Below are 57,671 nucleotides of genomic sequence, written 5' to 3' on the forward strand. Positions count from 1 at the left end.
GCCGTCTCCGGGGCCGCGTACGGCCGTTCCCCGCGGTCCTCGTCGCCGACCGCGCCGTGGATCTCCTGCGCGTGAGCAGCGCACTGTGTACCGCACCGGGCCGTGCCCGCTGTCGGGGCTGAACCTCACCTTCGCCCCGCCCCGCGTTCCCGACGCACACCGCCCGAGCGGTGTGCCGTTGCCCGCCCCACCCCGGTTCCGCACACGTGTCCGCACGCCGTGCGCGCCGGCCCGGCCCCGAGCGGTCCCCACCGCCCCGCCGGGCCGGCGCGGCCGCGCACGCCCGCCGTGATCCGGGGTGCCCCGACTCCCGCCGGAGCCCCCTCATGAGTGAACCCCCAGGCGCCGTGGCCCTCGCCGAGGCGCCGTCCGCCGACCTCCCGCCGCAGCCGCGGCTCACCGCGCAGCGCGTCCAGCCGCTGCGCCGGCCCGGACGCTGGATCGCCACCGCGGTCGTGCTGGTCCTGGCCGCCCAGTTCGTCCACGGGCTGGTCACGAACCCCTTCTACCAGTGGGACCGCTTCGGCTACTGGTTCCTGCGCCCGACGATCCTCGACGGACTGCTGGTCACCCTCGAAGTGACGGCCTGGAGCGCGGTGCTGGGCCTCCTCGGCGGCATCCTGCTCGCCCTGGCCCGGCTCTCCCGGAGCCCGGTGCTGCGCGCCGCGAGCTGGACCTACGTCTGGGCGCTGCGCTCCGTCCCGCTGATCGTCGTGCTGCTGTTCCTCTACAACTTCAGCGCCCTGTACGAGACGTTGAGCGTCGGCGTCCCCTTCGGACCCGCCTTCTTCACCTTCGACGAGTCCCGGCTCGCCACCGACATGGCCATCGCCGTGATCGGTCTCAGCCTCAACGAGGCGGCCTACGCCGCCGAGGTGGTCCGCGGCGGCATCCTCTCCGTCGACCAGGGCCAGCACGAGGCGGCGTCCGCGCTGGGCCTGCCCCAGGGCTACCGCTTCCGGCGGATCGTCTTCCCGCAGGCCCTGCGGTCGATCACGCCCGCCTACGTCAACCAGCTGATCGGCCTGATCAAGAGCACCTCGCTGGTCTTCTACGTGTCGCTGCTCGACCTGTTCGGCACCGCCCAGTCGATGGGCTCCACCTACCCCGGCGACATCGTGCCCCTGCTGCTGGTCGTCACCGTCTGGTACCTGATCCTCACGAGCCTCGTGTCCGTGATCCAGTTCTACGTCGAGCGGTACTACGCCCGGGGCGCCGTGCGCTCCCTGCCGCCGACCCCGTCGCAGAGACTGCGCACCGGCCTGCGGGACCTGCGGGAGCGTGCGCGCAGGGAGGCCGCCGTATGACCGCCGAGACCACCGGGACCGTCACGGCCGGCAGGGCCGTCGGGACCGCCGCGGACGCGAAGACCGACGGGGCCGTCGGGAGCGCCGCGGACGTGAAGACCGACGGAGTCGCCGGGACCGCCGCGGACGCGAAGACCGACGGAGTCGCCGGGACCGCCGTGCCGGCCGACGTGCGGCCCGCCGCCGTGCAGGTGCACGGCGTGCACAAGTGGTACGGCGCCCACCGGGTGCTGGACGGCGTCGACCTGACCGTGCGGCCCGGCGAGGTGACCGTCGTCCTCGGCCCGTCCGGTTCCGGCAAGTCCACCCTGCTGCGGGTCATCAACCACCTGGAGAAGCCCGAGATCGGCCACGTCAGCGTCAACGGCGAGCCGATCGGCGTCCGCCGGCACGGCGACCGGCTGCGCGAGCTGAGCGAACGGGCCATCCTCGCCCAGCGCAGCCGCATCGGGTTCGTCTTCCAGAACTTCAACCTCTTCCCGCACCTCACCGTGGCCGACAACGTCGCCGCCGCCCCCGTGGCGACCGGCAGGCTCGGCAGGACCGAGGCCCGGGAACTGGCCCGCGAACTCCTCGGCCGGGTCGGCCTCGCCGACAAGGCGTCCGCCTACCCCCGACAGCTGTCCGGCGGCCAGCAGCAGCGCGTCGCCATCGCCCGCGCCCTCGCCCTGCGTCCCGGCGTCATCCTCTTCGACGAGCCCACCTCCGCCCTCGACCCCGAACTCGTCGGCGAAGTACTCGCCGTGATCAAGGACTTGGCGACCAGCGGCACCACCCTCGTCATCGTCACCCACGAGATCGGCTTCGCCCGCGAGGTCGCCGACCGGGTCGTCTTCATCGACGGCGGAAGGATCGTCGAACAGGGCCCGCCCGCCGAGGTCCTCGACCGGCCGCGCCACGAACGCACCCGCGACTTCCTCGGCAAGGTGCTCTGACACCCCCCGCTCCACGACTCCCGGCCCGGCGGAACGACTTCCCCCGCAGCCCCACGGCTCCCCCCACGGCACCCCTCTTCCGGCGACAAGCCACAAGCCACAAGCCACAAGCGACAAGTGACAAAGGAAGCCCATGTCTCTCCACATCACCCGACGCAGCCTGATACGCGGCATCACCGCGGCGACCGCCGTCGCCACCCTGGCCACCGGGCTCGCCGCCTGCGGTGGTGACAGCGACGCCGCCACCACGACCGACGCCGCCGCCTCGGGGAGCGTGACCGTCGGCCGGGTCTCCAACGGCGCCGCGAAGGAGACCACCCTCAAGGTGTCCGAGGTGAAGTCGATCAGCGCCCTGCTGCCCGAGTCGGTGCGCGAGAGCGGCCGACTCGTGATCGGCAGCGGCACCCTGCCGTCCGGTTCCGCGCCGCTGGGCTACGTGGGCGGCGACCAGAAGACCCTCACCGGGTCCGAGCCCGACCTCGGCCGCCTGATCGCCGCGGTCCTCGGCCTCGAACCCGAGATCAAGCGGTTCACCTGGGAGAACCTCTTCGTCGGCATCGACAGCGGCAAGGTCGACGTGGCCCTCACGAACGTCACCGTCACCGAGGAGCGCAAGCGCAAGTACGAGTTCGCCTCCTACCGCAAGGACGACCTGGCCCTGGAGGCACCGAAGTCGAGCACGTGGACGTTCGACGGCGACCACGAGGTGCTGGCCGGCAAGACCGTCTCGGTCGGCGCGGGCACCAACCAGGAGCGGATCCTGCTGGCCTGGAAGAAGAAGCTGGAGAGCGAGGGCAAGCAGCTCACCGTCAAGTACTTCCAGGACACCAACAGCACCTACCTGGCGCTGAACAGCGGCAAGATCGACGCCTACTTCGGCCCGAACCCCAGCCTCTCCTACCACGTCACCCAGTCGGCCGGCACGCCCGGCCCGACCCGGATCGCGGGCCGGTTCTCCGGTGCCGGGGAGAGCCTCCAGGGCCTGATCGCGGCGACCGCCAAGAAGGGCAGCGGCCTCGCCGAGCCCCTGGCCGCCGCCGTCAACCACCTGATCGACAACGGCCAGTACGCCAAGTGGCTCGCCGCCTGGAACCTCTCCGACGAGGCCGTCGCCACGTCCGAGATCGACCCGCCCGGCCTGCCGCTGACCGACTCCTGACCCCGCCCCCCGGCCCCGGCGCCCACCCGTACGGATCTCCAGGAAGGCACTCCCGTGTCCCCGACGTCCCCCGCCCCCCTGCATCTCGCCGTCGCCCTCGACGGCACCGGCTGGCACCCCGCGTCCTGGCGCGAGCCGGTCTCCCGCCCCCGCGACCTGTTCACCGCCGGCTACTGGGCCGACCAGGTCGCGGAGGCCGAGCGCGGCCTGCTCGACTTCGTCACCATCGAGGACGGTCTCGGGCTGCAGTCCTCCCACTTCCTCGACCCGGACGAGCGCACCGACCAGGTCCGCGGCCGGCTCGACGCCGTCCTGATCGCCTCCCGGATCGCCCCGCTGACGCGCCACATCGGCCTGGTCCCGACGGTGGTGGCCACCCACACGGAGCCGTTCCACATCTCCAAGGCCGTCGCCACCCTCGACCACGTCAGCGCCGGCCGCGCGGGCCTGCGCGTCCGGATCAGCGCCCGCCCCGCCGAGGCCGCCCACTTCGGCCGCCGCACCGTTCCCCGCATCGAGGCCTACGACGACCCGGCCGCCCGGGAGGTGGTGGCCGACCTCTTCGACGAGGCGGGCGACCACGTCGAGGTCGTGCGCCGCCTCTGGGACAGCTGGGAGGACGACGCGGAGATCCGGGACGTCGCCACCGGCCGCTTCATCGACCGGGACAAGCTGCACCACATCGACTTCGAGGGCCGCCACTTCAGCGTCAAGGGCCCCTCCATCACGCCCCGCCCGCCGCAGGGCCAGCCCCCGGTCACCGCCCTCGCCCACGACACCGTCCCCTACCGCCTGGTCGCCCGCGCCGCCGACGTCGGCTACACCACCCCGCACGACACGGCACAGGCCCGCGCGATCCTCGCCGAGATCCGCGCCGAGCAGGAGGCGGCGGGCCGCGCCGGCGAACGGCTGCACGTCTTCGCCGACCTGCTGGTCTTCCTCGACGACGACCCGGCCGAGGCCGCCGCCCGCCGCGACCGCCTCGACCGCCTGGCCGGCGAGGAGTACACCGGCGACGCCCGGATCTTCACCGGCACCCCCGCCCAACTCGCCGACCTGCTGGAGGACTTCCGGGCGACGGGCCTGACCGGGTTCCGGCTGCGCCCCGCCGTCACGGGCCACGACCTGCCGGCGATCACCCGCGGCCTCGTCCCCGAACTCCAGCGCCGCGACGCCTTCCGTCGCGCCTACGAGGCCGACACCCTGCGCGGGCTGCTCGGCCTGCACCGCCCCGCCAACCGCTACGCCGCCTGAGCCGGAGGGGACCCCCCGACATGAGCAAGCCCCAGAAGCAGATCCACCTCGCCGCGCACTTCCCCGGCGTCAACAACACCACCGTGTGGAGCGACCCGCGGGCCGGCAGCCACATCGACTTCAGCTCCTTCGTCCACTTCGCGAAGACCGCCGAACGCGCCAAGTTCGACTTCCTGTTCCTCGCCGAGGGGCTCCGGCTGCGCGAACAGGGCGGCCACATCTACGACCTGGACGTCGTCGGCCGCCCCGACACCTTCACCGTCCTCGCCGCCCTCGCCGCCGTCACCGACCGCCTCGGACTGACCGGCACCATCAACTCCACCTTCAACGAGCCCTACGAGGTGGCCCGCCAGTTCGCCAGCCTCGACCACCTCTCCGACGGCCGCTCCGCGTGGAACGTCGTCACCTCCTGGGACGCCTTCACCGGCGAGAACTTCCGGCGCGGCGGCTTCCTCCCGCAGGACGAGCGCTACTCCCGCGCCCGGGAGTTCCTCGCCACGGCGAACGAACTCTTCGACTCCTGGCGGGGCGACGAGATCGTCGCCGACCAGGCCACCGGCACCTTCCTCGCCGACGCCGAGGCCGGCGCCTTCGTCCACGAGGGCCGGCACTTCGACATCCACGGCCGTTTCGACGTCCCGCGCAGTCCCCAGGGCCGCCCGGTGATCTTCCAGGCGGGCGACTCCGACGAGGGCCGCGAGTTCGCCGCCTCCAGCGCGGACGCCATCTTCAGCCGGTACGCCGCCCTCGACACCGGCCAGGCCTTCTACCGGGACGTGAAGTCCCGCCTCGCCAAGTACGGCCGCCGCCCCGACGAACTGCTCATCCTGCCGGCCGCCAGCTTCGTCCTGGGCGACACCGACGCCGAGGCCGAGGAGATCGCCCACGAGGTCCGCCGGCAGCAGGTCAGCGGCGCCACCGCCCTCAAGCACCTGGAGTTCGTCTGGAACCGGGACCTGTCCGGCTACGACCCCGACGGGCCCCTCCCCGACATCGACCCCGACCCCGGCGAACACCACATCGCCCGCGGCCGCGCCCAGGTCCGCATGTACCGCGACCCGTCGGCCGTCGCCCGCGAGTGGCGCGAGCTGGCCGCCGCGAACGGCTGGTCCATCCGGGACCTGGTCATCGAGACCGGCAACCGGCAGAACTTCGTCGGCTCCCCGGCCACCGTCGCCCGGACCATCGACGAGTACGTCCAGGCGGACGCCTCCGACGGCTTCATCCTGGTCCCGTACATCACGCCCGGCGGCCTCGACGAGTTCGCGGACAAGGTCGTCCCCCTCCTGCAGGAACGGGGCGTCTTCCGCACCGAGTACGAGGGCACCACCCTGCGCGACCACCTCGGCCTCGCCCACCCCGACGACCGCGGTGCGGCCCGGCGGGCGGCCTCCTGAGGCTCCCCCGGCCCCCCGCCGGGCCGCGGGGTCGCGCCGGGTGCGGCCGGCGCCCGTCTCCCTCCCCCGAAGGTGACGGACGCCGGCCCTTTCCCCCGGCGCCGGAACGCGGTCCCCCTGGCGCGCACGGCGCCCCCTGCGCCGTCACCAGCACATGACGGCGGTCTCTCCCGCGCCCCAGCCGCAGTACAGCCGGACCCGGACGAAGTAGCGGCGGCCCTTGACGAGCCGGGCCCTGACGGCGGCGTTGTCCGGGGTGCCCCCGTCGTCCCGCCCGGCCAGGAAGCGGGGTTCGCCCTCCCGCTCCTCGAAGACCACCACGACCGCGTCACCGTCCCCGAAGGTGCCGACGGCGTACTCGCGGGTCTCCGGCGGCTCGATCGTGAAGTCGGCCTGCTCACCGGCCGCCAGCGACAGCGGCACCGAACGGAACGGCACCAGCGCGGGCGGCCGCGGCACGGCCCGCGGCGGGTACCAGCGGAGCACGAACTCCTTGTCCATCGGCGACAGCGCACCCGGCGGGTGCACGCCCCCGCGGAACTGCTCCGGCTCCAGGATCAGCCCCGCCGGGAACGGGTACTCCATCACGGACTGCGGGTCCCACACCGAGCCGTTGACCTCGGCCGGTTCCAGCTTGCGCAGGACGTTGAAGTAGGTGCGGTCCCGGCTCCAGTGGTTCGGCGGGCCCGCCAGATCGGCGTACACGGCCTCGTCGTCCCAGTGGATGCCGGCGAACGGGCTCTGGTGCTCGTGCTGCATGCCGAGCGCGTGCCCGATCTCGTGCAGGGCCGTCCCGTGCTCCCCGGGCGCGGTCAGGTCCCAGCCGAAGTTCATGGTGCGCTCGTTCAGGCCCGCCCGCAGCGCGTCCCGGCCCACCGCGGACCAGGAGCCGTCGCCCTGCTGGAACCCGATGCGCAGCTCCGCCTCCGAGCGGTCCTCGACCTCGGTGAACGACACCCCGATGCCCAGGTCCGCCCACTCGCGGAAGGCGCCGCGCACCACGTCCCGCTGGGCCTCGTCCCCGGCCCACGACACCCACCGGGTCCCCCCGGAACCCGGCACCGCGATGACCGACCCGTCACCGTCGTCGCCGAGGAAGCAGTAGTGCAGCACGGTGCCGTTGACCCACATCCGGCGTCCGCTCATCAGCGCGCCGAGCCGCTCGGCGGCCAGCCCCGGGGCGTACGCGGGGGCCGGCTGCTGCGTGAGCGAGCAGTAACGGGCGGTCATGGGTACCAGACTGCCCCGGACCGTCGTCCGGGGCCTGAGTCGGGGCCTACTCAAGTCGCCCTGTATCAGGGATGAGTAGGCGGACTCCTGTAGGTGTGACGACCTCCGTACATGACACAAGGACCCTTCGGCCGCTCTCCTCGCCGCCGTGGCCGTTCACCGGTCGCGAGGACGAACTGGAGCTGCTGCGCGATGCGTCGGGCGCCGGACGGCCGGGCGCGGTGGTGACCGGACCGCCCGGCGTCGGCCGCAGCCGGCTGGCCGCGGAGGCGGTGCGCGGCACCGGGTACGTGCGGGTGGCGGGCACGCCGGAGACCCGCGGCACGCCCTTCGCCGCCTTCGCCCACCTCCTGCCCGAGGGCGTCACCCTGCACCGCGCGGTCCACCTGCTGTCCGGTGTGCGGCTGCTGCTCGTCGACGACGCCCACCTGCTCGACGACGACTCCGCCGCCGTCGTCCACCAGCTGGCCGTGCGGGGCCGCACCCGGCTGCTGGTCCTCGCCGCGGACGGCGCGCCGGCGCCGGACGCCGTGGTCCGCCTCCGGTCGGGCGACCTCCTGCCGCGGTTGGCCCTGGAGCCCCTGCCCCGTGAGGACGTCGCCCGGCTGCTGGCCGCCGTGACCGGGGCCTGCCCGGAGCCGCTCACCGTCAACCGGCTGCACCGGCTGGCCGGGGGCGACCTCGGTCTGCTGCGCGACCTGCTGGACGCGCTGCGGGGCCGGGAGCCGCTCGGCCGGGGCGTGGACGGGACGGGAGCGGACGGCCGGGAGTGGAGGTGGCGGGGGCCGGTCCCGGTGACGCCCGCCCTGCGCGAGCGGGCCGCCGCCGTGCTCGGCCGGTCCCGCCCCGAGGAGCGGGAGGTCCTCGACCGGCTCGCCTTCGCGGAGCCGCTGCCGGTGGCCGCGACGGCGGAAGGGCTCGACCTGGACGTCCTCGAACGGCTGGAGGCCGACGGACTGGTCCGGGCCGACGACGACGCGACGGTCCGGCTCGCCCGTCCGCTGCACGGTCCGCTGCTGCGGGCGGCCGCGGGACGGCTGCGGGCCCGGCGGCTGACGGCGGACCGGCCGCCGTACGGGGCGGCGCTGGAGGCGGAGGCCGCGGAGCTGCTGCGGCGGATCGACACGGCGGACGTGCGGTCGGGGGTGGCGCCGGTGGGGGACTGGCTGGTGGAGGAGGGGGAACCGGTCCCGGCCGGGTACGCGGCCGTGCGGGCGCGGTTCGCCCGGCTGCGGGGGGAACTGCGGGAGGCGGTGGCCTGGGCGCGCGAGGGGCTGGCGGGAGCGCCGGAGGACGCGGGGTGCCTGTCCGAGCTGGACCGCGCGGCCGAGGGGCTGGGGGAGGAGCCCGCCCCCGCCGCCCCTTCCCGGCCCGCCCCCGGCGACCGTCGCCCCCGGACCCCCGCCCCCGGCCCCGGCTCACCGGACCGGACGGGCGAGCGGGGGGCGCCGTCCGGTACGCCGCACCGGACGGGCGTCGACGACGCCGTACGGCAGGCCGCTCCCGCGGGCGGTGTCTTCGCGCGGCACGCCGACGCCCTGGCCCGCGGGGACGGCCCCGCGCTCGACGGGGTCGCCGCCGAGCTGGCGGAGCGGGGGTTCCTGCTGTTCGCCGCCGAGGCGCACGCACGGGCCGCGCGGCTGCACCGGGACCCGCGCGCGGCCCGCACCGCCCGCACCCGCGCCCTCGCCCTGGCCCGCCGGTGCCAGGGCGCCCGCACCCCCGCCCTGGCGGGACTGGTGCTGGGCGAACTCACCGCCCGGCAGCGCCAGATCGTCACACTCGCGGCGGCCGGCCTCAGCAACCGGCAGATCGCCGAGCGGCTGACCCTGTCCGTCCGCACCGTCGGCAACCACCTGTACGGCGCGTACACCCGCCTCGGCGCGAGCGACCGCACGGCACTGCCCTGCCTGGTGGACCTCCCGGACACCCGCACGGCCTGACCCGCCGGGCGGCGGAGGCGGCCGTCCGCCGCGTCAGGGCGTTCACACGGCTCGGGAGGGCTGCCGTTGCCCGGCGGGGTCGCGGGGCCGGGCCGGGCGGCGGGACCCCGGGGTGCCGCCGTGGCCGGTGGGTCTGCCGGCTCCCGAACCTCCGAACTCCGAACCCCCGGGTACCGGCACGGCCTGCCCCGTCGGGCGGCGGGCGGCCGCATCCGGTGGGCGGTGGGCGGTGGGCGGTGGTCCGCGGGCCGCGGGCCGTCACGTCCGCCGGGACGGGGGTCTTCACGTCCATCGGGACGCGGGCCGTCACGTCCGTCGGGCCGTGAGGGTGCCCGTCGCCCGTCGCCCGTCGCCCGTCGGCGGGCGGCGGGCGGTCACGCGGCGCCGAAGGCGGTGAACGCCCACCCCGTCGCCTGGTGCAGCGCGTCCCCCGGCAGGGCGGCGCGGGCGTCGCGCAGCGCCTCCGCCAGGGACAGGCCGGCGCTGACCCCCTTGTGCAGGGCCAGCATCAGCGCGACCACCGCCTCGTCGTTGACCGGTGCGCTGCTCGCCACCACCCCGGCCGTGCCGAGCGGCAGCAACGCCGTGACCAGGCCGAGGAGTTCGTCGGCGCCCACCGAGGCGAGGCGGGCGGTGTCGCAGCTGGAGAGGATGATCCGGTACGGGCTGCGGGCCAGGCGCTCGAAGTCGTGCACGATCAGCGGGCCGTCGGCCATGCGCAGGGACGAGAACATGGGGCTGTCCGCCCGGAAGGTGCCGTGGGCGGCGATGTGCGCCAGCGCCGCCCCGTCCAGCTCCTCCAGCACCCGCGGCACCCGCGCGTCCGCGTGCTCCAGCACCGTCGGCCTGCCGTACCGGCCCGCCACCTCCGGCACCTCGGCGCCCCCGGACGCCAGGCCCGGCCCCCGCACCAGCACGTGCCGCCCGCCCGGCACGGAGGCGGTCTCCCGGGCCCGCAACCAGCTGCCCGCCGACGGCGACACGCTGAGCACCCGCTCCCGCAGGGCCGGCAGCAGCGCCCACGGCACCTGGTGCAGCCGGGCCGGGGGCACGATCACGACCGGGCCGGACCCCAGCCGCGCGGCCGCCTCGCCCAGCAGCAGGCTCTCCAGCCGTCGCCCGGCCGCCTCCACCACCGGCAGCCGCGCGTCCGCGCCGGGGTGCGCCAGCCGCCGCAGCCCGGCCTGCACGTGCTCGGCCTCCCGCTCCGCCTCGGCCACCGGCCCGCCCGCGAACCTGCGCACCCGCCCGCCCCCGCACAGCAGCACCTGCACCCGCCCGTCCAGCACGGCGAGCTCCACCAGCCGCGTGTCGCCGAGCCGTTCCAGCAGCCGGCCCGCGTCGAACCGGTCGCCGTCCCCGGGGGACTCGCCCCGGATGTGCAGGGTGCGGGAGCGGATCTCCCGCTCCAGGCGGCGCTGCTCGCGCTCCAGCGTCGGCACCGGACGACCGTCCATCCGCGCGCCCTCCGCACGGGCGGCGATCTCGCGGTAGGCGGTCAGCCCGCTGAGCAGCGCAGGATCGGCGGGCGGCCGGGTGGGCGGCGCCGACAGGACGGTGGCCCGCCAGCGCTCGCTCCACACCAGCAGCCGTCGCGGGCCGCCCCGTTCCAGGCTCACCTGCTGGGCGAGCGCGGCGAGTTCGGCTCCCTGGGCGGTGGCGCGGGCCCGCAGTTCGGAGGCGCCCAGCGTGGTGCGGTGGTCGTCGAGGACGTCGAGGCCGCGTCGGCAGGCCTCCAGGACGCCCCGCTGCGAACCGGTGGCCCGCGCCCACAGCGCCCGCGCCGCCCAGCCCGTCATCCGCGCGAGCGGCGGCCCGCTGCGCCGGCTGCGCGCGGCGACCGCCAGATGGCGTTCGGCGTCCTCGGTCCAGTGCAGGTCCAGCGCGATCCGGCCCGCCAGCAGCCAGCCCTCCGGCGCGGCGGGCGCCCCGAAGGACGACAGCCGTTCCGCCACCCGCACCGCGTCGGCGACCAGCCGCCCCGAACTCCGCCCGGTCGCCAACCGCGCCTCGATCAGGACGAGTCGGGCGTGCGCCTCCCACCAGGTGCGGCGCTGTCCGGCGAACAGCCGCACGGCCAGCGCCGCCCGCGCCGTCGCCGTGCCCGGATCGCCCGCCAGCCGGGCCGCCTTCGCCGCGGCCAGCAGCAGTTCCGCCTTGCGGGTGGACTGCCCGCCGATCCCGTCGAGGACCGTGATCGCCGCGTCCGCCTCGGCCAGCGCCTCGGGCGCGAGACCGGCCGCCATCAGCACCTCGCAGCGCCGGATGTCGAGCATGAAGGTGGGCGTGCCCAGCTTGGCGTACCGCTCCTCGGCCTCGTCCAGCAGCCGCAGCGCCGCCGGGACGTCCCCCGAGCGGAACGCGGCCAGACCCCTGCTCTCCACCGCGTCGGCCTTGTCGTGCTCCTGGCCGGTGGTGTCCCACAGCGTCTCGGCCGCCGTGAAGTCGGCGTCCGCCCGGTCCACCGCGCCGAGCGCCAGGTGCACGGTGGCGCGCAGGGTGAGGGCGCGCGCCGTCCAGATGACGTCGTCCGCCTGCCGCAGCACGCTGATCGCCCGGCGCAGGTCGTCCAGCGCCTCGCGGTGATGGCCCAGCACCCACCAGGAGTACGCCCGCCGGTACCGCACGCGCGCGCGGGTGTGCCCCGTACCGCGCTCGATGCCCCGCTCGAACGCCGCCAGGCCCTGCCGGGTGCGGCCCGCGTGGACCAGGGCCACGCCGAGGGTGGCCAGGACGTCGGCCTCCCGCTCCGCGGAGTCGGCGCGCGCCGCCAGCGCGCGGGCGCGCCGCAGGTGGTCCAGGGCGAGGCGCAGGTCGCCCCAGTCCCGCTGCCAGATGCCGATCACCTGGTGGGCGACCGAGGCGTGCAGGGGCGGGGGATCGGCGTGGAGTACTGCCTCCGCCCGTGCCAGCGCGTCGTTGGGGGCGGCGAACACCAGGGGCAGCAGTTCGAGCACCGCGTCGTTTCCCGCTGTCACCCCACGGATGGTAGTGCTCCGTCCGCACGCCCCACAGGGCTGAGGTCGTTTCGGACCGTACCGACGGGACATCACGTCGACGCGCCCGCCCGGACCGCCCGGAGGCGTACGCCCGGGGCGCGTGGCCGCAACCGCGCCCCTCCCCTCTGTCGTCGCACCACCTGTATCAGACAGGGGTTCCGGGGGTCTGATAGACGACCACCGGGTTCATGGGGAGGACGGGCGATGGCACCACAGAGATTCCACGAGCAGTTCGGACAGATCCAGCGGGCCCTGCCGGACGTGCCGTTGGCGATGGGCCCGGACGACTCCGCCGAGTTCATCTACGAGAAGGGCGTCGTCCTCGCGCGCGACGGCGAGGAGGCCCGGGTTGTCGAGGACGCCGTCCGCACCCACTTCACCGCGGCCCCCGACCTCACCCCCGACCACGTGCGCCGGGCCGGACCGCAGGCCAACCGCTCCGGCATCACCCGCATCCAGGTCGCCGACCCCGGCCAGGGCGTGCCCGGCACCGACCGCGCCGTCGCGGGCGCCCTGCGCGCCCTGAGGGGCACCGAGGACCGGGTGGGCCGCCGGCTGGTCAGCCGCAACCACGTGGTGTCCATCGCGGTCAACGCCTGCCCGGGCGACGAGCCGGTGCCCGTCGCCCGCGACGCCGCGCCCAACCCGGCCGCGGCCGACGGCGCCCACGACCCGGCCGGCGCCGTCGGCGTGCTCGTCGTCGACACCGGCCTGATGCACGACCACCGCTCCTACCCCCTCCTCGCCCACACCGGGGGCGACGCGCAGATCCGGGAGACCGACGACGACGGCGTGCTCCAGCAGTACGTGGGCCACGGCACGTTCATCGCCGGGCTCGTCGCGGCCGTCGCCCCCAACACCGACATCACCGTGCGCAACACCCTCAACGACGCCGGCGCGATCCTCGAGTACGACTTCGGCGACAGACTGTTCGAGGCCGTCGAGCAGGGCGGCTGGCCCGACATCCTCAGCCTCTCCGCCGGCACCTCCAACGGCCGCGTCGACGGCCTGCTCGGCGTGGCCGCCTTCATGGAGGAACTGCGTTCGCAGCGGACCCTGTTGGTGGCCGCCGCGGGCAACAACGCCAGCGCCACGCCCTTCTGGCCCGCCGCCTACGCCGCCCTGCCCGAGTACGCGGACGCGGTGCTGTCGGTCGGCGCGCTGCGCGGCGACGGGGAGTTCGGCGCCTGCTTCAGCAACCACGGCCCCTGGGTACGGGTCTACGCCCCCGGCGAGCGCCTCACCAGCGCCCTCACCGGCTTCGGCAGCCCCGTCCCGTACGTGTACCAGCACTCCACCTACGACGACTGCCGCTACGGCTTCACCTACGCCTGCACCTGCCGGTCGCCGCACCACACCGGGGTGTTGAGCGAGGAGCGGGCGGCCGGCGCGGGCAAGCCCGACCAGGTCATGTTCGAGGGACTGGCCTCCTGGAGCGGCACGTCCTTCGCGACGCCCGTCGTCGCCGGACTCGTCGCCACGCACATGACGGCCGCGGGCCTGACCGATCCGCGCGCCGCCGCCCGCGAACTGCTCGCCGCCCGGGCCGAGTCGGCCGAGGTGCGCGGCGCCCATGTGCCGGCGCTGCTGCCCGCCACCTGGACACCGGTGCCCGTCGGGCTGCCGGCCGTCCCGGCGTGAGGGCGTCATGAGGTCCGGGTCCGGCTCCGTCACGGCGTACGATGACGTGCCGTACACAAGGGGTGGGACCGTGGACCGTAGTGAAGTCGGCGCGCTCGTCCGGTCCGCCGTCGACGGCGACACGGCGGCCTGGAAGGCGATCGTGGAGGGGCTGAGCCCCCTGGTGTGGTCCGTCGTGCGCGCGCACCGGCTCTCCGAGGCCGACGGGCACGAGGTGTACCAGACCGTGTGGTTCCGGTTCGCCCAGAACCTCGGGCGGATCCGCGAACCCGACAAGGCCGGTTCCTGGCTGGCGAGCACCGCGCGCAACGAGTGCCTGAAAGTGATCAAGAGCCTGCGCCGGCTCACCCCGACGGACGATCCCCAGCTGCTCGACCGGGTCAGCGAGGACCGTACGCCGGAACAGTCGGTGCTGGACTCGGAGGAGGCGGCCGCGCAGAGCGAGCGCGTCCGCCACCTCTGGCAGGAGTTCGAGGCGCTCGGCGAGCGCTGCCGGCAGTTGCTGCGGGTGCTGATCGCCTCACCGCCGCCCAGTTACCAGGAGGTCTCGGCCGCCCTGGGCATCGCCGTGGGCAGCATCGGACCGATGCGCCAGCGGTGCCTGCGCCGCCTGCGGGCCCGACTCGACGCACGGGGAGCCTTGTGAACCACATGGACGACGACATGGACGACCACGCCTTCGACGGCACCCGCCACGACACGGAGCCGGACCACGCGGACCTGGAGGCGGAGCTCCGCGAGGCCGCCGCGATCCTCGATCCGGTGCCGGCCGGGCTCCACCTGCTCGCCGTCGAGGCCTACGCGCTGCACGACCTCGACGCGAGGATCGCCGAGCTGACCTTCGACTCGCTGGTCGACGCCATCCCGGTCAGGGGAGCGGTGGACGTCCCGCGGATGCTCACCTTCCACACCGGCGGGCTGACCGTCGACGTCGAGGTGACCTCCCACGGCATCATGGGCCAGCTGCTGCCCCCGCAGCCCGCCTTCGTCGAGGTCCTCGACGGCCCCCGCGCCGGAGCGGCCCTCACCGCCGACGACATGGGCCGCTTCACCGGCGGGGCCCGGCCCACCGGCCCCTTCGCCCTGCGCCTGCGCACGGGCGGCGAGGTGGTGGTCACCGAATGGATGCGCGCCTGACGCCGTCCGGCCCGTGACGCCGTCCGGCCCGGCCGGCCGGGGTGGGGCCGCACCCCGCCCCGCTCCGACACGCGCCTCCGCTCCGACACGTGCTTCTGCCCCGACACGCGCCTCCGCCCCGGCCGGGCGGTGCGCCGGTCGGGGCGGAGGTTCAGCGAGGGGACGTCAGCTCAGGGAGGCGAGCAGCTCGTTCCAGGTGGCCGACGGGCGCATGACCGCCGCCGCCTTCGCCGGGTCGGGCTGGTAGTAGCCGCCGATCTCGGCCGGCTCGCCCTGGACGGCGTTCAGCTCCTCGACGATCTTCTGCTCGTTCGCCGCGAGGGTCTCGGCGAGCGGGGCGAAGGCCTTCGCGAGGTCGGCGTCCTCGGTCTGCCGCGCCAGCTCCTGCGCCCAGTACAGGGACAGGTAGAAGTGGCTGCCGCGGTTGTCGATGCCGCCGACGCGACGGGTCGGGGACTTGTCCTCGTCGAGGAAGGTCGCCGTGGCGCGGTCGAGGGTGTCGGCGAGGACCTTCGCGCGGGAGTTGCCGGTGAAGTCGGCGTACTGCTCCAGCGACGGGACCAGCGCGAAGAACTCGCCGAGGGAGTCCCAGCGCAGGTAGTTCTCCTTGACCAGCTGCTGGACGTGCTTGGGCGCGCTGCCTCCGGCGCCCGTCTCGAACAGGCCGCCGCCCGCCATCAGCGGGACCACCGACAGCATCTTGGCGCTGGTGCCCAGCTCCAGGATCGGGAACAGGTCGGTGAGGTAGTCGCGCAGGACGTTGCCCGTGACCGAGATGGTGTCCTCACCGCGGCGGATGCGCTCCACCGACAGCTTGGTGGCCTCGACGGGGGCGAGGATCCGGATGTCCAGGCCCTCGGTGTCGTGCTCCGCCAGGTACGCCTCGACCTTGGCGATGAGCTGCGCGTCGTGGGCGCGGGTCTCGTCCAGCCAGAACACGGCCGGGGCGCCGGTGGCGCGGGCACGGGTGACGGCCAGCTTGACCCAGTCGCGGATCGGGGCGTCCTTGGTCTGGCAGGCGCGGAAGATGTCGCCCGCGGCGACCGGCTGCTCCAGGACGACGTTGCCGCCCTGGTCGACCAGGCGGACCGTGCCGGCGGCCTTGACCTCGAAGGTCTTGTCGTGGGAGCCGTACTCCTCGGCCTTCTGCGCCATGAGGCCGACGTTGGGGACCGAGCCCATGGTCGACGGGTCGAAGGCGCCGTGGGCGCGGCAGTCCTCGACGACGGCCTGGTAGACACCCGAGTAGGAGGAGTCCGGCAGCACCGCGAGGGTGTCGGCCTCCTGGCCGTCCGGGCCCCACATGTGGCCGGAGGTGCGGATCATGGCCGGCATCGAGGCGTCGACGATGACGTCGGACGGCACGTGCAGGTTGGTGATGCCCTTGTCGGAGTCGACCATGGCCAGGGCCGGGCCCTCGGCCAGCTCGGCCTCGAAGGAGGCCTTGATCGCGTCGCCCTCGGGCAGGTCCGCGAGACCCTTGAGGATGCCGCCGAGACCGTCGTTCGGGGTCAGACCGGCGGCGGCCAGCGCGGCGCCGTACCGCTCGAAGGTCTTCGGGAAGAAGGCGCGCACCACGTGGCCGAAGATGATCGGGTCGGAGACCTTCATCATCGTGGCCTTGAGGTGCACCGAGAACAGCACGTCGTCGGCCTTGGCGCGGGCGATCTGCGCGGTGAGGAACTCGCGCAGCGCGGCCACGTGCAGGACGGAGGCGTCGACGACCTCGCCCTCCAGGACGGGGACGGACTCGCGCAGGACGGTGGTGGTGCCGTCCTCGCCGACCAGCTCGATGCGCAGCGTGCCGGCCTCGGAGATCACGGTGGACTTCTCGGTGGAGCGGAAGTCGTTCTCGCCCATGGTCGCGACGTTGGTCTTCGACTCGGCCGACCAGGCGCCCATGCGGTGCGGGTGGGTCTTGGCGTAGTTCTTGACCGACGCGGGGGCGCGGCGGTCGGAGTTGCCCTCGCGCAGGACCGGGTTCACGGCCGAGCCCTTGACCTTGTCGTAGCGGGCCTGGATCTCCCGCTCCTCGTCGGTCCTGGGGTCGTCCGGGTAGGCCGGCAGCGCGTAGCCCTGCGCCTGGAGCTCGGCGATCGCGGCCTTGAGCTGCGGGATCGACGCCGAGATGTTCGGCAGCTTGATGATGTTCGCCTCGGGCGTCTTCGCCAGCTCGCCCAGCTCGTGCAGGGCGTCCGGGATGCGCTGGTCCTCGGTCAGGTACTCCGGGAACACGGCGATGATGCGCCCTGCCAGCGAGATGTCCCGCGTCTCCACGGAGACACCGGCCTGCGAGGCGTACGCCTGGACCACCGGCAGGAAGGAATACGTCGCCAGGGCCGGGGCCTCGTCAGTGTGCGTATAGATGATGGTCGAGTCAGTCACCGGTGCTCCGCTCCACGTCTGCAACATTGCTCGACATCAAGATATCTCGTGACCGACCCGGACTCGACAGGACCCCACGGCGGCCGGCCCCTTTCGGACCGGCCGCCGTGCCCGGAGCCGCCCGGGCCGCCGTGCCGGGAGCCTCCCGGCCGGCCGCCGCGGCCGGAGCCGTCCGGGAGGACGTCGAGGGCCGCCGGGAGCCGCCCGGAGTCGTCGGGGACCGCCCGGAGCCGCCCGGGACCGTCGGGAGCCGTCCAGCGGACACGGAAGGCGAGAGGCGAGGGAGCCAGGGGAGGCGGTGTCAGTCGTGCAGGGCCGCGGGCGGCACCCGGTCGTCGCCCGAGCGCTGCTGCGGGATGACCACCGTGCCCTGCTGGAGCGCCACGGTGCGGGCGGGCGCCGGGATGCGGATGCCCTCGGCGCGGTAGCGGCGGTGCAGGCGCTTGATGAACTCGTGCTTGATCCGGAACTGGTCGCTGAACTCGCCGACGCCGAGGATCACCGTGAAACCGATCCGGGAGTCGCCGAAGGTGTGGAAGCGCACCAGCGGCTCGTGGTCCGGCACGGCGCCCGTGATCTCGGTCATCACCTCGGTGACCACCTCGCAGGTGACCCGCTCGACGTGCTCCAGGTCGCTGTCGTAGGCGACCCCCGCCTGCACCAGGATGGTCAGCTGCTGCTCGGGCCGCATGAAGTTGGTCATGTTCGACTTGGCGAGCTGCCCGTTGGGGATGACGACCAGGTTGTTGGAGAGGGCGCGCACGGTCGTCTGCCGCCAGTTGATGTCCTCGACGTAGCCCTCCTCGCCGCTGCTGAGCCGGATGTAGTCACCGCGCTGCACGGTCTTGGAGGCGAGGATGTGGATGCCCGCGAAGAGGTTCGCGAGGGTGTCCTGCAGGGCCAGCGCGACGGCCAGACCACCGACGCCGAGGGCGGTCAGCATCGGCGCTATCGAGATGCCGAGGCTCTGCAGCGCGACCAGGAAGCCGAGCGCCAGGACCAGCACCCGCGTGATGTTCACGAAGATGGTGGCGGATCCGGCCACGCCGGAGCGGGCGTGGGTGACGCTCTGCACCAGCCCGGCGATCACCCGGGCCGCCGACACCGTCACCGCGAAGATCAGCAGGACGGTCAGGGACTGGTTGACGGTGTGCTGGACGGGCCTGGTCAGCGGCAGCACGGCCGCCGCGGCCGCCCCGCCGCCCACCAGCGCCGCCCACGGCACCACCGTGCGCAGCGCGTCCACGACGACGTCGTCGCCGCTCCACTTGGTGCGCTTGGCGTGCTTGGCCAGCCAGCGCAGCAGCGTCCGCGACGCGAACGCCACCAACAGGCCCGCGGCGAGGGCTGTTCCGGCGAGGATGATGTCGTCGAGGGTCAGCGCGCGGTTCACCGGTCGCCTCCGGAGGGACGGTTCGCGGCGAAGGGGGGCGCCGACGGCCGGATGTGAAGTGTCGTCACGTGGGTCACCTGCTCGGTTCCGGGAAGTGCGAAGTGCGGTCGCGTCCGTCCCGTGCACGGACGCGACCGCTCATCCTGCCGTATCCGCCAGGGCCGTTCGTACCCGGCGACCGGCTCAGACGATGCCCTCGGCCAGCTCCGCCTGCTCCTTGTCCGAGCCGTACGCCGCCGCCGTGGGCGTGCCGTAGGAACGGCGGGCCACGAACCACCACACCGTGGCGAGGACCAGGACGACGACCAGGGCGAGGGACGCGTAGTTCATGGTGTCCGCCGTCACCGGCGAGGACTGCGGCAGGCAGAACAGCACCGTCACGCAGGCCACCCACACCACGGCGACCCAGCCGACCGGCCTGCTCCAGCGGCCCAGGTTCCAGGGACCCGGCCGGAAACGGTCCCCGGCGCGCAGCCGCAGCAGCACGGGGATGGCGTACGCGGGCGTGATGCCGATGACGTTGATCGCGGTGACCGCGCCGTAGGCGGTCGCGGAGTACAGCGACGGCAGGGCCAGGACGCAGGCGACGGCGACCGACAGCCACACCGCGGCCACCGGGGTCTGGGTGCGGGCGCTGACCTTGCGCCACAGGTGCGAGCCCGGCAGGGCGCCGTCCCGGCTGAACGCGAACACCATCCGGCTGGCCGCGGCGACCTCGGCGTTGCCGCAGAACAGCTGGGCGACGATCACGACGAGCAGCAGCGCGCTCGCCCCGTCGGTGCCGAGCCCGTCCAGCAGGATCTGCGCGGGCGGCACGCCGGTCGCGGTGGCGCGCGTGGCGTCGTAGTCCTGGACGGCGAAGGTGAGGCCCGCCAGCAGGGCGAAGCCCGCCACCCAGGAGACCCAGATCGAGCGGACGATGCCGCGCGCCGCGGACACCGACGCGTTGGCGGTCTCCTCCGACAGGTGCGCCGAGGCGTCGTAGCCGGAGAACGTGTACTGGGCCAGCAGCAGGCCGATCGCCGCCACGTACACCGGGTTCTCCCAGCCGGTGTCGTTGACGAACTCGCCGAAGACGAAGGACGGGGAACGGTGGTGGTCGGGGACGACGGCCAGCGCTCCCACGATGAGCGCCACCCCGGCCAGGTGCCACCACACGGAGACCGAGTTCAGGACGCTGACCAGACGGACCCCGAACAGGTTCAGCACGGCGTGCAGCAGCAGGATCGCCATGAAGATCAGCATCGTCTTCTCCGGCGTCGGCTCGAAGCCCCACTGGAGGTTGGCGAACGCCCCCGCGAACAGGGCGGCGCCGTAGTCGATGCCGGCGATCGCGCCGAGCAGCCCGAGCAGGTTCAGCCAGCCGGTGTACCAGCCCCAGCGGCGCCCGCCGAGCCGGTCCGCCATGTAGTACAGGGCGCCGGACGTCGGGTACGCGCTGGTGACCTCGGCCAGCGCGAGCCCCACGCAGAGCACGAACAGTCCCACCCCGGCCCAGCCCCACAGCATCACCGCGGGACCGCCCGCGCCCATGCCGAAGCCGTACAGGGTCATGCAGCCGGAGAGGATCGAGATGACGGAGAAGCTGATCGCGAAGTTGCCGAAGCCGCCCATGCGGCGGGCCAGTACGGGCCGGTAGCCCAGTTCGCGCAGCCGCTGCTCCTCGTCGGGCCGCGGGACGGGGGTGGCGAACGGTGGTTCGGGAGTGCCGGACATGCCAAATCCTCCGGAGGATGGTCGGTCGGACGCGTGGTGGCGGTGCGTCGGTCGGACGCGTGGGGGTGGTGCTTCGGTCGGACGCGTGAGGGCGGTGCGTCAGTCGGACACGGGGCGCACGGCCCCGTGGCTGCGGGCGCGGGCCTGGAGGAACACCTGCGCGGCCTGGCCGTGGTCGCCGGGCACCGCGGTGCGGTACGCCCAGGGCAGGGGGGTGCGGTAGGGGCCGATCGCGTCGAACACCCCCGCGGCCTCGGCGAACCGGTGCGCTCCCCACAGCGCGTGGGCGAGGTGGTTCAGGTCGAGCGGGGAACGCTCGGCGGCGGCACCGCGCCCGAACCACCAGGCGTGCGCGTGCAACGCCTCACGGGCGGCGTCGTCGGCCACCCAGTGCAGGTCGAGGGCGGCCTCGCGCCCGCCGCCGCGCCGGTAGCGCTCGACCCGGACGTACAGCGGCAGGACGTGCAGCGCCGAGCCCGGCGGGGCGCTCCGGGCGGCCAGTTGGGCGAAAGCGGCCGCCTCCGCCAGCCGTCCGGACGCCGCACGGGCGTAGAGGAACTGGAGCATGCGGTGGTGGGCCTCGCGGTTGTGCGGGTCGCGCTCGACGGCCGCCCCCAGCAGCCCCCACGGGCCGGGCGGCAGGGTCGGGTCCGGCGGCGGCGCCCGGTGCTCCTCCCACGACTGCTCACGGTCCAGCTGGGCCAGGGCCAGCAGACACACCCACGGCACCGGGTCCGCCGGCGCGGCCCGGGTGGCGCTCTGGCTCACGTCCCAGGCCTCGATCCACAACTCGTGCGTACGGCGGTGCCGCTCGCGGTGCGCGCGCAGTGCCCGCTCGACGGCGACCCGCGCCGCCATCACGGCGGCCGGCACGCTGTCCGGCTCCTCGGCCAGCCAGGCCCGCACCACGTCGGTACCGGCCGCTCCCGCGGCGAGCACCTGGGTGCGCTGTGTCCACTGCCACCACGGCGTCGTGCGCTCCAGCAGGGTCCGCATCGACAGCCAGCGGCCGGTGCGCACCTCCTGGAGGGCGGCCCGCAGTTCGCCGTCGTGGCCCGCGGGGTCGTAGGCGGGGCGTGCTCCGTCTCTGGCCATCAGCCGCTCGCCCCCGGACGGGGAACGGGTGGGACGGCAAGGTGGAGTAACAACAGCCCTCCTCGGGGCGGCAGATGAGGAGATCGCCTGGGACGGCGGTCACTATAGGGCCCGGCCCGCACCTCCACACGCGTTTCCGGATCGATCCGAACAGGCTTGGCGATACTGCAACTGAGCGGGGGGCGGGACCGCGGCCGAGTGACGGTCGGGACCGCCGCCGAGCGACGGTCGGGACCGCGGCCGAGCGGTTGTCGAGGCTTCAACCGAGCGCGGGCCGGACGGTGTCGAGGTGGCCGGAACGACGCAGGTGGGGGCCGGCGGGTGCCCTTGACGAGGCGGACCGCCCGGCGGCAGGCTGAGGCCGCCGATCACCGAGGGAGGGGCGCGATGACGGGTCCGGTACTCGCCGTCGACCAGGGCACGTCCGGCACCAAGGCCCTCGTCGTCTGCCCCGAACGCGGCGTCCTGGGAACCGGGTTCGCGGCCGTGCGCCCCCGCCACCTGCCCGGCGGCCTCGTCGAGGTGGACCCGGCCGAGCTGTACGCCTCGGTGCTGGACGCCGGCCGGTGCGCGCTGGCCGAGGCCGGCGAGCCCGTCACGGCGCTCGGCCTCGCCAACCAGGGCGAGACCGTCCTCGCCTGGGACCCGGCGACGGGCCGCCCGCTCACCGACGCCCTCGTCTGGCAGGACCGCCGCGCGGACGCCCTGTGTACCGAACTGGCCCCGCACGCAGAGGAGTTACGGGAGCTGACCGGCCTGCCCGTCGACCCGTACTTCGCCGCCCCCAAGATGGCCTGGATCCGCCGCCACCTGACCGCCCGCGGAGTCGTCACCACCAGCGACGTCTGGCTCGTCCACCGCCTCACCGGCGCCTTCGTCACCGACGCGGCGACCGCCGGCCGCACCCAGCTCCTCGACCTCGACCGGGTCGCCTGGTCCCCCCGCGCCCTCGGCCTCTTCGGACTGGACGGGGAGCGGCTCCCGGAGATCGTCGACAACGCGCGACCCGTCGGCACGACGCGGGAGTTCGGGTACGACATCCCGCTCACCGGCCTCGCCGTCGACCAGCAGGCCGCCCTCCTCGCCCAGCGCGTCACCGCACCCGGCACCGCCAAGTGCACCTACGGCACCGGCGCGTTCCTCCTCGCCCCCACCGGTGCCACCCCCCGGCGGGGCACCTCGGGCCTGGTCAGCTGCGTCGCCTGGCGGCTCGACGGCCGTACCGACCACTGTCTGGACGGCCAGGTCTACACCGCCGCCTCCGCCGTGCGCTGGCTCACCGACCTCGGCGTCATCACGGGCGCCGCCGACCTCGACACCGTCGGCGCGGCCGTGCCCGACAGCGGCGGCGTCACCTTCGTCCCGGCGCTCGCCGGACTCGCCGCCCCCTGGTGGCGCGGCGACCTGCGCGGCTCCCTCACCGGCCTCGGCCTGGACACCGCCCCCGGACACCTGGTGCGCGCCCTGTGCGAGGGCCTGGCCGCCCAGGTCGTCGAGCTGGCCGACGCCGCGGCGGCCGACCTCGGCACCCCCCTGACCCTGCTGCGCGTCGACGGCGGCCTGACCCGCTCCGCCCTGCTCATGCAGACCCAGGCCGACCTGCTGCAACGCCCGGTCGAGGTGTCCGCCCTGCCCGACGCGACCGCCCTCGGCGTGGGCGCCCTCGCCCGCCTCGGCGCCGCCGACGGCACCACCCTCGCCGAGGCGCTCCCCGAGAGCGGACCGTCGACGGTGTACGAGCCCCGCGTCACCGCCGACGAGGCGGCGGACCGCCGGGGCCGCTTCCGCACCGCGGTGACGACCCTCTTGAACGGCGCCCCGGCATGACGGTGACCACCGGAGGACCGCTGCCCACGGACCCGTACGACGTCGTGATCGTCGGTGCCGGGGTCGTCGGCTGCGCCGTCGCCCGCGAACTGGCCCGTCGGCCCCGCCTGAGGGTCGCCCTCGTCGAGGCCCAGGACGACATCGGACAGGGCACCTCCAAGGCCAACACCGCCATCCTGCACACCGGGTTCGACGCGGTGCCCGGCTCCCTGGAGGCACGGCTCGTCCGGGAGGGAGCGCGCCTGCTCACCGCGTACGCCGCCGAGTCCGGCATCCCCGTCGACCCGGTCGGCGCGCTCCTGGTGGCCTGGGACGACGAACAGCTCGCCGCCCTGCCCCGCCTCGCCGAGAAGGCCGAACGCAACGCCTGCCACGACGCCCGCCTCCTCGGACCGGCCGAACTGTACGCACGCGAACCGCACCTGGGACCCGGCGCGCTCGGCGCCCTGCACGTGCCCGGCGAGAGCGTCGTCTGCCCGTGGACGACCCCGCTGGCGTACGCCACCCAGGCGGTCCGGCACGGAGTGGACCTCCACCTCGGCGCGGCGGTGACGCGGGTGGGCCGGCAGGACGGCGACCACGTGCTCGGCACCGCCCGGGGCACCCTGCGCGCCCGCCGCCTCGTCAACGCGGCCGGACTGCACGCCGACACGCTGGACACCCTCCTCGGCCACGACGACTTCACCGTCACCCCGCGCCGCGGCCAGATCGTCGTCTTCGACACCCTCGCCCGCGACCTCGTCCGCCACATCCTGCTGCCCGTCCCCACCGCCCTCGGCAAGGGCGTCCTCGTCGCCCCCACCGTGTACGGCAACGTCCTGCTCGGCCCCACCGCCGAGGACCTCGACGACAAGCGGGCCACCGGATCCACCGCCGAGGGCCTCGCCGCCCTGCGCGCCCGGGGCGCCCGCGTGCTGCCCGCCCTCCTCGACGAGGAGGTCACCGCCGTCTACGCCGGTCTGCGCGCCGCCACCGAGCACGAGGACTACCGCATCACCGCCCACCCCGACGCCGGACAGGTCACCGTCGGCGGCATCCGCTCCACCGGCCTCACCGCGTCCCTCGCCATCGCCGCCCACGTCACCGCCCTGCTGGCCGAGGAGACCGGTCTCGACCTCGGCCCCGCCCGGCCCCTGGAGCCGGTGGCGATGCGCGACCTCCGCCCCGCCGCCGCCCGCATCGCCGCCGACCCGGAGTACGGCGTCCTCGTCTGCCACTGCGAGCGCGTCTCCCGCGGCGACATCCGCGACGCCCTCGCCGGCCCGGTCCCGCCCCGCACCCTCGAAGGCCTGCGCCGCCGCACCCGCGCCCGCGCGGGCCGCTGCCAGGGCACGCACTGCGGCCCCGAGGTCCGCGCCCTCCTGGCGGAGGCGACGGCCGCACCGGCCCCACCGGAGAAGGCCCCGCCGGAGAAGGCCGCACCGCAGAAGGCCGCACCGGGGAAGATCCCGCCGGGCGAGGCCGCGCGGGGAAACGCGCCGCGGGGAAAGGCGGCGCGGCCATGACGGCCGCACGCCAGGTCGACGTCCTGGTCGTCGGCGCGGGCCCCGCCGGACTCGCGGCCGCCGCCCGCCTCGCCGCGGCGGGCGCCGGCCGCGTCGAGGTCCTGGACCGCGAGCGGCAGCCCGGCGGAACACCCCGCCACGGCGCGCACGGCGGCTACGGCACCCTCCTGCACCCCTTGACCGGCCCGGCGTACGCCCGTCTGCTGGTCACCGCCGCCCGGCGGGCCGGCGCCACCGTCCGTCCCGGCGTCACCGCCCTGGACTGGACCGGCCCGCTGTCCCTGCGCACCCTGGGCCCCGACGGCCTCGAGACGCTCACCGCACGCGCCGTCGTCCTCGCCACCGGCGCCCGTGAACGCCCGCGCGCCGCCCGTCTGGTGCCCGGCACCCGCCCGGCCGGCGTCCACACCACGGGCGAACTCCAGCGCGCCGTCCACCTCCACGGGCAGCACGTCGGGACCCGGGCGGTGATCGTCGGCGCCGAGGACGTCTCCTACGCGGCGGCCGGCACCGTACGGGCCGCGGGCGCCGTCGTGGTGGCGATGCTCACCGAGCACGCCCGCCCGCAGACCGCCGCGGCCCGCGCCGCCGACGCCCGCCTGCGCCACGGCACCCCCCTCCTCACCCGCACCACCGTCACCGAACTCCTCGGCCACGGACGCCTGTCGGGCGTCCGCGTCCGGCACCAGGACGGCCGGACGGCCGTCCTGCCCTGCGACACCGTCGTGTTCACCGGCGACTTCGTCCCCGACCACGAACTGGCCCGCCGCGCCGGCCTGTCGCTCGACCCCGGCACCCGCGGCCCCGCCGTCGACGGCTCCCTGCGCACCTCGCGGCCGGGCGTCTTCGCCGCCGGCAGCCTGCTGCACCCCGCGGAGAGCGCGGCGACCGCGGCCCGCGACGGCGCCCACGCGGCCGACGCCGTCCTGGACCACCTCACCGGCACGGGCACCGGCACCGCCCGCCCGCCCGCCGTCCCCCTGACCGTGGCCCCGCCCCTGCGCTGGATCGCCCCGAACCGCGTCACCCCGGCCGACCGGCTCCCGTACGTCCTGCGCACGGCGACGGAACTCGTCCGCCCGGTCCTGCACGTCACCCAGGACGGCCGCGTCCTGCACCGCGAGCGGCTGCGCAGCGCCCTGCCGAACCGCACCCTGCGCCTGTCCGCCGACTGGACCCACCGGGTCGACCCCGACCCCGACGCCGGCCCGGTCCGGGTGACGGCCCTCCCGGACCGCTGACCACGGACCGCTGAGCACGGACCGCCGACCGCTGACCGATTCCCCCGTGTTGACCTCAACTCCGGTCGAGGTCCTACGGTCCTTCCATGAGCATGGAGACCACCGCCTGGACGCAGCTGTACAGCGTCATGCACGCCCGGCACGAACGCCGCCCCTTCAACCGCGTCACCCTGCGCCGCATCGGCGCCTTCGCCCGCCCGCACCGCCGCCGCATCGCCGCCTTCGTCCTCATCGGGGTGGTGACCGCGCTGTTCGCCGTGGCCACGCCCGTCCTCGCGGGCCGCGTCGTGAACACGATCGTCTCGCACGGCGAGGCCGCGACCGTCGTGCGGCTGGCGCTGCTCATCGCGCTGATCGCCGTGCTGGAGGCGGCGTTCGGCATCCTGGGCCGCAGGCTCTCGGCGGCGCTGGGGGAGGGGCTCATCCTCGACCTGCGCACCACGGTCTTCGACCACGTGCAGCGGATGCCGGTGGCCTTCTTCACCCGCACCCGCACCGGCGCGCTCGTCTCCCGCCTCAACAACGACGTCATCGGCGCCCAGCGCGCCTTCAGCAACACGCTGTCCGGAGTGGTCAGCAACCTGGTCACCCTGGTCCTCACCCTCGCCGTGATGCTCACCCTGTCCTGGCAGGTCACCCTGCTCGCCCTCGTCCTGCTGCCGGTGTTCGTGGTACCGGCCCGCCGCATGGGCCGCCGGATGGCCGAGATGCAGCGCGAGGCGGCCGCGCTGAACGCGGTGATGGGCACCCGCATGACGGAACGCTTCTCCGCGCCCGGCGCCACCCTCGTGAAACTCTTCGGCCGCCCCGAGCAGGAGTCCGCCGAGTTCGCCGAGCGCGCCGCCCGGGTCCGCGACATCGGCGTCCGCACGGCCACCGCCCAGTCGGTGTTCATCACTGCCCTCACCCTGGTGTCGGCCCTCGCCCTCGCCCTCGTCTACGGCCTCGGCGGCCGGCTCGCGCTGGACGGCAGCCTCGACCCCGGCGCCGTCGTCGCCCTCGCCCTGCTGCTGACCCGCCTGTACGCCCCCCTCACCGCGCTCGCCGGGGCCCGCGTGGAGGTGATGAGCGCCCTGGTCAGCTTCGAGCGCGTCTTCGAGGTGCTCGACCTGAAGCCCCTCATCGAGGAGAGGGCCGACGCCCGTGAGGTGCCCGAGGGCCCGGTCGCCGTCGAGTTCGACGACGTCCGCTTCGGCTACCCGTCCGCCGACAAGGTCTCCCTCGCCTCCCTGGAGGAGGTCGCCGCCCTCGACACCCGCGACGGCGCCGAGGTCCTGCACGGCGTCTCCTTCCGCGCCGAACCGGGGCAGACCGTCGCCCTCGTCGGCTCCTCCGGCGCCGGGAAGTCGACGATCGCGCAACTGCTCCCGCGCCTGTACGACGTCGACGAGGGCGCCGTCCGCGTCGGCGGGACCGACGTCCGCGACCTGAGCGCCCGCTCCCTGCGGGCGACGATCGGCATGGTCACCCAGGACGGCCACCTCTTCCACGACACCGTCCGCGCCAACCTCCTCCTCGCCCGGCCCGAGGCCGCCGAGGAGGAACTCTGGGACGCCCTGCGCCGCGCCCGCCTCGACGACCTGGTCCGCGCCCTGCCCGACGGCCTGGACACGGTGGTCGGCGAGCGCGGCTACCGCCTCTCCGGCGGCGAACGCCAGCGCATGACCATCGCCCGCCTGCTGCTGGCCCGCCAGCGGGTCGTCATCCTCGACGAGGCCACCGCCCACCTCGACAACACCTCCGAGGCGGCCGTCCAGGAGGCGCTCGCCGAGGCCCTCCAGGGCCGTACCGCCGTCGTCATCGCCCACCGCCTGTCCACCGTGCGCTCCGCCGACCTGATCCTGGTCGTGGAGTCCGGCCGGATCGTGGAACGCGGCACGCACGAGGCCCTGCTGGCGGCGGACGGCCGGTACGCGCAGCTGTACCGCACCCAGTTCGAGAAGCCGGCGACGGATGCGGATGCGACGGCGGCGGAGGCGACGGCGGTGGCGACGACGGCGTGAGGCGGGTCCGCCGGTACGGGGCGGCGCCCGCCGGTACGAGTACGGGACGGCGCCCGCCGGTACGAGTACGAGACGGCGCCCGCCGGCACGGGCACGGGATGCTCGGCGTGGCCGGCCGGGGGCGCCGGGGTGCGGGCCCGGACCGCGGTAGAGCTCCTGACGGAGCTCTACCGCGAGGACTGAGCGGCCGGGTCCGCCCGCTCAGTCCTCCAGCCGGACCGGCATCAGGACCGACAGGGAGCCCTCCTCGTCGGGCCGGCGGATCACGATCGGCGCGGTGGGCGCGTCGACCTGCAGCACCAGCCGCTCCCGGGCCCCGGCGGCGAGAGCGTCCAGCAGGAAAGCGCGGTTGACGGCGACCCGGTCCGGGCGTTCGTCGCCGTCCGCGCAGACGGTCACCGTCCCGTCGTCCTCCACCCGGAGCACGCTGAGGTCCGCGCCGTTCTCCTCGGCGGTACGGACGGACCCGGTCTCCAGCGCCGTACGGAAGGCGGCCACGTCCACGAGGCCGGTGCGTCCGCCGGCCGGGGGCAGGAGGCGGCGGTACTCGGGGAAGTCGTGGTCGAGGCACCGGCCGGCCGCCTGCCGGTCGCCCGCCTCCAGCACCACCCGGTCCCCGTCGACCGAGAGCACCGCCGCCCCGTCGTCCGCCGGGAGCCGCCCCGGCCCGTCGTCGAGCAGCGCCCGCATCGCGTCCACGAGCGGGATGGGCACGACGACCTGGACCCGGCCCTCCTCGTCGCCGGTGACGTCCGCCCCGGCCACGGCCAGGCGGTACCGGTCGGTGGCCACCACCCGGAGCCGCCCCGCCTCGACGTCGAACAGGACACCGCCCAGCATCGGCAGCTCCGGATCGCCGCTCGCGGCGAAACGGACGGCGTCCAGCGCGGCGGCCAACTCGGGCGCCGCGACGGAGAGTCGGGCGGTGGCGGTACGGAGCGAGGTCATGGGGTTCTCCCGTCGGTCGAGAAGTGCTCGGAGCGCGGAGAACTCGCCGCGGGCGTCGGACAGCCCCCGGGCGAGCCGGCGCAGATGCGCGTCGAGGAGCTTGCGGACGAGGCCGGTGTCCGCCCCGGACCAGCCGGCCAGCACCAGCCGCACGTCCGCCAGCGGCATCCCGGCCCGCCGCAGCCGCGCCAGCAGCCGGGCCTCGCCGAGCTGCTCGGGCCCGTACCACCGGTACCCGCTGACCGGGTCCACCCGGGCCGGCACCAGCACCCCGGACCGGTCGTAGAACCGCAGGGCACTGACCCCCAGCCCGCTGTCGCGGGCCATCTCCCCGATACTGCGCATCTCGCTCTCCACACCCGGGACTGTGCCCCCTCGACCAGGTCGAGGGTCAAACGGTCCGACCCTTCCGCGGTTCCGCGGGCGCGCGACAGCGGCCCCAACTGTGTGCATTGTCAACGTATTCTTCACCGGGTGTGCGGAAGTGCCCCGTGTACGCTGAACCCCATGACGGACAAAGCCGTTTCCCCGGCAGGACCCCTGGTCACCGGCGCTGAGATCGCTCGGCTGGCCGGGGTCACCCGGGCCGCCGTCTCCAATTGGCGTCGGCGCTACGACGACTTCCCCGCGCCGGCGGGAGGGGCCGCGAACAGCCCGCTCTACGCGCTCACCGAGGTCCAGGAATGGCTGGACCGGCAGCGCAAGGGCCGGGAGGTGTCCCCCGAGGTCGAGTTGTGGCAGGCCATGCGCGCCGTCTACGGCGAGCAGATGATCGTGGGGCTGGCCCGGGTGGCCGCGGTGCTGTCCGGTGAACCCGGGGCCGGGCTGCCGGACGAGCTCGCCGCCCGTTTACAGGAGCTCGTCCGGAGCGAAGCCCCCGTCGACATGGTCCACGGACTGACCGAGCGGTTCATGGAATCCGCACGGCGTGCGGGATCGGACCAGGTGACTCCCGAGCGCGTGGTGCGCGCCGTGTGCCACTTCGCCCCGGACCTGGAGGCCGACGCCACGGTCTTCGATCCCGCCTGCGGCATCGGGGTCCTGCTCCTGTCGGTCGCCGCCCGGGTGGAGACCCGCTGCCGCGGCCAGGAGGCGGACGGGGACAGCGCCCGTTTCGCACAGCTGCGCGCCCGTCTCCTGGGCCGGCCGGACGTGCGCATCGTGGCGGGTGACTCCCTGCGCGCGGACGCGTGGCCGGACATCGAGGCGGATCTGGTCGTCTGCGACCCGCCCGCGGGTGTGACCGAGTGGGGGCGGGAGGAGCTGCTGCTCGACTCCCGCTGGGAACTCGGCACCCCGTCCAAGGCCGAGGGAGAACTCGCGTGGCTCCAGCACGCCTACGCGCACACCGGGCCCGGGGGCCAGGTCCTCATGGTCATGCCCGCGTCGGTGGCCTACCGCAAGGCGGGCCGCCGTATCCGGTCCGAACTCGTGCGCCGCGGCATCCTGCGTCAAGTGGTCGCCCTGCCGCCGGGGACGGCGACCTCCCACGCCCTGCCCGTCCACCTGTGGTGCCTGCGGCGTCCCGAGAACGCGGGAGGCGTGGACACCGACCACACCGTGCGCATGATCGACCTGACCGGCAACAGTCCCGACGGGAGTCTGGAACCACGTCCCGACCAGGTCGCCGACGTGCCGCTGATCGAACTCCTCGACGACACCGTCGACCTGACCCCCGGCAGCCACCTCCGTTCCCGGCACCGCGACTTCCCGGGCGAGTACGCCGCCCTGCGCGGGCAGCTGGAGGACGAGATCCGCCGGCTCACCGCCCTCCTGCCCGAACTCGCGGCGGGCGGCGGCCCCGGCTCGCTGGACAGTGCCACCACGAGCGTCGCGGATCTCGCCCGTGCCGGTCTCGTGACGTACGACGGCCCGGAACCGGTCTCGGCCAGCGGACAACTGGACACGGACTATCTGCGGGGTTTCCTGCGCGGCTCCGCCAACACCCGCCGGTCCACGAGCTCCAGCGGGACGTACCGCCTCGACGGCCGCGGTTCCCGCATCCCCCGGATGGGCATCGACGACCAGCGCCGGTACGGCGCCGCCTTCAAGGACCTCTCCCTGTTCGAGGAAGGCATGCGCAAGGTCGGTGAACTGAGCCGGCGGCTCGCCGAGGTCGCCCGTGACGGCCTCGCGACGGGAGCGCTGGCGCCGAAGGAGTGACGGACGCCGGTGCGGGACGCCCCGGAGGCGTACGCCCGCACCGGTCGGCGCCGGGGTCTCCTCCTTTCCGTCCGGCCGTGGCTCACGGCTGCGGCTGCGGGGCGGCTCCGGCCAGCCGTGCGGCGATCTCCCGTACGGCCGACAGCAGTCGTCCCGGTTCGCGGGAGAGGTCGAGGCTGTGCCGGTACAGCCGCACGCCCCGTCCGTCCGCCGCCGCCGTCCCGCGCACCTCGTGGAAGCGTTCGGGCCGCCGTCCGGCCGCGTACACCAGGTGCGCCTCGCGCAGGCCGAGCACGGTGGCGTACGCCAGCGCCTGGTACAGGTCGGCGTTGAGGAGTCCGTCGGCCTTCTCGACCTTGTACTTGGCGTCGGCGACGGCGAGCGGGACGCGGCCGTCGCCGGTACGGACGACGAGGTCGGGACGGATCCGTACGAGACCCGCGGTGTCGAGGTGGTGGGGGTCCTGCAGGCGCGCGGTCAGGCCGTGCTCCTTCAGGGCCTCGCGCAGGGCGACGGTGACGAAGTCCTCGAACAGCCTGTTCATGTCGAGCAGGAAGCCGTCCACGGCGAGCGGGTCCGCCCCGGCGGCCCGGTGTTCCGGCGAGGTGCCGCGCAGGACCGCCTCGGCGAGCCGCAGCGCGGGCTGGTAGCGGGAGTTGAGACGGGAGGGCCGCCAGCGCGGCAGCTCCTGTCCCCGCACCAGCGACGCGGCGCCGGCGAGACGTACCCGCTGATGGGCCAGGCGCCGCCGCACGGGGCCGGGAACGCCCGGAAGCCGCAGCAGCCGCTCGGCGGCGGCACGCAGGACGCGGTTCTCGGCGGTGTCGGCGGTGTACGCGTCGTAGGCGATCTCCACGGGCGGTGTACGGCCGAAGTGCCGCCGGATCTGCTCGGTCTCGCGCAGCCGCCCCCGCACGACCGGCGCGGACTCCTCCACCTCCCGGTAGCCCTGGAGGACCCCTTGCCGCAGTGCCGCGTCGATCCGCCGTTCCACGGCGTGCGCGAGCGCGGGGACGACGTCGTCGTACGTGCCGGTGTCGACGGTGCCCTCCCGGCCGTCGCGCCAGGCGCGCGCCGGGTCGAGGCTGAACCCGAGGAGGAAGAACAGCCGGCTCACCGGCGTCTTGGGCACGATCCGCAGCACCGGACCACCGGGTGTGCGCACGGCGCCGACCCGGCTGCCCGCCCGCAGCAGCCAGTGCCCGGCCCGGCCGGGATCGGGGGTCGCGCTCAGCAGGATGCCGGAGGCGGCGACGGCCCGCCCCGCCCCGGCGTCCAGCGGGACGGAGACGGCGGGCCCGTACTCGCGGAGCACCACCTCGGATGCGGACGCAGGCTCCGGCACAGGCGTGGACGTAGACGTAGGCACGGTCACGGGTGCTGCGCGCGCAGCGCGTCGAGGCCGTAGCGGGCGGCGACGTCCAGGCCCTCGCCGTAGTGGTGCTCCTCCAGCAGCGGCAGGATCTTCGTCCGCCAGGTCCGTTCGAGGCCGCCGTCGCGGTACACGCCCGGTTTCATCAGGTACGACGGGCCGATGGCGAAGTCGGGATCGTCGACGAGGGAGTTGAGGGCGTCGAGGAGGCGGGCGGGCTCCGGGTCCCGGCCCTCGCGTGCGAGCCAGCGCGTGAGCAGCCCGGCGGTCGGCTCGGTGCGCGGGGACAGCTCCACGAACGCGAAACGGCGTCGCATCGCGGCGTCCACCAGCGCGATCGACCGGTCGGCGGTGTTCATCGTGCCGATCACGAAGAGGTTGGGCGGCAGCCAGAAGTCGTCCCCGGAGTAGGTGAGGCGGACGGACTTCTTGCGGTACTCCAGCAGGAAGTACAGCTCGCCGAAGACCTTCGCGAGGTTGGCGCGGTTGATCTCGTCGATGATCAGGAAGTACGGGACGTGGCCGTTGCCCTCGCGGGAGGCCAGGTCGGCCAGCTCCCGCAGCGGGCCCGCGGTCAGCCGGAAGGCCACCTCCCGCGTCTCGGGATCCGCGACGGGCCGGAAGCCCTCGAAGAAGTCCTCGTAGGCGTACGAGGGATGGAACTGCACGATCTTGACCTGCTCCGGGCCGCCGCCGAAGTGTTCGGCCAGCTTCATCGCCAGGTACGTCTTGCCCGTGCCCGGCGGGCCATAGAGAACCAACTGCTTCTCGTCGATGAGGAGTTCGCGCATCTCCTCCAGCCAGGCGCGGTCGTGGACCAGGAGTTCGGCGGCGAGTTCCCCGGTGACGTCCGGCAGTGTCAGCTCGCGCTGCGCGGGCCGCTCGACGGCCGGATGCCCGCCGGTGCCGTCCGCCGCCGCCGGGTCCGTGCGCTCCGCCTGCCCGGTGAGCCCGTCCAGCGCGTCCAGGACTCCGGTCAGGTCGACGACGTCGTGCTGCACGGAGAGTTTCTGCTGCACCTCCTCCGGCAGTTCCTCGTAGGCGTGGCCGTCCTTCCGCCAGGCGACGGTCCGGCGCAGGTTGGACAGTCCGCCCGGCGACGCGGTCTGCGCGGCCTCCCCGGTGATCCGCCCGACGTGCAGCCGGTCGTCGTCGAAGGTGGCGACCGTGTCGCCGACCCGCATCTGCGTCAGGAAGGCGTGCAGCTCGTCGACGAGGCCCTGCTTCTGGTGGTACGAGGCCGCCCCCTCGTACCCCTCCTCGACGATGCGGCGCAGCGCGCTCTTGGTCGGGTCGGCCTCCTCCAGGGGAGGCAGGTGCGTGCCCGAGAGCGAGACGAACCCCTCCTCCAGCCACGACCGCCGCACCAGGTTGTGCCCCGAGACGTTGGAGCCACGCACCAGCCACGCCTTGCGCGGAGGACGCCAGCCGGTGGGCAGGTGGTCGGCGAGCGGGTGGCCCTCGGCGGTGCGCCAGGACTCCGGGCCGGAGGCGTCGTAGCCGTACACCAGCGCGGCGGCCGCGGAGGAGGAGTTGCACTCGACGTCCCGGGTCACCACCCAGCGCGCGGGCGCGTCCAGGGCTCGTCCAGGGGCGGCCGGGGCGTCCACGAGCGCGCCGTCCGCCCGGAGTTCCGCCCGGAACCGGCGCGCGTGGCGGCCGAGCCCCGGCCACTCCTCGGCGGTCACCAGGGACCCCTCCCGCAGCAGGAACTTGTACGTCCCGTTACCGCCGAACTCGGTGAGCAGATGCCCTCGCGCCTCGGCGCCGTCCTGGGGCAGCCTGATGCGGAACTCGGGCGTGCCGGGAAGCCGGTCGAGCTGCGGCATGGGCGACCTTCCGGGAGGGGCGGGCCTGCGCGAACGCGCACACCCTACCTGTTGACGCCGTCAATGGGCTTTGGTGAGGACACTTCAGGAACAGGGGGAGCGGGACACGGGAGGGCTTCGACAAAGTGACCGTGGTGCCGTGGGCGGCGACGGTCGGCAGCCACCGCGGCGCGGGCCGCACGCACCGGAGCGTTGCGATTTTCGCAAGGCGTCGGTACGGTGGGGAAATGCCCGAGACTGTGATCGACCGTGTGCGCAGGGTGATGAGCGCGGCCTCCTTCTCCCAGGCCGCGTTCGCCGAGCGGATCGGACTGGCGCCGGACAAACTCTCCAAGTCGCTCAGCGGCGTGCGCCGCTTCAGCTCCCTGGATCTCGCACGCATCGCGGAAGCAACCGACACGACGGTGGACTACCTGCTCAGTGGACGCGAGCCGGTGCGCCCCCGCTCCGCCGCCCGCCTCGCCGGGACAGTGGCCGAGGGGGCCGGTTGGGCCGGGATCGAGGCGCTCGCCCGCCGCTTCCAGAACGCCTACGACGTCCTGGAACTGCTCGACCGCCCCCGCTCGATTCCCGACCTGCCCGCGCCCCGCCCGGAGCTCGAACGGTACGTCGACCAAGGGGAACGTCTCGCGGCCGACCTCACGGAACACCTTGTGCGGCGAGGGGCGGGATCGCCCGCCGGCATGGATCTCCCCGCCCTCACCCGGCTCTTGGCGGAGCACTGCGGAATCGATGTGGCGCTCGTCGAATTCCCTTCTCCGGCAGCCCTGTCCGGCGCGACGTGGCAGTCCGACACCTTCCGCATCGTCCTGCTCGCGACCACCCAGGAGTGGACCCGGTCGCGCTTCACCCTGGCCCACGAGGTCGGACACCTCCTCGCCCGCGACGCCCAGGAACTGCGCGCCGACGCGGCACCGCAGCCCGGCAGGCAGAAGGACTACACGGAGGTGCGGGCCAACGTCTTCGCCGCCCATTTCCTGATGCCCGAAGCCGAGGTGCGGGCGGCCTGGGAGCAGACGGTCGCCGACCCGCAAGCCCCGACCGAAGCCGAACTCAGCCAACTCGTCGTCAACTTCAAGGTCTCGCCGAGCGCGCTGGCCGCGCGACTGTATCGGCTCGGTCTGCTCGATACCGCCCGCCGCGATCGGTTCCGCGGCTTCACCACCGAGATCTGTCACGTCCTGGCGGGGCGGCTCGACGACCACTACCGTCACCGCGCCGAATCAGCGGTGGTCCGTCCGCCGCTCGTCCCCATGGCGGAGCTGCTCGCCGCGTACGAGGCCGGCGAGACGACCCTGCGCCCGCTGGCCGCATACCTGGACCGCACCGTCGAGGACCTGAGAGCCATAGTCGAACCCGCGCGCGCCGCGCGCCCCCTGCCGGAGGACGAGAAGGGCGATCCGGTATTCCAGCCATGACAGGTTCCTTGGATTCGTCCAGTCGCCTCAGCCTCTTCCCCGACAACACGGTCCTGTGCAACTTCGGCACCGTGGGTCGTCTGGATCTGCTCCGCAAGGTGCTCGACGGCTGCGGCCGCTGGACCGAAGCGGTGGCGGAGGAGGCCCGCCGCTCCGCCGCCTACGTACGCGACCTCGCCCGGCTCCGCGCCGAGGGCTGGCTGGGTGAGCCGATCGAACTGTGCACCGATGCCGAGATCGCCCTCGCGGACCGGCTGCGTCGCGCGGTCTTCGGCGGCACCCCGACCGAGCCCTTGCGGCACCTTGGTGAAGCCGAAACGCTCGCCCTCATCCAGGCCCGGCAGGAATTCGCCGGGGCCGTCTGGATCACGGACGACCGCGACGCGGGCGAGTACGCGACCGCACGCGGCATCCCCGTGAAGAACACCGTCACCCTCATGCGCGAGGCCGCCGTGTCCGGGCAGATCCACCACGTCGAAGGCCATCGTCTCCTCCTCGCGATGGTCGCCGACGGCCGGCACATCCGGGGGGTCCCGGAGCACGCCGAGCGGCTGCTGGACTGACGGGCGCGAAACGGGGGGCTGCGGAAGCACTGTCCCCGCACAGCGGGGGACCTCGAGGCGGAGGCATGGTTCGAGGCGTTCAGCTCTCTTCGGACAGAGCAGCTCGCAGGTCGGCCCTCCTCGGAGCAGCGACTCTCCGTCCTGGCGTTCCTCGTCCACCAGCCACAGGACGACACTCTCGTCGTCCCGGTGAAGCGGCGGCAGCGCGGGGAAGCGCCGGAGTGTGTTGGCGCTGTCAACGGAACTCGTGCTGAGAGTTGCCCGACTGTCACGGTTCTCGTCGCCGAGCGGGCGCCGGTCGTCGTGCTCGCGTCGCCTGCGCCGGCCCGCCGTGCCGGAAGGTGGTCGATGTGGATCGAGTGGCACACGGTGCCGTGATGCGGCTGTACCGTTCCGCTGTGACGTCAGGCGCGGGCTGACGTGGGGACGAACTGGGGGGGGACGATGATCGACTATCGCAAGGCGCCGAACGTGCCGGTCTGGACGCTGGCGACACGTGACGTCCAGGTGCCGGCGGTGATCGGGGACGGGCCGATGACGGCCGAGCGGCTGGCCGAACTGCGCGGCGTGCTGGCCGCGTTGGCCGACCAGCCGATCGCCACGCTCGAGGCGCACCCGCTGCCCGACAAGCTCGACCGCAGCCGGGGCATCCCGCTCGCTGCCGCCAGCCCGCTGGCGCAGCACCTGTCGCAGCTCATCACCGAGTCGGCGAAGACTTCCGCCACGGCCGCCACGGCGACGGCCTCCGGCGAGATCCTGTGCCGCGTGGTGGTCCCGGCGAAGGTCGCCGCCGAGTTCGGACAGGGGCTGGTGCGCTGGATGGTGCCGAAGGGGTCGACGGGGGACGGGTTCTACGGCAACCTCGTGAACTCGGCGACGGGCCAGATCGCCGCCAAACCGATCCTTGTGCCGGTCAGTGGAGCGGCGGCGGCGGGTACGGTCGGCGGCGCGGGTGCGACCGCCGGCGCCGCGGCCGCGGGTGGCACGGTGCTCACCGTGGCCGCTCCGCTGGTACTCATGGCGGTGGCCGTCGGGGTGAGCGCGCACGCCGACCGCAAGCGGCAGCAGGCCATCGCGCGCATCACGGACCTGCTGGAGCAGCTTCAGGCCGACAAGCTCGACGACGAGCACAGCGCCCTCAACGGCTGCCGTCCCGCCATCGACAAGGCCACGGCCATCCTGCTCGACCAGGGCAGGCTCGGTGTCTCGCTGGGACTCGACTCGGCCGTGCACACCATCGACACGGCACTGAGCAAGGCCGACATCCGTCTGGCCCGCTGGCGGAGCGCGCTCGACAAGCTGCCCGCCGGCGAGCCCGTCGAGATCGGCACGCTGACCGAGTCGTTCCCCGGCGTGGACGACCAGGGTGGCACGTTCCGCACCCATGTCGAACTGGCGGAGCTGGCCATGGCGTTGAAGCGGCGCGTCAACGTCCTCCAGGCGGTCGAGCGAGCCCAGAACGAGCCCGACAACCTGTTCGAGAACTTCGCTCGCGCCCTCAAGGACGACGAGCGGCGTCTCGACGAGCTGGAGTCGGGCATCGCCGGTGTGCTGGTGCGCCTGTCGGCGCTGGAGCTGGCGCGCCCGAACAGCAAGCGCCCCGTCCTCACGAACGGGGAGGTCGACCGGCTCCTGCGTACGGCGTACCAGATCCGACGCCTGGGCGACGGCGTCGCGCTCGACGGCCGCCCGGCGGACGTGGCGATCGAGATCGCCCGCGACAAGGACGGCTCGGTGGTCGTGCTCCCCGCGCTGCCCGCGCAGGCGTAGACACGCGGGCTTCGGTTCTCCCCGGCCGGCGCCGTCACGTCTCACCCGGTGCCGTCACGCCTCACCCCGTGTCGTCAGCACCGCCCGGACGGTCTTGCCGCCCGGCGGGTGGGGGACGCAGTCCCAGTGGTCGGTGAGGGCGGTGACGAGCGCCAGGCCGCGGCCGCCGGGGCGGAGGGCGGCGGGGCCTGCGGTGTCCGTGACGATCTGCGGGTAGAGGTCCCCGCGGGCGTCGCCGACCTCGACGCGGAGGCGGCCGGCGGCCGGGTCGAGGACGAGGGTGAGCCGGAAGCAGCGGCCGGGGACGTGGCCGTGGAGGACGGCGTTGGCGGCCAGCTCGGCGACGACGAGTTCGGCACGCTCGGTGAGGTCCTCCGAGGCTTCCCAGGACCGCAGTTCGGTCACCGCGAGCAGCCGGGCGAGCCGGGCGCCGCGCCGCGTGGACGACAGCAGCTGGGTGAAGGTGCGGGCGGGGGCGCCCACGTGGGGTGTCGCGTGGTTCATGGCGTCAGGGTGGCGGCCGGACGCGGGCGGGGGCGAGCGCCGCGCCCTGTACGGGTGGTCGGCGTACGGACGGGGGGAGGCGGGGGTACGCCGGATTCCCGCGACGCCGCGCGAGGAGCGCGGGAAGGCGGTGGGGGTTTCCCGGTGTCCGGAGCACGTCCGCGGTCGGGGCGGCCGGGGCGGTCGAGCGGTCCGGCGGTCGGTGGGAGGCCGTTGCCGGGTACGGCGTCCGCCGCTTCACCGCCCACCGAGGTGGCGGGGGACTGTCGGTGGCCGGTGGCAGGATCGCCGGCATGGTTCTCGTACGTACGACTCCGCCGCGGCCTGTCGAGGTGACCGCGGTCTTTCCCGAACTGGCCCCACTGGCGCGTCCCGCGATCCGCCTGCACCCCCGTCCCGGGGCGCCCACGGTCGGGGACAGCTCGGTCGGGGGACCGTTGCTGTGGCCGGCCGGGGAGCCGTGGCCGCACTGCGAGGGCGAGCACCCGGACAGCGGGTTCCGCGAGTCGCCGACGGAGATACGGCTGTCGAGGCGCAGGCTGGCCCGGCTGCACCGTGATCCCCACGGCCCCGGGTTCACGCCCGAGGAGGAGGCGATCAGGGAAGGGAACGCCGCGAGGCTCGCGAAGCGGTTCGACGCCGGCCTTCCCCCGCCCGCGGAGTGCCCGGTCCCCCTGCTGCCCGTGGCCCAGCTGTACGTGCGCGACGTACCCCTGCTGCGGCCGCCCGGAGAGGCCGATCTGCTCCAGGTCCTGTGGTGTCCCTACGACCACGAGCCGGACTGGAAGCCCGCGACCGCGGTGTTCTGGCGGTCCGCCGCCTCGGTCGTCGACGTCCTCGCCACGCCACCGGAACCGTACGAGGCCAACTACCCGGGCTACGTGCCGGAGCCGTGTCTGCTGGCGCCGGAAGCGATCACCGAATACCCCGACAGCCTCGACCTGAGCCCGGAGCTGAGGCAGATGGTGGGGGACTGGAGCAGATGGCGGGCGGCCGGCGTGGACGTGGACGACTCGTACGCGGAGTATCCGGTGGAGTTCTACGACGGCAATCTGGCGGACGCTCCCGGCTGGAAGGTCGGTGGCTGGCCCCCGTGGGGCCGCACCGACCCGTACCGCCGGTACTGCGTTGTCTGCGACGCCCGGATGGTCCCGCTGCTGACGATCGCCTCCTTCGAGTGGGACGGTGGTGAGCTGCGCGGCTGGGCGCCGTACGAGGACCGGGACGCCGCCTATGCCGCCGGTCACCGCGCCGGCCAGTCCCCCGCGCAGCCGACGAAGGTCGAGGTGGGCAGCGCGGACAACATGCAGCTCTACGTCTGCCCGGCCTCTCCCGAGCACCCGCACACCGACCTGATCCAATGAACCGTCGGGCCTGCCCCACCCTCCCGGCGCGGACCGCCGCCCGGTGTGGCCGATACCGGCCCGTGGGGTCGCTTCGGGGTGTATATCTGTGCCTTCACCCGGGCGGCGGACGGGGAGACGCCCGCCGCCACCGTTCCGCGTGGGACGTGCGAGGGGGAGGGGCGGGGATCTCGTGGAAGAGGTGTACTACCGCGAGTACTGGGAGGAGGAGAGGAGGCAGCGGGCCGCGGCGGCCGCGGCGGTGCTGGCCTCCTACGACGCGGCGCTGGGCCGTCTGTCCCGTGCGCCGGAGGAGGTTCCCCTCACCCGTGCGACGATCGGCACGCCGAGGACCGAATCCGCGTGGCAGGAGTTCGTCACCACCGCCCTCGCGTGCGTCCCCGTCGCGGGCGGCCTCCTCGCGGCCTTCGGCGTGGGCCGCGCCTTCCCGGACGGTCCGCGGCCGGCCGTCGCGGCCGGCGCTCTGACCGCTGCCGCGGTGGCCGTCCTGCTGTTCATGGTGGCGGCCTTGTGGCTGTTGGACAGAATGGACCGGGCCGGGCGGCGGGACGCGCTGCTCCACACGGGCACGGCCATGGTGGTCGCCTGCGTCCGCGCGCTGGACGCACCCGACGCCGAGCGCGCCGGACATCTCCGCAAGCTCGACGATCTGTACCGCCAGACCGAGCGCCTCGTCCTGCGGGCTCCCCGTGTGCGCGGCACCGTCGGCGGCTCCTCGCCGCGGCGAGGAGCCGCCCGGCGGCACGCCGAGCTGGTGGCGGGCGCGCTGCGCCGGGAGCTGTGCCGGGTGGACGCCGAGCCGGAGGAGGCGCTGCGGGACCTCGCCGGGAAGCTGGTCACGGTGTGCGAGCGGTACGCCGAGGGCCGGATCGGCCGGCTGCTGCCCGAGGAGGATCTCGCGGACGTGGAGCCGGTGACGGTGACCCGTCAGGCGCTGCGGGAGTCGGCGCTCATGGCGGTGGTGATCCTCGTGGCGTTCTGCGGGGCCCTGGGGGCGTGGCTGGGCTGCCGGGCGGCCGGGGTGCCGGACGATCTCCTGCCGCTGGCCGCGACCGCGGGCCTGCTGCTCGGCGGGACCCTCGCCGGCGGCTGGCAGCGGGCGGTGCGGCTGGTGGAGCTGCTGCCGGGCCTCTAGCGTTCCCGGGCCGCCGGCCCGGTCCGGACCCCGGGCGCGGGGCGGCGGGACAGGCGGTGCGTCGCGGGCGGTACGGGGAGGTCCCGGCCGTCCTCGGCTACGCGCGCGGGCAGGGCAGTCCGGGGGCCGCACGGTTCGGGGAGCACGTGACCACGGCCAGCGAGAGGTACGCGGGGCGTTCGAGGTAGTGGCCGTACGACACGTCGGCGCCCGAGCTCAGCCGTACGGCTGCGGCGTCCACCAGCCGGGACAGGCGTGCGATGTCCCGGTCGCCCTCCGACGCGAACCGGGGCGCGTACGCGGCCAGTTGTTCACCGAGCCAGGCCGCCGCCTCCTTCGCCTCGTCCCACGTGCCCCGGACCAGCGTGCGGGGCTTGAGGAGCCAGTACGCCGTCTCCAGGGGCGGGAGGTCCGACGTGCGGAACTCCGCGGCCACCTGGCGGTAGCGCTCGATCAGTTCCGGCCTGCTCCCGGCCGGGGGCGGGTCGGGGTGCGGGGGCCGGCGCAGGGCCTCGTCGTCGAAGCGTTCCTTCGGGCCGGTCCAGAGGTAGCCGTGGTGGTGCACGTGCCGTTCCCGTCGCGAGGGGCGCCGGCCGGGCGCGGGACGGACCCGGCCCGGCCGACGGGGGAGGGGGGGAGGGGAGGGGAGGGGAGGGGAGGGTCAGGCGTCGAGGCCGAAGCGCGCCGGGTCGATTCCGGCCGCGTCCAGCTCCCGCGTGGTGAAGCGCAGCGGCAGCGCGTCCGGCCGCTTGCTGTCGCCCAGCGCCCAGGCGTCCTCGCCGATCCGGGCGAGCGTCACGCACCCCTCGGTGCAGGGGCCGCCGCACGCCTTCACGAACGAGGCCCCGCTGATGTCCAGGGCGTACAGGTGGGTTCCGTTCTGCATCGTTGCACCTTCCGGGTCGTCCGGTCACGGCCGTCGCCGGCCGCCGCCGCCCGTGGTGGACGGCAGTTCGCGGGAGCGGCGGCGGACGGCCGCGCACGTTCTCGCGAGCGGCTCCTCCGTGCTCTCCACGACGCCAGAGTGGCGGCCGGACCAGGGCGGGGACGAGCACCTTACCCCGTACGCTGCGTCAGCGTACGGACACGAAGAGTGGACGGTACGACGGGTTTTCCGCCACGCTGAGGGCCCATGGGCGCGGGCGGTGCAAGGAGCCGTCGCGGCGCGGTACGGAGGGAAAGGGGCGGCCGATGGAGCACGTCGGAGTCGAGGGGGAGGCGGCCGGGGCCGCCGACACGCGGGTGGTTCCGGCGGGGGAGTGCGAACGGGAACCCCACCCGTCCGACAGCCTCCGCACGTTCGGCGCCTTCGTCCAGGCCCTGCGCGAACACGCGGGCCTCAGCCGGACCGACCTCGGCGAGCGGGTGCGGTACTCCAAACACACGGTGGAGTCGGTGGAGCTGGGCCGCCGGATGCCGGACGAGACGTTCGTGGAACGCGCGGAGGAGGCCCTCGGCAACACGGGCGCGCTGCGCAAGGCCGCCCGGCATCTCACGCGGGGCGAGGCGGGGCTCGCCGCGTGGTTCCGACGGTGGGCCCGGCTGGAGCGGGAGGCGGTGAGCCTGTGCACGTACGAGTGCCGGTTGGTGCCGGGGCTGTTGCAGTCGGAGGGGTACGCGCGGGCGCTCTTCGAAAACCGGATTCCGTTGCTGACGGATGAGCAGTTGGAGGCCCAGGTCGCAGCGAGGATGGAGCGGCAGCGGATGCTGTACGAGCGTCCGACAGTTCCGTTCCACTTCATCGTTGAGGAGGCGGTCCTGCGACGGAGACTGGGCGGTGCCGAGGTGTGGCGCGGGCAACTGGACCACGTTCTGGAGCACACGTCGTCTCGCAACGTGACGTTGCAAATCATGCCGCTGGAAGCCGAGTACCACTCGTGCATGGATGGGCCCCTGCGTCTACTGGAGACCCCGGAAGGGCGTCGACTCGCATACTCGGAGGGCCAGGAGAGCGGGCGGCTGATTGGCGACGCGAAAGAGGTGAGGGTTCTCCAGCAGCGCTATGACACACTGCGGTCGCAGGCCCTGCACCCCAAAGATTCCCGGGCCTTGCTGGAGCGACTGCGAGGAGAGACATGAGCACGACGGAACTCGCCTGGTTCAAGTCAAGCTATAGCGGTAGCTCGGGCGACGACTGTGTTGAGGTCGCTGTCACCGAGCAGGCCATCCACGTGCGGGACTCCAAGGACGTGGCCCGCCCGGCCTTCGCCGTCGGCCGCGAAGGCTGGGGTCAGTTCGTGCGGTTCGCGTCGGAGTACTGAGTGGCTTGAGGGCGTGCCGTCCGCTGAGCAGTGGATGGCACGCCCTCGCCGTGCTCAGGAACCCTTGGTCTCGGTGTACCCGAGGGCCGCGCGGTTGATGAAACGGTCACCGAGGTCGCGCACGGGAGCGGGCCTCGGCTTCTGTACGACATTCTTCGCCGTGGCCTTCTTCGGGGCAGGCTTTTTGCCGCCCACCTGTTTGGCCGGTGTCGCCTGCGCCTGCTTGGCGTTCTTCGCGGCCGGCGTGTTGCGGGCCGTGTACTTCTTCCGGAGTGCGGAGAGTTGCTCGCGCTCTTGCAGGGCCACGTTGGCGGGGAGGGCGTTGGCGATGGCTCGAGCCCGGCTGAGTGCGTAACGCGCCTCGTTCCAGTGCTTCGTGTTGATCGCCAGGCGGGCCACCCGGACGGTCTGCTGCAAGGACTTGATCTTCGCGGGCTGCCGCTTGGGTATGGGGGACTCGGCGCCGCTGCTCCGCCGCTGCCCTGCGGCACGGGTACCCCAGTCCGTGCCCGAGGTCAGGACGACGACCGAACGGGGGTTGCTGCTCTGGCTTCGACGTACCACGGGCGTTGTTCCTTGGATGGGCGGGCACCCCTGGGGTGGCGGCAGGTGCGGCCACCCCAGGAGGCGGTTCAGTCGTGGCGGGGGCCCTGGCCGGGCGGCGGGGTGAGGGTGGACCGGTAGGTGCCGGACTCGCCCTCGGTGAGCGGGTTCTCCAGGGTCAGACCGGCGGCGGCCATGCGGTCGTACTCGGCGAGGATCAGGCGCTTGGTGCGGTACTCGCCATGTGCCTTCATGTCGTTGTCGCGGACGACGTTGAAGGTGTCCATGATGTATGCCGTGTCGTCGCGGGCGATGCCGTAGAGATGGAAGAAGAGGGCGTCCAGTTCGGCACGAATAATGGCACGGCGGTCGGGGTCCCAGCAGAAGGGGGCGCCGGTGTCGCCGAGGTCGCTGGCGAATGGGTGTATGTCATTTGCGGTGTAAGTGAGTTCGAGGACGCGGGGGATGAGGAACCCTGTGTGGGGCGCGAGCTGATCGGGGGGCGGCACCGGTAGCTGGTACATGTAGCCGTACGTGAGGTGGGTACCGCCGATCTTCTGGCGGACAGCGTAGTCGCAGGCCATAGACGACCAGACGGCGGAAAGCAGCGGAGCATGGCTGGGCAGGGCAGGGAAAGCTAGAGGGTAGGGGTGTCCGAAGCCGTGAGCCGGAGCGGCTGCAGTGATCATCGTGCGCTCGTTGGCAGTAACGGCGATGTCCCGCCAACCGATTACCCAGTTTCGGTCCCAACCTCTTGCAGCTAGCCGACTGCGTACACCCGGAGCCTTCACCTCATGGCCGTTCTCATCGAACTCCCCAGTGGGGATGTCTTGTTCAGGGACCCAGTAGCGGGGCAGCGGTACGGCGGCAGCTTTCTGGTGCTGTTCCAGAGTGAAACGTGGAAGCGTGCCTTTGTTGAGTTGTTGCTCTGTAGCGTTCTCGTACGTGGAGAAGCGATGGTCGTAGTGATGCAGCATCTTGGCCTCGTACAGCGGGAGCAGACGCTCCTCGCCGCGGACGAGAAGGTTGCCGTCGAGAGCCCATCCCGACTTTAGGAGATCGTCAAGAGTCTCGCCCCTATGGACGGCGGGGCGGAACAAATGGGAGTCGCTTGCCATATTAAACAAGCCCTGCGTGAATGAGACGTTCCAAGGGTTCCCGCCTGCCTTTTTTGACTCGTCGATCAGGACCGGCATGCGACGGTAGATTTTCAGGTTTATGTCCGCGTCGCGACGGCTGCTGAAGGCGGGGCATGTGCCTGTGTTGGGGTTCATTCGCAGGATGTCTTCACCAGTGAGAAGATAGCTGCGCTCGGGAATCTGTTCGACCCTTCGCACCTTAAATACCATGCGAGCTGGACCCAGGGTATTCCCCGAGCCACGCAACATGAAGAGGCAGAACCGCATCTTGTTGGTGACTCCGGGGAAGATTTTGTCCTCATTCTCGAAGTCGTATAGGGCGGCGAGTTGTCCCTTTGTGACGATGTCCTTGAAGAAGAACTGCGTCGTCGCGTCCGTGGCGATCCCCGACAGTACGATCACACCGGTCCGCCCGCTCGGTGCCGTTAGTGTGCGATCCGTTTCTGTGAAGACGGCGTATGTGTTGATACGGCCACGGCCGGTGAGCGGAAAGCGGTTGCTGCTGCGGAGGAAGTGGCTCTCCCCCTCGGCGCGGCGCTTAGCAGCTTCAAACTCGGCGTATAGGCGCGCACCGTCGCGGTCGTGACTCAGTTCTGCAATGAGGCGCTTTCGGGCAGCGGAGTTCTTGGCCTCGGCGATACGTGAGTCGCGTTGGGCGAAGAACTCTTGTTCCACCATCTCGACACGTTCCCACGGCGGATTTCCCACCACCGCGTCGAACCCACCGACCCACCCCGTCCCCGGCTGCACGCCCGCCTCCGACTCCGGAACCGCGAACACCTCCGGGAACTCCAGGTGCCAGTGGAAGAAACGGTACTGGTCCCGCAGTTCCAGGATCTCGGCATGCGTGGCGTCCGGCACCGCCGACTGCTCGCGCCTGCGCAGCGCACGGAACACCTGGTCCGTCGGCGCCTCCGGCGCCCCCTCCCGCTTGGGCCAGACGAACGCCGCACACCACGCATCAGCCGCGTGCAGATCCTGGACGTACGCCGTCGCCTCGACGTAGGCCCGGTACGCGGACTCCTGCGCCCGCACCTGCTCCAGGGAGTCGGCCGGGGCGGCGGTGATCCGGGCCAGCTCAGCGGCGTACCGGTCATTGCCCGGCAGGGTGTCCGTGTCGAAGGACAGCTCGTCCTGGCCGCCCCGCTGGGTCTTGTTCCGCTTGACCAGCCCGGCCGCGTACTTCTTGTCGTCGCCCTCGATCGGCTTGAACGCGTCGTCCGGGACGCCGTCCGCCAGCAGCTTCGGCGTCGCGCCGATGAGGCCGTTGCCGTGCTTGACGTGGGCGTCGAGGAAGCCGAGCGGCTTGCCGGGCTCCAGGGCCTCCAGCCAGAGCGAGACCTTTGCCAGTTCCACGGCCATCGGGTTGAGGTCGACGCCGTAGATGCAGCGGGCGACGACCTCGTGCAGGGCGTGCCGCACGGCGTCGACCGTCGGCTCCGGGTTGCGCTCGCGCACCGACGCCACCCGCTTGGCGATGCGCCGGGCCGAGGCGACGAGGAAGTGCCCGGAGCCGCAGGCCGGGTCGCACACCGTCAGGGAGAGCAGTTCCTCCACGATGTCGTCGGCCGGGTCGGGGCGGCCGGCCGCCGTGGCGCGCTGCTCGCCCCGCTTGACGGCGTCGTCTATGACCGGGTCGAGCGTCGTGTCCAGCAGGCACTCGATGAGCGAGGACGGGGTGTAGTAACTGCCCGTCGTCTTGCGGCTGTTGCCCGCTACCTCGATCAGTTCGAAGCTGCGGTCCGTGACGGAGTGCTTGGGCTCCAGCTCCAGCAGGGACTCGTAGACCGAGCCCAGTTCCTCGGCGTCCAGGTGCCGGTAGTCGACGGAGCGCCAGCGCCGGGCGCCCGGGTCGCGGACCTGCGCGAGGTGCCGTACGGCGGCGAGCAGCGACTCGTTGGACAGCTTCAGCCCGTCCAGCGGGGCGTCCGTCTTCGTGGGGGAGAACAACCCACCCAGGCCGGGCAGGCCCAGCTCCGGACGGCCGCCCTCCGTCCCCAGCGCGTCGAGGACGATCCGCAGCGCCTCGTACTGGTCGCCGTGGGCCGTGCCCTGCCGCCGCCGGGCCCGCTCGCGCAGCCGCGCCGAGGAGAAGTACCGCTCGTACGCGCCCCGCTCCCGCTCGCCGGCCGCCGGGTCGAGCAGGGCGTCGCGGTCCTCGGCGACGAAGACGAACAGCAGGCGGTAGACGAGCCGCAGCAGGGCGTCCCGGAGGGCCTTCGGGTCGACGTCCTCCCGCAGCCGGACGTTCTCCGGGTGCCGCAGGAACCCGGTGCCGAGCACGGTCAGGGCGTTCTGCACGCCCAGCCGCAGCTGGTCCAGCGCCCGCGCCCCCGACGTGACGGCCTCCGCGCGCCACTTCTCCAGCCAGCAGCCCGAGGCCGCCGTCCCCTCCGCCACCTCGAACCGCGACGCGTGCAGCACGCAGTACAGCAGCACGAACTCGCTGAACAGCTCGCCGTCGAAGATCGCTTCGAGGTCGAAGTCGACGTAGGCGGCGGTCGCGAAGGACGACGAGTCGCGCAGGAGGCGCAGATGGCGGCCGTTGGTGAGGACCGCCCACAGGTGGGCCTCGGTGCGGTTGAGGCAGTCCTGGAGCATCGACTGGGCCGGGACCTGGCCGGCGGCCGGGCGCTTGTCGAGCTCCTGGTTCCAGGGGATGAGGTGGACCAGGGCCGGGCCGTGGCGGTGGGAGACCGGGAAGCGCTTCTCCGGGTCGGAGTCGGCCGCGATGCCCGCCGTGCCGACCTCCGTCAGCGCGCCGAAGTCCAGCTTGCGGAAGAGCTGGGCGAGCCAGTCGGTGCCGGCCCGGCCGGTCGGGTCGGCGGCGGGCGCGCCCGTGACCGGGTCGGAGGGCAGGGCGGTGCGCAGGTCGCGCCAGAGCGGCTTGAGGTACTCCCAGGCGCGCTCGGCCTCGTCGCGCACGGGCACCGAGGCGGGCAGGCCGTAGTCGGCGGACCGGGTGCCGGGCAGGTTCCGCGCCTCGGCGACGCGCAGCAGCATGTCGGCGGGGAGGAGCCCGCCGACCGTGGTGACGGCGGTGAAGGCCAGGGCGGTGCGGGTGGCGGCGGACATCAGGCTTCGGCTCCGGAGGCGAGGGGAACGGACTGCTGCGGCAGGTAGACGTACACGCCGAGGACGTCGGCGGGCTCCTGCGGGACGACCTTCAGGCCGCGGACGATCTCCTCGTTGGCCTTGCGCACCCGGCGGTGCGAGGCGTCGAGTTCGGCGGCCAGGCGGGTGCCGTACTCGGTGAGGTGGGCGGCCAGGTCCGGCAGGGCGTCCAGGTCGCGGGTGATCTGGTTGCGGGCCGCCTGCTCGTGGGTGTTGGCGGTGGCGCGGGCCGCGAGGAGGGCGGCGGCCCGGTCGTCGTCCAGCCAGCGGGCGCGCTGCGGCAGGCCCTCGTAGGCGAGGAGGCGGGCGTCCTCGGCGACGAGCTGCCGCTCGCCGGTGCGGGACGGCAGGGTGAGGTGGAAGCGGTAGCGGACCAGGAGGAGTGTGGTGCGGACGGTGACCGCGTCCGTCGTCACCACGCCGCAGCGGCGGGCCGGGCGCGGGCCGAGGGCCTTCGCGTCCAGCGCCGAGTCCAGGACGTAGGAGGCGACGGCGCCGATCGCCGGGTCGGTGCGGACCAGGGCGGCCTCGCCCCGGCCGATCGCCGGGGTGGTGCGGAACGGGATCGCGCGGTCCTCCTCGACGAGCCGGTTGCCCAGCGTCGCCGCGAGCGCGTCGCGCAGGCCCGCCGGGGTGCCGCCGACCTGCGCGGTGAAGTCGCCGCTGCCGTCGCGCGGGTCACGCACCAGGGCGTCCAGGTCGCGCAGCGCCTCCAGGGCGAACTCGCGGACCTCCTCCGCGCCGCCGAGCGCGGCCCGTACGGCGGCGACCTCGCGGGCCACCTCCTCCGGGTGGATGGCACGCTGGGCGTACTTGGAGCGGGAGGTCTTCTCCCGCTCGGCGGCCGACGCCCACTCGCGGTCGACGCGGTCGAAGGACTCCTGGTGGCCGTCCATCTCGAACAGGCTCTCCTGGCTGCCCTGCCGTCCGTGCAGCAGCAGCCACTCCACCACGGCGTCGGTGACGCCGGAGGCGGTCTCGTCGGGCACGGAGACGGAGATGCCCAGGTCCTTCTTGATCTGCCGGTGCTTCTTGAACAGCACCTCCAGGACCTTGCCGTCGATGCCGTTGTCCTCGCCGTACATCGTGATGACGCGGACCTGGTCGCGCTTCTGGCCGTAGCGGTCGACGCGGCCCTCGCGCTGGTCGTGGCGGGTCGGGTTCCAGGCCAGGTCGTAGTGGACGACGGCGTCGAAGTGGTGCTGGAGGTTCACGCCCTCGGACAGGCAGTCGGTGGCGATCAGCACGCGGCGGGCGGCCGGGTCGTCCCCCTCCTCGGCGGCCTCGGCGGCGAGCTGCTCGATCCGCTCCAGGCGCTGCTGCGGGGAGAGGGTGCCGGTCACGGCGGCGATCCGCGTCTTCCTGCCGAGCTTGCCGTCGAGCTGCTCGGCGAGGTACTCGGCGGTGGGGATGTAGCGGCAGAAGACGATCGGGTGGCAGCCCTCGGCGATCAGGGCCTTCAGGTGCCGGGTCAGCGCCTTCAGCTTCGCGTCCTCCGCCGGGCCGACCAACTGCCCTGCCCGCTGGGCGAGTTCGAGGAGGCGGGCGCCCGCCTCCTCCGACTCGGCGGCGCCGGGGGCGACGTCCATGCCCTCCAGGCGGTCGTTGTCGGCGGAGTCCGCGGCCACCGGGGCGCCCAGCACGTCCGCCTCGTGCGCGGTGCGGGCGGCGGCCGACTCGGAGCGGGTCTTCAGGGTCTGCGCGGCGGCGGCCGGGGAGGACACCATCGAGCGCAGCAGCGCGATCACCGACCACCAGGCGATCCGGGCCTCCCGCCGGCCCTGCTCGCCTGCCGCCTCCACGCGGTCGCGGGCGTAGGCGATGGCGTCGTCCAGCAGCGCCCGGTAGGCGGGCGTCAGCTTGTACGGCTCGTCCTTCGTCCAGCGGTCGGACGGGAACGCGGTCCGCTCGGCGAGGGAGTCGTCGGCGAGGCCGTCCTCCTGGGTGAGGTAGGTGCGGACATCGGCGCGCTTGCGGGCCACGAAGTGCTCGGCCAGCCTCGCCCGGCCCGCCGGGGTCTCCAGGTCCAGCGTCGCCAGCTCCGGGCGCACCAGGCCCAGCAGGTTGCGGAACGCGGACTCCTTGCCCGAGTGCGGGGTCGCCGTCAGCAGCAGCAGGTGCCGGTCGGCGTCGGCGGAGACCTTGCGCAGCAGCTCGTAACGGAGCTGGTTCGTCGCGGACGACCCGCCGCCCTGCGCGGGGTCGTCGGCGGCCACGCAGCTGTGCGCCTCGTCGACGATCACCAGGTCGGGGCAGTGCCGTACGAAGTCCTCGCGGTGGCGGGTCGACTTGATGAAGTCCGTCGAGATGATCGTGAACGGGTGCCGGTCGAACAGGGACCGGCCCAGCTCCAGGTCGCGCTCCAGGCGCGACACCGTGGAGGCCAGCACCAGTTCGGCGTCGATGCCGAACTTCTCCCGCAGCTCGCCCTGCCACTGCTCGGCCAGCGCCGGGGAGCACAGCACCGCCAGCCGGGTCGCCTCGCCCTGCGCGAGCAGCTCCTTGGCGATCAGGCCCGCCTCGACCGTCTTGCCGATGCCGACGTCGTCCGAGATCAGCAGCCGCACCGTGCGCTGCCGCAGCGCCATCAGCAGCGGCACCAGCTGGTAGGCGCGCGGCTCCACGGCGATCGACGCCAGCGAGCGGAACGGGCCCGCGCCCGACCGGAAGCCGATGCGCAGGGCCGTGCGCAGCAGGCCCGCGGCGCGCTGGTCGCCCAGGTCGTCCGCGCCCGGCGCCGCGAACTCGGCGGGGCGCACCTCCTCGAAGGCGGGGAAGACGGCCGCGACGTCGTCCTCGCTCCCGCCCAGCGGGCGCAGCACCAGCATGTCGGCGGCGCTCTCGGGCAGCACCACCCATTCGCGGCCACGGGCCGCCACCAGCGAGCCGGCGGTGTACGTGAGGCTCATGAGATGTCTCGGTTCCTAGAAGTCACGAAGGGGCGGGGCAGGGCGCGGGGCGGGGCGGAGCGGTCAGCGGAGACGGAAGTAACCGGCATTGTGGTCGACGACGGCGTCCCAGTCCGCGTCCGCGGGGAAGCGCACGACGTCCCAGCCCGCCTCCTCCAGGCGGTAGCCGGCCTCGACGTCACGGGTGGAGTCGGCCGGGCGGCCGGGGAGGTCGACGAACACGGCGAGACGGGCGCCGTCCAGGCGGAAGACGAGGTCGGGGCGCGCCCCCGCCGCGGCGACGAGGACGTCGGTCTCGTCCGGCAGCCGGTGGCCCTTCGCCCGCAGCCAGCCGAGCAGGTCGCCCCGCGCGACGAGCGCCGCCAGGTCCGCCTCCACCGGGGTCGGCGCGGCCGCCGCGCCGCCGCCGGGCGCGGTACCGGGTGTGGCCCCGGCCCCGGGGGTGAGCCTGCGGAACCGCTCGCTGCGGGACTCGCCGCGGTCCTCCCGCTCGGTGCGGGCGCCGGCCAGGCTCAGCAGCAGCGGGCGGGCGGCGTGCCGGCTCAACTGGCGGTGGTGCCCCTGGTTGCCGTACGTCAGCAGGCAGGCGTAGCAGCCGCGGGCGCACCTCTCGCCGTCCGCCGGACCGCCCAGGTCCTCGCCGGTGTCCGGGTCGAAGTGGCAGATCTCCAGAGCCGTGCGGGCGGCCCTCGCCAGGGCGTCCTTCTCGTGCTGGACGCGGCGCAGCACACCGGCGCCGCCCTCCGCGGCCTCCGTGAGCAGCAGGCGGCGGCGCGGACCGTCGTCCGGCGGCAGCAGCTCCGCCGTCAGCTCGGAGTCCTCCAGCTCGAACGCCGCCTCCACGCCCCGCTCCAGCGCGTACAGGAACGACAGCGCCACCGGCTCCGGCTGCGCCTCGTCCAGGGTGACCACCAGGATGTTGCGGCGGTCCTCCACGTACGGCAGGACCCGCTTCTTGCGGCGCTTCTCGTTGCCGTCCTCGTCGACCACCGGCATGCCGGTGCCCTCGATGGCGTCCGCGGCGGCCCGGTCGTTCAGCCAGCGGCCGTCGCCCAGGTCCAGCCAGTAGCCGTCCGGCTCGCCCTCCTTGTCGCGCACCCGGCCCAGGTTGGTGATGCGCACGGTCGCCGAGTCGCCGTAGTCCAGGTCCAGGACCGGCGCGCCCTGGGCGTCGGTGACGTGCGAGGTGAGACGGCCCCTGCGGGCGCCGTGGTCCTGGAACGCGTACGACGTCTCCAGGCGGAAACCGGCCCGGCGGCGCTCCTCCTCGTCGGAGGAGATCCGCTCCCGCGGCGTGGTGTACACCGTGTGCAGGTGGAGCAGACCGGTGCGCTTGCCCCGCAGCGACTCGCCGCACATCACGCAGACGTCGGAGCCGGCCCGGACGTCGTAGTGGTAGCCGCAGCCGTCGCACCGCCTCGCCTCCGCCGTCGCCAGGTCGCCCGAGGCGTCCGGCGGCAGCTGGACCCGCGTGACCTGGTAGCGGGCGCCCTCGTGGTAGATGAGCGCGCCGGGACCGAACTCGCGGATCGCGAGGAACCGGGGCCGCTGGAGGTAGTCCCCGTCGGCGTTGCGGCGGTTGCCCGAGCGCGGGATGTACGCGGCCAGCGGCAGCCGCGGGAAGCTGTAGCCGGGCAGGAAGCCCTCGGACGCCAGGTAGCGGTACGGGTTGAAGTCGCTCATCACCGACTTGCTGTCGGCGGAGCGGTTCAGCAGCAGGTTCGTCTGCGTCTCCGCCTCCCGGCGGCGGGTGCGCGCCCGGCTCTGCTCGCCGGGGGACAGGGTGTGGTCGACGACCCGCTTGTTCTGCTCGTACTGGTCGATGACGGCCGCCCGGAACAGCTGGCGCCACCGCTCGAAGGCGGCGTCGAACTCCCGCGGGGCCCGCTCGATCCGGTCCTCGATCCACTCGTCGTACCACCAGGTGGTCGACGCGAAGTCCGCGACCAGCGGCGCGAGGACCGTGCGGGCGGCGGCGGCCGCGCGCCGGCGGGCGTCCTCGTCCAGGGACAGGTCGCGCACGTCGGGCAGGAGCGGCAGCGGCATGTGCGGGTCGGGCCGGTCGCCGCCGTCGGGGTCGTAGGCGACGTCGACGACGTCCGGGATCGCGGTGCCGAGCCGCATGCCGGTCTCCGCCAGCCAGATGCCCTGCAGGTGCGAGCGGACCAGGTCCTCGTTGGCGAGGTCCAGGCGCGGCGGGGCCACCTGCCCCGCCACCATGTCCTGGGAACGGCGGAAGTAGTACTGATCGTGGCTGTTGCCGGTCGCGCAGTACGTCGTCACCAGCGCGGGCTGCCCCGAGCGGCCCGCCCGGCCCGAGCGTTGCGCGTAGTTCGCCGGCGTCGGCGGCACGTTGCGCATCATCACCGCGTTGAGCGAGGAGATGTCCACGCCCAGCTCCATCGTCGGCGAGCAGTACAGCAGGGGCAGCTCGGCGGCGCGGAACTGCCGCTCGCGCTCCAGCCGGTCCTCCGGCGTGACCTGCGCGGTGTGCTCCCGCGCGAACAGGCCCGCCAGCTCGGCGGCCGCGGTGCGGTACAGGTCGCGGAAGAACGGGTTGACGCGCGGGCCCTCGCCGCTGCTGTAGGTGCGCGCCAGCGGGTCGACCGCGCCCCGCTCGCCGTCGCCGGCCCGCCAGACCAGCGAGGCGGCCGACACCCGGTAGCCGGTGCGCTGCTGCGCCGCGCGGCGCCGGAAGGCCGGACCGGAGTGCTCGGGGGCCGCCTCCACCTCGCGCACCAGGTCCGCGGCCTTCGCCACCTTCAGCAGGTCCTCGATGACGGTCTGGACGTCGTCCAGGGGCAGGTCGCGCAGTTCGGGCATGTTCCGCCGCAGGTACTTGCCGAACTTGCCGCGCGCCGACAGGAACAGCGCGGAACGCTCCATCCCCGGCCGCGACCCGTACGGGTAGGCGGTGCCGACGGCCGGCTGGTCGGAGTCGCCCAGCACCCACGGCCCCGTCAGCCGCTCCTCGCTCGCCCGCTGGAGGGTGTCGAAGTCGTCGCGGAAGTACTGCACGTCGACGGCCAGGGCGCGCCGCATGAAGTCGAGCAGCGTCCGGGTGACCTCCTCGCGCAGCGCCGGGTCCGCGTCGCGCAGCACGGCGTGCGCCGACTGCCAGCGGTCCTGGCGGGCGGCGATCCAGCCCAGGTCCTCGTAGTCGATCCGCAGCAGCCCCGTCTGCTCCAGGTTCGGCATCGTGATGCGCCAGCCGCGCTCCAGGTCGCGGTAGAGGCGGTACCCGACCACGTCCCGGAACGTCTTCGCCGCCCGCCGCTCCATCGACGGCGGCAGGTCCGCGCCGGCCGCGTACTCGCGGGGCGCCAGGCCCATCACCTCGGTGACGGCCTCGGCGAGGTCGTCGTGGCGCAGCCCTTCCTCGCCCGCCCGCAGCGCCGCCTGGTACAGGGCGCCGCGCAACTGGGTCACCTGGGCGAAGTCGTTGAAGTGCCCGGCCTGGAGGGAGGCGTCCTGCCGGTTGTCGACGAAGGTCAGGAGCTTGCGCGCCTCCTTGCCCAGGCTCTCCTCCGGCACCGCCCGCAGGGACTTCACGATCGACGCGGAGATCAGCGAGGTCGCCGAGGAGCGCCCCTCCTGGTCGAGCGTGGCCAGCTTGGCGAAGTCCCGGCCGCGGGTCTGCTCGTAGGAGACCTGGCAGTGCACGCAGAACAGGAACGGCGCGGGCACGAACGCCGCCACCAGGCCCTCGCCCGACTCGGCGCCGTGGGCGTCCACGACGACGCGCCTGGGCAGGCGGGGCCGGTAGGACTTCCTGACGGCCATCACGCCCTGCGCGTCCGGCTCCAGCCACGACTCCGGCAGCCGCCGGTCGTCCACCGCCTTCCGCGGATCGGCCGGCCACTCGTAGTCCTGCCCGGGCATGCCCAGGTACAGGTAGCCCTCGCCCTCGCGGCCCCCGGAGGCGGAGGTGTCCCGGCGCGGCTCGTAGCGGAACGCGCCGCCCTCCTCCGTCCGCCACACGGTCAGGTACTCCTGGCCGCACTCGCGGCAGAACGCCAGCGGGAACAGCGGCTTGCCGCCGCTGTCCGGCTGCTCCAGCTGGTAGGTGCGCGTCAGCGGCCGGGTGAGCGGATCCTCCAGCGTCGTGTAGACGGTGTCGCCCTTGGAGAGGAACTGGTGCAGCCTGAACGCGAACAACGGCCGTTCCGTCAGCGGGTGCTTGGCCTGCGCGCCCGCCTCCAGGGTCGCCCGGATCGCCTCGCGCACGCTCTCCTCCGCCACCCCGGAGGCGGCGGCCAGCTCGGCCGCCGCCGCCTCGACGGTGTCCGGGGGACAGCGGCGCAGCCGCCCGGTGCCCTCCTCGCGCTCCAGGCCGAACCGCGACTCCACCCAGCGCGCCAGCGGGTCCTTCGTCAGCGCGTCGTACGAGCGGGGCGCCGCCGGCACCCGCAGCCGCTCGGCGGACACGGTCTCCGGCGCCTCGTCGGTCGCCCGGACCAGGGTCTCGCCGATGACCCGCTTCGGCAGCACCGTCGTACCGAACAGCCGCCCGGCGACCCGGGCCACCTCGCGCCGCTGGTCCTCCCAGGAGCCCTCGGTGGACATGGTCGCCGAGGTGCCGATGCACTGCAGGGTCGCCGAGGCCCGGCAGGCCTCGCGGACCCGGCGGATCAGGAACGCCACGTCCGCGCCCTGCCGGCCCCGGTAGGTGTGCAGCTCGTCGAAGACGAGGAACTGCAGCCCCTCGGCCATGCGGATCAGGCTGGACCGGTCGTCCGGCCGGGTCAGCATCAGCTCCAGCATCACGTAGTTGGTCAGCAGGACGTCCGGGGGGTTCCTGCGCAGCTCGCGGCGCTCCTCGGTGGACTCCTGACCGGTGTAGCGGGCGAAGGTGACCGGTTCGCGGCCCTTGCCGAAGCCGTGGCGCAGGTACTTCTCCAGCTCGCCGAGCTGCGAGTTGGCCAGCGCGTTCATCGGGTAGACGACGATCGCCCGCACCCGGCCCCCGGCGCCCGGCCCCGCCGCCTGGCGCTCCTTCAGCACCCGGTCGACGATCGGCACGATGTACGCCAGCGACTTGCCGGAACCGGTGCCGGTGGTCAGGACGTAGGAGTCGCCCGCCTGCGCGGCCTCGATCGCCTGCCGCTGGTGCAGGTGGAAGGTCAGCGGCCGGCCGTCCGGGCGCGGCGAGGTCTCCTTCTTGCCGGCCTGGAAGATCTCCGCGCACCTCGGGTGCAGCACGCCGTCCCGCACGAGGTCGGTGACCTGCCCGCCGTCGGCGAAGAACGGGTTCAGCGACAGCCACGGATCCGGCCACTGCGACTTCGCCGCCAGGTCGTCCGCGACGAACCCCTCGATCCGGGCGTCCCGGATCACCGTCGCGCTCCGGGTGAAGTCCTCGTACTCGCCGATCAGGTCGGCGTGGATGCCGAAGACGTCCATCGACTCGGGCAGGCGCGGCTCCCGGCGCGGCACGGGCACCGGCGCGGCCGGGGCGCGCTCGGGGAGCAGGGCGCGCAGCCGCGCCACCGGGTCCGTCACCCGCCAGTGCGGGGACAGCAGGGCGGCCGTGTCGTCCGGGGCGAGGGCGAGCGGGATCAGGACCTCACGGACCATCGCGGCGTTCTCGGGCCGCAGCTCGGCGTCCTTCTCCAGGAGCCGGTCCACCAGCCGCACCAGCCCGGCCGGCAGGTCCGGACGCACCAGGGTCAGCTGCGGCGGCCGCTCGTGCTGGTGCTGCTCGGAGAGCTCGAAGGGGGTGCGGGCGGAGAACGGCGGCCGGCCCATCAGCAGCTCGTACAGGATGCAGCCGAGCGCGTAGAGGTCGGCGGAGGCGGAGACCCGTTCGGCGCGGAACTGCTCGGGCGCCATGTAGCGGGCCGTGCCGACACTGACGCCGATGCTGGTCAGCCGCGTCTGGTCGGGGTCGTCGACGATCGAACCCATGCCGAAGTCGAGGATCTTGACGGTGCCGTCGCCGGTCAGCATCACGTTGGCCGGCTTCAGGTCGCGGTGGACGACCCCGGCGGTGTGCGCGGCGGTGAGTCCGGCGGCGATCTGCGCCCCGATCGCGGCGGCCCAGGAGACCGGGAGCTGGGGCTCCTCGTCGATGAGGTCCGCGAGCGGATGGCCGTCCAGCAGCTCCATGGCCAGGTAGGGCAGACCGCCGCCGCCCGGCTCACCGTCCACGCCGCCGTCGATCAGCAGGGTGAGGTTCGGGTGGCCCTGGGAGAGCATCCGCATGATCCGCACCTCGCGGCGGAAGCGGTCGGTCTCCTTGCCGGCCCCCGAGGTGTCGATGGCGGCTCCGGTCCGGCCGCGCAACAGGGTCTTGACCGCGACCTCCCGGTGCGGGGAGTCCGGAGCGGCCTGGACGTCCTCGGCCCGGTGGACCTCCCCCATGTTCCCGCGCCCCACGATCCCCGTGATCCGGAACCGCCCGCCGACCGTCTCCAGGCCCACTCGCCCTCCCCGTTGACCCGTCGTACGCACGGTGGGTACGACCCCGGGG

At 73.8% G+C, this 57,671-nt stretch carries 37 protein-coding genes; 21 read left to right on the forward strand and 16 right to left on the reverse strand.

What is annotated here, in order from left to right; genetic code table 11:
- Nucleotides 1-326: 326 nt before the first annotated feature.
- The 5 genes from ACZ5FU_RS21600 (at nucleotide 327) to ACZ5FU_RS21620 (ending at nucleotide 6,052) form a co-directional block, all read left to right on the forward strand.
- On the forward strand, nucleotides 327-1,307 hold the full coding sequence (locus ACZ5FU_RS21600; protein ID WP_451781205.1) for an amino acid ABC transporter permease: 981 nt from the start codon (nucleotides 327-329) through the stop codon (nucleotides 1,305-1,307).
- 170 nt (nucleotides 1,308-1,477) lie between these two features.
- On the forward strand, nucleotides 1,478-2,242 hold the full coding sequence (locus ACZ5FU_RS21605; protein ID WP_451529388.1) for an amino acid ABC transporter ATP-binding protein: 765 nt from the start codon (nucleotides 1,478-1,480) through the stop codon (nucleotides 2,240-2,242).
- A 133-nt stretch (nucleotides 2,243-2,375) separates the two neighbouring features.
- Nucleotides 2,376-3,401 (forward strand): transporter substrate-binding domain-containing protein, encoded by a 1,026-nt coding sequence (locus tag ACZ5FU_RS21610; protein WP_451781207.1) that lies wholly within the window; start codon nucleotides 2,376-2,378, stop codon nucleotides 3,399-3,401.
- Nucleotides 3,402-3,455: 54 nt separating this feature from the next.
- Nucleotides 3,456-4,655, forward strand: a complete 1,200-nt coding sequence (locus ACZ5FU_RS21615; RefSeq protein WP_451529359.1) for an LLM class flavin-dependent oxidoreductase — start codon at nucleotides 3,456-3,458, stop codon at nucleotides 4,653-4,655.
- Between the two features lie 20 nt (nucleotides 4,656-4,675).
- On the forward strand, nucleotides 4,676-6,052 hold the full coding sequence (locus tag ACZ5FU_RS21620; RefSeq protein WP_469046245.1) for an NtaA/DmoA family FMN-dependent monooxygenase: 1,377 nt from the start codon (nucleotides 4,676-4,678) through the stop codon (nucleotides 6,050-6,052).
- A gap of 144 nt (nucleotides 6,053-6,196) precedes the next feature.
- Here ACZ5FU_RS21620 and absR1 read toward each other — a convergent pair whose 3' ends face one another.
- Nucleotides 6,197-7,282, reverse strand: coding sequence for a beta-glucuronidase AbsR1 (gene absR1 / locus ACZ5FU_RS21625; RefSeq protein WP_451529361.1), 1,086 nt, complete (start codon nucleotides 7,280-7,282; stop codon nucleotides 6,197-6,199).
- Between the two features lie 71 nt (nucleotides 7,283-7,353).
- Between absR1 and ACZ5FU_RS21630 the strand changes: the two genes are divergently transcribed.
- Nucleotides 7,354-9,225 carry a LuxR family transcriptional regulator AbsR2 gene (locus tag ACZ5FU_RS21630; RefSeq protein WP_469046247.1) on the forward strand — a complete coding sequence of 624 codons (1,872 nt, stop codon included), beginning with the start codon at nucleotides 7,354-7,356 and terminating at the stop codon, nucleotides 9,223-9,225.
- A 374-nt stretch (nucleotides 9,226-9,599) separates the two neighbouring features.
- Here ACZ5FU_RS21630 and ACZ5FU_RS21635 read toward each other — a convergent pair whose 3' ends face one another.
- The gene (locus ACZ5FU_RS21635) at nucleotides 9,600-12,203 is read right to left on the reverse strand and encodes a CHAT domain-containing protein (protein WP_468641587.1); all 2,604 of its coding nucleotides are present in this window, start codon (nucleotides 12,201-12,203) and stop codon (nucleotides 9,600-9,602) included.
- A 225-nt stretch (nucleotides 12,204-12,428) separates the two neighbouring features.
- Here ACZ5FU_RS21635 and ACZ5FU_RS21640 point away from each other — a divergent pair, with 225 nt between their 5' ends.
- The 3 genes from ACZ5FU_RS21640 (at nucleotide 12,429) to ACZ5FU_RS21650 (ending at nucleotide 15,002) form a co-directional block, all read left to right on the forward strand.
- Nucleotides 12,429-13,865 (forward strand): S8 family peptidase, encoded by a 1,437-nt coding sequence (locus ACZ5FU_RS21640; RefSeq protein WP_469046249.1) that lies wholly within the window; start codon nucleotides 12,429-12,431, stop codon nucleotides 13,863-13,865.
- Between the two features lie 70 nt (nucleotides 13,866-13,935).
- Nucleotides 13,936-14,511 carry an RNA polymerase sigma factor gene (locus tag ACZ5FU_RS21645; protein ID WP_451529365.1) on the forward strand — a complete coding sequence of 192 codons (576 nt, stop codon included), beginning with the start codon at nucleotides 13,936-13,938 and terminating at the stop codon, nucleotides 14,509-14,511.
- Nucleotides 14,512-14,516: 5 nt separating this feature from the next.
- Nucleotides 14,517-15,002 carry a hypothetical protein gene (locus tag ACZ5FU_RS21650; RefSeq protein WP_451781217.1) on the forward strand — a complete coding sequence of 162 codons (486 nt, stop codon included), beginning with the start codon at nucleotides 14,517-14,519 and terminating at the stop codon, nucleotides 15,000-15,002.
- Nucleotides 15,003-15,167: 165 nt separating this feature from the next.
- On the opposite strand, the gene ACZ5FU_RS21655 is transcribed toward ACZ5FU_RS21650, so the two are convergent.
- The 4 genes from ACZ5FU_RS21655 to ACZ5FU_RS21670 all read right to left on the reverse strand — a co-directional run bounded on the left by ACZ5FU_RS21655 (nucleotide 15,168) and on the right by ACZ5FU_RS21670 (nucleotide 21,591).
- Nucleotides 15,168-17,387, reverse strand: coding sequence for an NADP-dependent isocitrate dehydrogenase (locus ACZ5FU_RS21655; RefSeq protein WP_468641592.1), 2,220 nt, complete (start codon nucleotides 17,385-17,387; stop codon nucleotides 15,168-15,170).
- Between the two features lie 301 nt (nucleotides 17,388-17,688).
- Nucleotides 17,689-18,780 carry a mechanosensitive ion channel family protein gene (locus ACZ5FU_RS21660; RefSeq protein WP_451529368.1) on the reverse strand — a complete coding sequence of 364 codons (1,092 nt, stop codon included), beginning with the start codon at nucleotides 18,778-18,780 and terminating at the stop codon, nucleotides 17,689-17,691.
- Between the two features lie 183 nt (nucleotides 18,781-18,963).
- Complete coding sequence (locus ACZ5FU_RS21665) at nucleotides 18,964-20,496, reverse strand: amino acid permease (protein WP_451781218.1); 1,533 nt, start codon at nucleotides 20,494-20,496, stop codon at nucleotides 18,964-18,966.
- Between the two features lie 99 nt (nucleotides 20,497-20,595).
- Nucleotides 20,596-21,591: a hypothetical protein gene (locus ACZ5FU_RS21670; RefSeq protein WP_451529370.1), complete on the reverse strand. Its 996-nt coding sequence runs from the start codon at nucleotides 21,589-21,591 to the stop codon at nucleotides 20,596-20,598.
- A gap of 387 nt (nucleotides 21,592-21,978) precedes the next feature.
- On the opposite strand from ACZ5FU_RS21670, the gene ACZ5FU_RS21675 reads away from it, so the two are divergent.
- The 4 genes from ACZ5FU_RS21675 (at nucleotide 21,979) to ACZ5FU_RS21690 (ending at nucleotide 28,167) form a co-directional block, all read left to right on the forward strand.
- Nucleotides 21,979-23,418: an FGGY family carbohydrate kinase gene (locus ACZ5FU_RS21675; RefSeq protein WP_469046252.1), complete on the forward strand. Its 1,440-nt coding sequence runs from the start codon at nucleotides 21,979-21,981 to the stop codon at nucleotides 23,416-23,418.
- Entirely contained in the window at nucleotides 23,415-24,923 is a 1,509-nt protein-coding gene (locus tag ACZ5FU_RS21680; protein WP_469046254.1) for an FAD-dependent oxidoreductase, read from the forward strand. Before ACZ5FU_RS21675 ends, ACZ5FU_RS21680 begins: the two co-directional genes overlap by 4 nt.
- Nucleotides 24,920-26,164 carry an NAD(P)/FAD-dependent oxidoreductase gene (locus ACZ5FU_RS21685; protein WP_469046255.1) on the forward strand — a complete coding sequence of 415 codons (1,245 nt, stop codon included), beginning with the start codon at nucleotides 24,920-24,922 and terminating at the stop codon, nucleotides 26,162-26,164. The genes ACZ5FU_RS21680 and ACZ5FU_RS21685 overlap by 4 nt, the downstream gene beginning before the upstream one ends.
- Before the next feature lie 86 nt (nucleotides 26,165-26,250).
- Complete coding sequence (locus tag ACZ5FU_RS21690; protein WP_451781226.1) at nucleotides 26,251-28,167, forward strand: ABC transporter ATP-binding protein; 1,917 nt, start codon at nucleotides 26,251-26,253, stop codon at nucleotides 28,165-28,167.
- A gap of 201 nt (nucleotides 28,168-28,368) precedes the next feature.
- Here ACZ5FU_RS21690 and ACZ5FU_RS21695 read toward each other — a convergent pair whose 3' ends face one another.
- Nucleotides 28,369-29,460, reverse strand: a complete 1,092-nt coding sequence (locus tag ACZ5FU_RS21695) for a DNA polymerase III subunit beta family protein (protein WP_451529374.1) — start codon at nucleotides 29,458-29,460, stop codon at nucleotides 28,369-28,371.
- 162 nt (nucleotides 29,461-29,622) lie between these two features.
- Between ACZ5FU_RS21695 and ACZ5FU_RS21700 the strand changes: the two genes are divergently transcribed.
- Entirely contained in the window at nucleotides 29,623-31,278 is a 1,656-nt protein-coding gene (locus tag ACZ5FU_RS21700) for an N-6 DNA methylase (RefSeq protein ID WP_469046301.1), read from the forward strand.
- 82 nt (nucleotides 31,279-31,360) lie between these two features.
- Here ACZ5FU_RS21700 and ACZ5FU_RS21705 read toward each other — a convergent pair whose 3' ends face one another.
- Both ACZ5FU_RS21705 and ACZ5FU_RS21710 read right to left on the reverse strand, forming a co-directional pair.
- On the reverse strand, nucleotides 31,361-32,623 hold the full coding sequence (locus ACZ5FU_RS21705; protein WP_469046302.1) for an McrC family protein: 1,263 nt from the start codon (nucleotides 32,621-32,623) through the stop codon (nucleotides 31,361-31,363).
- A 26-nt stretch (nucleotides 32,624-32,649) separates the two neighbouring features.
- Nucleotides 32,650-34,479 (reverse strand): DUF4357 domain-containing protein, encoded by a 1,830-nt coding sequence (locus ACZ5FU_RS21710; RefSeq protein ID WP_469046303.1) that lies wholly within the window; start codon nucleotides 34,477-34,479, stop codon nucleotides 32,650-32,652.
- Between the two features lie 227 nt (nucleotides 34,480-34,706).
- Between ACZ5FU_RS21710 and ACZ5FU_RS21715 the strand changes: the two genes are divergently transcribed.
- From ACZ5FU_RS21715 to ACZ5FU_RS21725, 3 genes are all read left to right on the forward strand, one after another.
- Nucleotides 34,707-35,897, forward strand: coding sequence for an ImmA/IrrE family metallo-endopeptidase (locus tag ACZ5FU_RS21715; RefSeq protein ID WP_451529378.1), 1,191 nt, complete (start codon nucleotides 34,707-34,709; stop codon nucleotides 35,895-35,897).
- Between the two features lie 8 nt (nucleotides 35,898-35,905).
- A complete protein-coding gene (locus ACZ5FU_RS21720; protein ID WP_451529379.1) occupies nucleotides 35,906-36,460 on the forward strand; it encodes a PIN domain-containing protein in 555 nt (184 codons plus the stop codon).
- Nucleotides 36,461-36,904: 444 nt separating this feature from the next.
- The gene (locus tag ACZ5FU_RS21725; RefSeq protein WP_469046306.1) at nucleotides 36,905-38,230 is read left to right on the forward strand and encodes a hypothetical protein; all 1,326 of its coding nucleotides are present in this window, start codon (nucleotides 36,905-36,907) and stop codon (nucleotides 38,228-38,230) included.
- A 54-nt stretch (nucleotides 38,231-38,284) separates the two neighbouring features.
- Here the strand turns inward: ACZ5FU_RS21725 and ACZ5FU_RS21730 are convergent, their stop codons facing one another.
- Nucleotides 38,285-38,734, reverse strand: a complete 450-nt coding sequence (locus ACZ5FU_RS21730; RefSeq protein WP_451529381.1) for an ATP-binding protein — start codon at nucleotides 38,732-38,734, stop codon at nucleotides 38,285-38,287.
- Nucleotides 38,735-39,027: 293 nt separating this feature from the next.
- On the opposite strand from ACZ5FU_RS21730, the gene ACZ5FU_RS21735 reads away from it, so the two are divergent.
- Together ACZ5FU_RS21735 and ACZ5FU_RS21740 are read left to right on the forward strand one after the other, a co-directional pair.
- Entirely contained in the window at nucleotides 39,028-40,098 is a 1,071-nt protein-coding gene (locus ACZ5FU_RS21735) for a hypothetical protein (protein WP_469046307.1), read from the forward strand.
- A gap of 172 nt (nucleotides 40,099-40,270) precedes the next feature.
- On the forward strand, nucleotides 40,271-41,233 hold the full coding sequence (locus ACZ5FU_RS21740; RefSeq protein ID WP_469046308.1) for a hypothetical protein: 963 nt from the start codon (nucleotides 40,271-40,273) through the stop codon (nucleotides 41,231-41,233).
- 97 nt (nucleotides 41,234-41,330) lie between these two features.
- On the opposite strand, the gene ACZ5FU_RS21745 is transcribed toward ACZ5FU_RS21740, so the two are convergent.
- The gene (locus tag ACZ5FU_RS21745) at nucleotides 41,331-41,798 is read right to left on the reverse strand and encodes a hypothetical protein (protein WP_469046309.1); all 468 of its coding nucleotides are present in this window, start codon (nucleotides 41,796-41,798) and stop codon (nucleotides 41,331-41,333) included.
- Between the two features lie 96 nt (nucleotides 41,799-41,894).
- Complete coding sequence (locus ACZ5FU_RS21750) at nucleotides 41,895-42,119, reverse strand: DUF397 domain-containing protein (protein WP_451531079.1); 225 nt, start codon at nucleotides 42,117-42,119, stop codon at nucleotides 41,895-41,897.
- A 305-nt stretch (nucleotides 42,120-42,424) separates the two neighbouring features.
- On the opposite strand from ACZ5FU_RS21750, the gene ACZ5FU_RS21755 reads away from it, so the two are divergent.
- Together ACZ5FU_RS21755 and ACZ5FU_RS21760 are read left to right on the forward strand one after the other, a co-directional pair.
- Entirely contained in the window at nucleotides 42,425-43,312 is an 888-nt protein-coding gene (locus ACZ5FU_RS21755; RefSeq protein WP_469046310.1) for a helix-turn-helix domain-containing protein, read from the forward strand.
- Nucleotides 43,309-43,494: a DUF397 domain-containing protein gene (locus ACZ5FU_RS21760; RefSeq protein WP_469046311.1), complete on the forward strand. Its 186-nt coding sequence runs from the start codon at nucleotides 43,309-43,311 to the stop codon at nucleotides 43,492-43,494. Before ACZ5FU_RS21755 ends, ACZ5FU_RS21760 begins: the two co-directional genes overlap by 4 nt.
- 54 nt (nucleotides 43,495-43,548) lie before the next feature.
- On the opposite strand, the gene ACZ5FU_RS21765 is transcribed toward ACZ5FU_RS21760, so the two are convergent.
- From ACZ5FU_RS21765 to ACZ5FU_RS21780, 4 genes are all read right to left on the reverse strand, one after another.
- On the reverse strand, nucleotides 43,549-44,058 hold the full coding sequence (locus tag ACZ5FU_RS21765) for a hypothetical protein (RefSeq protein ID WP_469046313.1): 510 nt from the start codon (nucleotides 44,056-44,058) through the stop codon (nucleotides 43,549-43,551).
- Between the two features lie 68 nt (nucleotides 44,059-44,126).
- A complete protein-coding gene (locus ACZ5FU_RS21770) occupies nucleotides 44,127-48,251 on the reverse strand; it encodes an Eco57I restriction-modification methylase domain-containing protein (RefSeq protein ID WP_469046314.1) in 4,125 nt (1,374 codons plus the stop codon).
- Nucleotides 48,251-51,199, reverse strand: coding sequence for a helicase-related protein (locus tag ACZ5FU_RS21775; RefSeq protein ID WP_469046316.1), 2,949 nt, complete (start codon nucleotides 51,197-51,199; stop codon nucleotides 48,251-48,253). The genes ACZ5FU_RS21770 and ACZ5FU_RS21775 overlap by 1 nt, the downstream gene beginning before the upstream one ends.
- A gap of 63 nt (nucleotides 51,200-51,262) precedes the next feature.
- Nucleotides 51,263-57,622, reverse strand: coding sequence for a protein kinase domain-containing protein (locus ACZ5FU_RS21780; RefSeq protein ID WP_469046317.1), 6,360 nt, complete (start codon nucleotides 57,620-57,622; stop codon nucleotides 51,263-51,265).
- Nucleotides 57,623-57,671 lie beyond the last annotated feature (49 nt).

It is taken from the genome of Streptomyces sp. NPDC031554 (assembly GCF_055580685.1).

Bases quoted from the DNA above. Each gene is read 5' to 3' on its own strand.
- ACZ5FU_RS21600 (WP_451781205.1), top strand. From the start codon at position 327: ATGAGTGAACCCCCAGGCGCCGTGGCCCTCGCCGAGGCGCCGTCCGCC.
- ACZ5FU_RS21610 (WP_451781207.1), top strand. From the start codon at position 2,376: ATGTCTCTCCACATCACCCGACGCAGCCTGATACGCGGCATCACCGCG.
- ACZ5FU_RS21620 (WP_469046245.1), top strand. From the start codon at position 4,676: ATGAGCAAGCCCCAGAAGCAGATCCACCTCGCCGCGCACTTCCCCGGC.
- absR1 (WP_451529361.1), bottom strand. From the start codon at position 7,282: ATGACCGCCCGTTACTGCTCGCTCACGCAGCAGCCGGCCCCCGCGTAC.
- ACZ5FU_RS21630 (WP_469046247.1), top strand. From the start codon at position 7,354: ATGAGTAGGCGGACTCCTGTAGGTGTGACGACCTCCGTACATGACACA.
- ACZ5FU_RS21640 (WP_469046249.1), top strand. From the start codon at position 12,429: ATGGCACCACAGAGATTCCACGAGCAGTTCGGACAGATCCAGCGGGCC.
- ACZ5FU_RS21650 (WP_451781217.1), top strand. From the start codon at position 14,517: ATGGACGACGACATGGACGACCACGCCTTCGACGGCACCCGCCACGAC.
- ACZ5FU_RS21665 (WP_451781218.1), bottom strand. From the start codon at position 20,496: ATGTCCGGCACTCCCGAACCACCGTTCGCCACCCCCGTCCCGCGGCCC.
- ACZ5FU_RS21670 (WP_451529370.1), bottom strand. From the start codon at position 21,591: ATGGCCAGAGACGGAGCACGCCCCGCCTACGACCCCGCGGGCCACGAC.
- ACZ5FU_RS21675 (WP_469046252.1), top strand. From the start codon at position 21,979: ATGACGGGTCCGGTACTCGCCGTCGACCAGGGCACGTCCGGCACCAAG.
- ACZ5FU_RS21680 (WP_469046254.1), top strand. From the start codon at position 23,415: ATGACGGTGACCACCGGAGGACCGCTGCCCACGGACCCGTACGACGTC.
- ACZ5FU_RS21685 (WP_469046255.1), top strand. From the start codon at position 24,920: ATGACGGCCGCACGCCAGGTCGACGTCCTGGTCGTCGGCGCGGGCCCC.
- ACZ5FU_RS21690 (WP_451781226.1), top strand. From the start codon at position 26,251: ATGAGCATGGAGACCACCGCCTGGACGCAGCTGTACAGCGTCATGCAC.
- ACZ5FU_RS21695 (WP_451529374.1), bottom strand. From the start codon at position 29,460: ATGCGCAGTATCGGGGAGATGGCCCGCGACAGCGGGCTGGGGGTCAGT.
- ACZ5FU_RS21700 (WP_469046301.1), top strand. From the start codon at position 29,623: ATGACGGACAAAGCCGTTTCCCCGGCAGGACCCCTGGTCACCGGCGCT.
- ACZ5FU_RS21710 (WP_469046303.1), bottom strand. From the start codon at position 34,479: ATGCCGCAGCTCGACCGGCTTCCCGGCACGCCCGAGTTCCGCATCAGG.
- ACZ5FU_RS21715 (WP_451529378.1), top strand. From the start codon at position 34,707: ATGCCCGAGACTGTGATCGACCGTGTGCGCAGGGTGATGAGCGCGGCC.
- ACZ5FU_RS21725 (WP_469046306.1), top strand. From the start codon at position 36,905: ATGATCGACTATCGCAAGGCGCCGAACGTGCCGGTCTGGACGCTGGCG.
- ACZ5FU_RS21730 (WP_451529381.1), bottom strand. From the start codon at position 38,734: ATGAACCACGCGACACCCCACGTGGGCGCCCCCGCCCGCACCTTCACC.
- ACZ5FU_RS21735 (WP_469046307.1), top strand. From the start codon at position 39,028: ATGGTTCTCGTACGTACGACTCCGCCGCGGCCTGTCGAGGTGACCGCG.
- ACZ5FU_RS21750 (WP_451531079.1), bottom strand. From the start codon at position 42,119: ATGCAGAACGGAACCCACCTGTACGCCCTGGACATCAGCGGGGCCTCG.
- ACZ5FU_RS21755 (WP_469046310.1), top strand. From the start codon at position 42,425: ATGGAGCACGTCGGAGTCGAGGGGGAGGCGGCCGGGGCCGCCGACACG.
- ACZ5FU_RS21760 (WP_469046311.1), top strand. From the start codon at position 43,309: ATGAGCACGACGGAACTCGCCTGGTTCAAGTCAAGCTATAGCGGTAGC.
- ACZ5FU_RS21770 (WP_469046314.1), bottom strand. From the start codon at position 48,251: ATGTCCGCCGCCACCCGCACCGCCCTGGCCTTCACCGCCGTCACCACG.
- ACZ5FU_RS21775 (WP_469046316.1), bottom strand. From the start codon at position 51,199: ATGAGCCTCACGTACACCGCCGGCTCGCTGGTGGCGGCCCGTGGCCGC.